Genomic DNA, 57,671 nt, shown 5'->3' on the forward strand with positions numbered 1-57,671 from the left:
GTATTTGTTCCGTTGATGTTACTGGACAAGATTGGATTGGATCTAATTGATTACTCAAAAAATTTCCCTCGTTTCATTTTGTAGTATTTGAGAGCTCTCCATATAGAATATGTAGTAATTAAATCTATGAATAGACGTGTATACTAGTTTTTTTACTGATATTAAAAAATGGGATTTTGAGCTGAGCGAGAGTAAAAATGAACACAAAATGTCAGGTACTCTTTTTACTTGTGTTTTATATTTTGAAGCTTTCCAATACTTGGTCCTTGCTTGAATGCTGGAACAATTAGATAACTGAAAAATCGCTTATCTTTTCCCAATTTACGTTTTTATTTATTTTCCCGAAGTGTAAAATGCCGAATCCTGCCCCAATACTAAAAGCTAATATTGAAATAGTAATTGGTATTTTACCTATTTCAAGTAAACGAATATTAAATAATTCAGGAAATGAAACAGTATATAAACCTGTTGCTATAAAAGTCGCACAATAGATCATAGCAGCAATTACAAAAAAAGTTAATGAGATAATTAATTTATTCATTTGCTTCCCCGTCCAAAATTTAATTATTCTGTTTTCCTCAACCTGAATTATATAAAAAGAAAGAATATTATGAATCAGTTACCAAAGATTAGAATAACATATTTTCACAGTTGGGCTGTCATATCACGGCAAGTTATGGGGATGAGCATGTAGTAAAGCCGATTCAAAATTTTTTGAATCGGCTTTTTTTGATAGAAATAATAAAATTAACAGTCATTAAGCGTGGATGGGCCTACCCCCTCACACTTGCCACGACTACGTTCATCGTAATTTAATCATGAACAACCAGGTGTATGAAAAGCCCCTTTTAACAAGGCTAAACGCCTATTTTATTCAAATTCATAAGATATTGCAGAAAGTGCATAGAGTGGCGCCGTTTCTGCTCGTAAAATTCGAGGTCCTAATGACATAGTTTGGGCACCTGCTTGAAGCAGGGCATCCGCTTCTTTTCGGGCAATGCCGCCTTCAGGACCAAAGATAATAAGAATTGATTTCGACTTCTTGTCATACACGTTTTTTAGCTTTTCCGCAAACCTTGTACGTTTTTCTACTTTTGCATCCTCTTCATCCGCTATAAAAACGGCGTCGAAATGGCCTACTTGTTCTACTAGCTGTTTAAAAGAGATTGGTTCATAAATTTCTGGGATATGTGTACGATGGGATTGCTCAGCTGCTTCTTTTGCAATTTTTTGTAGACGCTCTTGCTTTTTGGCACCCTTCTTTTTATCCCATTTAACGATGGAACGCTCCGCTTCAAATGGCAACAAGGCATACATTCCAAGCTCTGTCGCCTTTTGTGTAATCAGTTCTAACTTATCGCCCTTCGGCAAACCACATGCCACTGTTACATGAACAGGTAACTCTGGTGAAAGAACGATTTCACCCGTAGTTTGAACGTGTACCTCATCTCCTTCAAAAGCTGCAATTTCGCAAATATGAGCAGTGTTTTGTGCGACAACTACGATTTTGTCGCCCTCTTTCATACGCATTACTCGTTCAATATGTCGGGCATCCTCTCCGCTAATACGCGCTTCCTCTATGGCTGTCTCAATAAAATATCGTTGCATTTGACCGTACTCCTTTCTAGCAAGAAGAGAAAACGCCAAATCACAAGCACTCGGCTCCCGATTTGGCGCTTCCTCAGTCCAATTATTGTGGTCGACGGGCAATGATAGCTACCCAATCTTCCATTAGTAATACTTCTTCTATTTCAAAGCCTGAAGCTTCTAGTGCTACTTTTACATCATCACGTTTTGCGGCAATGATGCCTGAAGTGACATATAATCCACCCGGTTTAACAATTGAAAATGCATCGTCAGTAAAGGACATAATAATTTCTGCTAAAATATTAGCAACAACGACATCAGCTGGTTCCTTTACAGTATCCAATAAGTTCCCATGGAATACTGATACTTTATCATCCACTTTATTTAACACAACATTTTCTTGTGCTGAACGTACAGCTACTTCGTCTAAATCAAGTGCATGTACGCTCTTAGCTCCTAGTAAGGCTGCACCAATTGATAGAACGCCTGAACCCGTTCCGATATCGATAACCAAATCTTCCGCTTTTACAACCTTCTCAAGCCCCTGTAAACACATAACAGTTGTAGGGTGTGTTCCTGTACCAAAAGCCATACCAGGATCTAATTCAATTATTAGCTCATCTGTTGATACTGGTACATATTCTTCCCATGTTGGTACGATTGTAAAGCGTTCAGAAATTTTTACAGGATGATAGTATTGCTTCCATGCTGTTTCCCAGTCTTCCTCGTTAACTTCCACAATCGAAACAACATTTTCACCAATATCGATGTTGAAGTTCGTTAGATTTGTTATAGCCGCCTTAATTTCTTCGACTGATTCATTTAAAAAACTAGACTCCGATAAGTAAGCCTTAACAATAACACCATCTTTAGGAAAATCTGCTTCATTTAGCGCATAAATTTCACCATACCGATCTTCTCGTGGCTTCGCAAATTCTGCAGAATCCTCAATAACCACACCACTTGCCCCTGCTTCATGCAAAATATTCGAAATTGCTTCTACCGCTTCATTTTTTGTATGAATGGATAATTCTGACCACTTCACGTAGCTCTTCAGCTCCTCTAATTATTCACCTTGGAATTTTTTCTTAATTTTATCGAATAGTGTACTTCCTTGCTCTTCAGGAATATCACCACTAATTTCCGCAAATTCACGTAGTAATTGCTTTTGTTTTTCTGTTAATTTTTCTGGCGTTACAACTTTTACTGTTACATATTGGTTCCCTGTGCCATAGCCATGTACGTTTTTGACACCTTTGTCTTTTAGACGGAATTGTGCACCTGACTGTGTTCCCGCTGGAATACGTAGTTTTACTTTCCCATGAACAGTTGGAACTTCAATTTCATCACCAAGAGCTGCTTGTGGGAATGTCAGTTTAAGTTCGAAATAAATGTCATCGCCATCACGCTCAAACTCTTTATGTCCTTGAACGCGGAACATAATATATAAATCCCCCGCAGGTCCTCCATTTATACCTGGCTCACCTTGACCAGACACACGAATTTGCTGACCATCGTCAACACCTGCTGGAATGTTCACTTTGATTTTCTTACGTTGTTGAACTTTTCCTTCACCACGACAAGTAGAACATTTTTCTTTAATGATTTTACCTGCACCTTGACATGTAGAACAAGTACGACGATTCATCATACGGCCAAATGGTGTATCTACTGCCTGATTTACTTGACCAGCACCGCTACATGTTGAACATGTCTCAGGATTAGTACCTGGTTTTGCACCTGAACCATGGCAAGTATCACATACTTCATCTTTAGGAATTTCAATTTCTGTTTCTTTCCCGAAAATTGCTTCCTCAAATGTAATATTCATACGATATTGAAGGTCATCACCTTTGCGTGGTGCATTCGGGTCCTGACGGCGACCGCCACCACCAAAGAATGAGCTGAAAATATCCTCGAAGCCGCCAAAGCCGCCGCCTCCGAAGCCTGCATTTGGATCCTCGTGGCCAAATTGATCATAGCGTGCTTTTTTCTGATCGTCACTTAATACTTCATAAGCTTCAGCGATTTCTTTGAATTTTTCATCTGCACCTGGCTCTTTATTAATGTCAGGATGGTATTGCTTTGATAATTTACGGTATGCTTTTTTAATTTCATCTTTAGAAGCCGACTTCGTTAAACCAAGCACCTCGTAGTAATCGCGTTTCTCCATGATTCACACTCCGCTCTTTTTGCATAAAATCTATTGTATCACGCAGTAAAAAAAACTGCCTCTATTTTATTATTAAATATTCATTACAATTGTTGTACCAAGCGTGTTGATTAACCATTTTTATCCACTCCAATTAATTAGAAGGCTCTGATTTCCGCTACGGGCTACTCGCTTTCCTGCGGGCAAGCGTCGAGCCGCTTCCTCCGCTGCGCTCCGTGCAGGGTCTCGACTGTCTCGCTTTCCCGCGGGAGTCGAGTAGCCCTACGCTACAATCAGTTAAAATGGGCGTACATTAGCAAAATATCAACAAAAAAATCTTTTTATCAGCCAATAATAAACCTATTTTTTCCTAATCAAACACGCCTGTTGTTGTACACATGTTTTTTCACTTTTCTCTCAAACAACCTACGCAACTAGATAATTAAATGTGCGTAGCTTATAGCAGTATATAAAGAGAAAAGCCAAAGCCGCAAGCGGTCTTTGGCTTCTTCACTTAACTGTGTTACTTACTATTATTTATCGTCTTTTACTTCTTCAAAGTCAGCGTCTACGATGTCGTCTTTTTTACCATCGCCAGCTTCTGCACCTGCTTCGCCACCTTGAGCTGCTTGAGCAGCTGCTGCAGCTTGTTCATATACTTTCATTACTAATGGTTGTAATACACCATCTAGTTTTTCTTTAGCAGATTTAATGCCTTCTAATTCGCCAGCTTCAAGCGCTTTTTTCAGTTCATCACGAGCATCTTCTACAGATTTTTTCTCGTCTTCTGTAATTTGTTCGCCTAAGTCAGCAATTGTTTTGTCAACTTGGAACACTAATTGGTCCGCTTCGTTGCGAAGATCTGCTTCCTCTTTACGTTTAGTATCCGCTTCAGCATTTGCCTCAGCATCTTTTACCATACGTTCGATTTCTTCCTCAGATAAACCAGAATCAGATTGGATAACAATTGTTTGTTCTTTGTTTGTACCAAGGTCTTTCGCTTTAACAGATACGATACCATTTTTATCAATATCGAATGTTACTTCGATTTGTGGTACGCCACGTGGAGCTGGTGGAATATCTGATAATTGGAAGCGACCTAATGTTTTGTTGTCTGCTGCCATTGAACGTTCACCTTGTAGAACGTGAATGTCTACTGCTGGTTGGTTATCAGCTGCAGTTGAGAATACTTGTGATTTAGATGTTGGGATCGTCGTATTACGGTCAATTAATTTTGTGAAAACGCCACCCATAGTTTCGATACCTAATGAAAGTGGAGTTACGTCAAGTAGAACTACGTCTTTCACATCACCAGTTAATACGCCACCTTGAACTGCAGCACCCATTGCTACAACTTCGTCAGGGTTTACACCACGGTGTGGTTCTTTAGCAGTTTCTTTACGCACAGCTTCTTGTACAGCTGGAATACGAGTAGAACCACCAACTAAGATTACTTGGTCAATTTCAGATGTTGAAAGACCAGCATCAGATAATGCTTGACGTACTGGACCTACTGTACGGTTTACTAATGGTAATGTAATTTCGTCAAATTTTGCACGAGTTAAAGAAATTTCTAAGTGTAATGGACCCGCTTCACCAGCAGTGATGAATGGTAAAGAAATTTGAGTAGATGTTACACCTGATAAGTCTTTTTTCGCTTTTTCAGCTGCATCTTTTAGACGTTGCATAGCCATTTTATCTTTTGAAAGGTCAATGCCGTTTTCTTTTTTGAATTCTGCTACAAGATACTCGATGATAGCGTCGTCGAAATCGTCTCCACCTAGTTTGTTATCACCAGCTGTTGCTAATACTTCAAATACACCATCACCTAATTCAAGAATAGATACGTCAAATGTACCGCCACCAAGGTCAAATACTAATACTTTTTGATCTGTATCTTGTTTGTCTAAACCATAAGCAAGTGCAGCAGCAGTTGGTTCGTTGATAATACGCTCTACTTCTAAACCAGCGATTTTACCAGCATCTTTTGTAGCTTGACGTTGAGCGTCGTTGAAGTAAGCAGGTACAGTAATAACTGCTTTTGTTACTTTTTCACCTAAGTAGTCTTCAGCATAGCCTTTTAAGTATTGAAGAATCATTGCAGAAACTTCTTGTGGCGTATATTCTTTATCTTCCACTTGAACTTTTTCAGATGTACCCATTTTAGATTTAATAGAAATAATTGTGTTAGGGTTTGTAACTGATTGACGTTTCGCTACTTCACCAACTTGACGTTCGCCGCCTTTAAATGCAACAACAGATGGAGTTGTACGGTTTCCTTCTGGATTTGGAATTACTTTTGGTTCTCCGCCTTCAAGTACAGAGACACATGAGTTTGTTGTTCCTAAGTCAATACCGATAATTTTGCTCATAAAAATTTCCTCCTATTTTTAAACGCAAATGATGCGTTTTCTAACTAATTGTATTTAACTAAATAGTACTAAGTCTATTCGTTCACAGATACCATTGTTGGGCGTAATACGCGATCCTTTAACATATAGCCTTTTTGAAGCTCGCGTAAAACAACACCCGTCTCTTTTTCACTATCTTGCTCCTGCATGACAGCTTGGTGAACATTCGGATCAAATTGCTCACCTTCAGCTTTAATAATTTGTAAGCCTTCCTTCTCAGTTGCTTCTATCAGAGAACGGTACACCATTTCAATTCCTTTTACGATAGAAGCAGTTTCTTCTGAAGTCGCTTCAACTTGTAAGGCACGCTCAAAATTATCGATGACTGGCAGTAAATCTGACAGTAAGGTTTGAGCGCGATATTTTTCAGCAGCCTCACGATCAAGTTGGTTGCGACGGCGAATATTATCGAAGTCAGCACGTAAGCGTAGATGACGGCTTTCCTCATCGTCTAGCTTTGCTTGTAATTCAGCTAGCTTTGCTTCGTACTGTTCTTCAATTGTTAATTCAACTTCTTGTTCTTCTACTTTAACTTCTGTTTCTTCTACTACATTTTCAGCTTGTACATCTTCTTGTACAAGGTCTTTGTTTTCAGTTGTTTCTGTCACTTGAAATCCTCCTCATTATCAATCACTACGATTCTTCGTAAAGGCTTGTGATAAATCCATGCGCATTACGTCTAGTAAAGCAACAACACGTTTATAATCCATTCGTGTTGGGCCAATAATTGCTATAGCCCCTTGCTGATCTTCGCCAATAGAATAAGTGGTCGTAATGACACTACAGTTTTCCATTTCTAGTTGTTTGTTTTCCGAGCCAATACGAATATGAATGCCCGATTCATTAGGATGGAAGAGCGACTGCACTTGGCTAGTCGTTTCCATTAAGTCCAAAATCATACGGACTTTATTTAAATCGTGGAATTCCGGTTGGTTGAACATATTTGTTTTACCACCATAAAAAATTTTACTTTCCGAATTATGCATCGTCGCTGAAACGAGAGCGTGAATAAAATCATCCGCTGATCGAACATGCTGTTGTAATACTGTTAGCACTTCAGCTTCGAGTTTTTTATGAATATCCTCTAATGACACACCAACTAGGCGTTCATTTAAGACATTAACCATTTTCTCTAAATCAGAAGCGGTAAAATTCGGAGGTAAACTAAACATGCGATTTTCAACATGTCCGTTATTCGTTACGATAATCGCCACTGCTGTATCGCTAGAGAGTGGCACAATTGAAAATCGTTTAACACGATGTCTTTGAACATCTGGTCCTAAAAGAATCGATGTATACGATGTCAGCTCCGATAAAATATTGGCTGACTTTCGGATAATATGTTCTACTTCTACTAAGCGATCGTTGAAAATTGATTGGATTTGCTGAATATCCCTTGAATTAATGCCTTGTGGGTTCAACAAATGATCTACATAAAATCTATAACCCTTTTCCGAAGGCACTCGACCAGAGGAAGTGTGCGTTTTTTCTAAGAAGCCTAATTCCTCTAAATCCGCCATTTCATTCCGAATTGTGGCAGGACTAAATGTAATCTCTTGCTTTTTGGAGATTTGGCGAGAACCTACCGGCTGTGCAAACATAATAAAGTCATCTACAATAGCTTGCAATATTTGTAATTGCCGATTTGTTAGCATGATTATCACCTCTGTTAGCACTCAACTAAGAGGAGTGCTAATACTATTATTAAGTTATCAAATCCTACATTTTATGTCAACGATATCGCTCAATCTTCTAGTAAAAATTGTTGAAATACTTCATTACCTACAAAACGACCTTTTCGCGTAAGGCGAATTCCTTTAGTATCATGTTCCAAAAGACCTTCTGATACTAACTCTTCAATAACATGTGAGTAATTACTATGCATCGATTCTTTAAATTTTTCTTCATATATAGTGTGTGTAATTCCTTCCGTTTTACGCAGACCTAAAAACATTTGCTCTTCACGTTTCTCTTTCTCTGTTACAACATGTTCATATACAATTGGTAGTTCCCCTGCATTTACTGCATCCATATACTTTTTCAATGGTCCATGATTTGAATATCGCATACCAGCTAGATATCCATGAGCACCCGCACCAAAGCCTGCATATTCATCGTTTTCCCAGTATATTTTGTTATGACTAGAACTGAAACCAGATTGAGCAAAGTTACTAATTTCGTATTGTTGAAGTCCATGTGCCTCCATCTGGTTCATTAACACCTCGTACATATCCGCTTCAAGATCTTCAGTTGGTAAATGAAGCTTACCTTTTGTGTATTGATTATAAAAAATCGTTTTCGGCTCTACGATTAGTGAGTATGCGGAATAATGTGGTATATCCAGCGCGAACGCTTTTTCTAATGTATCCGTCCATTGTGCCATCGTTTGTCCCGGCAAACCGTACATTAAATCCAAACTAATATTTCTAAAGCCAACCTTTTTCGCTAAGTCAATTGTTTCATAGACATGATCGTTGCTATGTGTACGGCCAATTTTCTTTAACAACTCTTGATCAAAGGATTGCACACCCATACTTATGCGATTTACACCGCCAACAAATAATGCCTGTAATTTTGCTTCTGATAGCTCGTCCGGATTAGCCTCTGACGTAAATTCCGTCACACTGTCCATTGGAATATACGTACGAATAAGCTCAAGAAGTCTCCCTATTTGTTGAGACGTTAATGCTGTTGGTGTACCGCCACCAAGAAATATCGTTTCGATTTTTTTAAAACTTTCGGGATATTTTTTAGTTGCAAGCTCCATCTCCTTGCCAAGCATTTCTATATATTCATCAACTGGTTGATTTTTAAAATAAAATTTATTGAAATCGCAATAGTTGCAAATTTGATGACAAAAAGGAATATGAATGTAAACACCCCGTGCCATAGCTATCCCTTCTTTCTCGTTAGTCTTTTTCCATTTCCTCATTATAAACAATCGAGGCAGGGAACGCTATGAATCCAACCAGTAAAAATAACTAAATCAAAACTATAGGGTATTCACATTATTTATCTTAACAATTGCATGACATCAATAAACATTTTATAGGGGATCCTGTCTACTAGACATGTTTTAAAAGGGGCAGTTTGTAAAAAAAGCTGTACGCACTTTATGTAAGTAGCCCATTTTCAAAAAAAATCAAACCCTCTGCAACAAGTGGGTTTGATTCATCAAGAAAGGAATAAATATAAATTAATGTATATCAATAAAAATGGTGATTTTCATCCCGAGTGAACGCTTTCCACGGATTCAAGATTAGTCAACAAGCGGCTATGATTAAAAGGTACGCAAACTAACCTCATTATAAAGACTTCACAGTTTCGTCGTTCCTTACAAAGCACTATGTAGATGAATACCCCAAGTGAAATCACCATACGAATCAAAATCACAGCAATAATTTTTTGTGTGTACTTAATAACATACAAATCCTACACAAATACCAATTAGTACAAGCAAATAAGGTTGAATTTTCCAACGCGTCAAGCACCATAAAAAAACGGCTGCAATTACTATGTCTAAACCATTTTGAGTTGTCTGTGTAACAATTGGATGAATAAAAGCCGCAGCTAATATTCCAACAACTGCTGCATTTGCACCAGCCATCGCCCCTCTTAATCCAGCAAAACGATTAAGAGTTAGCCAAAAAGGCATTACCCCAACCATTAGCAAAAATGCCGGTAAAAAAATCGCTATCGTCGCAATAATAGCCCCAGGTACTCCAGCAATGACCATACCTATATAGGAAGCAAACGTAAATAATGGGCCAGGGACTGCCTGCGTCATTCCGTATCCTGCTAAAAAATCAGAAGAACTCATTAATCCACTTTGGACAAACTGTGCCTCTAGTAAAGGCAATACGACATGGCCTCCGCCAAACACTAATGCACCTGATAAATAAAACTTTTCAATCATCGTTAACCATTTATATTGAATAAGCGAGCTAACAATTGGTAGCCCAACAAGCAGTATAACAAACAGCGCTAAAAAGCATACACCAGTCGTTTTTGAAATAGGGACCATCGTTTCTTTTGGGTCATCTCTTTGATTAGTCATCTTAAAAAAGAGATAGCCTATAAAAGAAGCAACAAGAATAGTCGTTACCTGAGCAAGTGGATGCACCCATAAAAGCACTACTACAAGAGCCAATAAAGCGATTATAAAATGGCGCAAACTAGGGATTAATTTTTTTGACATATCAAAAATAGCTTGCGCAACAATCGCAACAGCCACCAATTTTAAGCCATGAATCCAGCCCATATCCATCCCTATATGTGCAGAAAAATACGCAAATGCCATAAGTAGCAAAACAGATGGTAATGTAAAACCAATAAATGACACAATACTCCCCAATAAACCGCCTCTTAATAAGCCAATACCCATCCCTACCTGGCTCGATGCTGGCCCAGGTAAAAATTGACTGAGCCCAACTAGTTGACTGTATTCATTATCAGATAACCATTTACGCTTTTGAACATATTCATTTTGAAAATACCCTAAATGTGCAGTGGGACCCCCAAAGGATGTGCAACCTAATTTAAGCGAAACTAAAAAAATCCCCCATAACCTTCGCAATATCTTCAACTACTTTCCATTCTATATATATTCATATTACACAGGGGAAACTTCCTTTTGGTTTAAGATATTGTAAAGTTTTCACTGTAAAAATCTAGTTTCGTTATTCACCTCCAATTTTAATAGCAGAACCAAGCTCACTTCCATTAGCAGCAATCGGAATCAGCTCATAGCTCTCCCCCGTTAAATATAAGGCATCGAGACGGACCCCCCACTTCGTATAATCTTCATTTAAAGGATACGCTAAGTTAAAAGGCCAAGATTCCCCTGTTGCTGATTGGATTTTAAAATGTAATGCTTCATTTAACAGGCTATTCTCAGAATCAAAGTAAATCGTTGTTGATATTGGAGTAGAAACAACCTTTTCTATTGTTATTTCCTGACCATCTAACAGCTGTACTTTTTTCTCAACAGGGAAAACCTTTCTATCATCTTGTAATTGCTTTTGTGAAGCTTCCACTTGAAATTCCCATGGCTCGTCAATCTTTTTTTCCCCGTTCCAGTCGTTATAACGAATATCTAAATTCAATGTTTTATCCGCTGGTAGTTCACTTAATTTCACACTACTATAGATTGTATAGGTTTTTTCGGATTGTTGGATTGTCTGTCCTCCATTTCTAACCGTGAACTCATTTCCATTCACAAAAACCTGTGGAAAGAAAAAAATTTGATGGTCGAAATTTATGCCCTTTACTGGCTTAAAGGTAGCATTCAATAATATTTGATTATCGTCAATTATTATTTCATTTAACGTTAAACGCCCGAGACTATTTTCAGTCGTTTTACCGACTGTTGTTTTGTAGGCTTCAAAATTCAAATCCTTATTAAACAAAAAATAAAAAACAATGACACAAGTAACTACCAATAAAAGCAATACTACAACAAACCATATTTTGCGTGCTCGATTTCCCTTTGGCTGATTCTCAACTAGAAGCATATCGGACATCATGTACACCTCATTTTAAGAAAGTATGTCTCCACAAAAGCTTTTTATTTATTGTAGTTTTCAGTTGAACATTATATAACCTCTAACGATGTCTTGATTTGGCTGATTTCAATATGTATTTAAAGGAATAATGTATATTCCTTTAATGTTGTTGCAAATCTTGCAGAACAAAATGGTCAATGAAATGTTTGTGATTGTTGGAGTGCATTAAATCAGTGTCATTCCTCACGCCTGAAAATATATGCTATGTGAAGCGGTTGATCTTCGTTACGACTGGGCGACTCCTTGGGGATCAGCGTCACAGATGAGACCCTGCAGCGAGTGAAGCGAGTGAAGCGGCTCATCGTACGCCCCCAGGAAAGCCCCAGTCGGAACGGAAATCAATCCCTCGTTTTGCAGAAGAGCCATATTCATTACTCTTGATGACGAACCTTTTTTGCCTCTTCCATTAAATAATCTACAAACAACTCATCTTTCACTAACCATGCTTGATAATTTCTTTTTAAAAACCATTCTGCTTCATAAAAACTTGTAAAGATCTGATCTATTGGAAGTTTATTTTTTTCAATTACCCAATCAAAATCGCTTATTGAATATAGGAGGAAATTTTCTTCCTTCAGGTTTTTATACATTGTCCCAAAAGAAGAAAACCTTAAATTATAGCGATTTCGTTTTGCGTCTTCTGGTATTGGTGCTATATGAAATGTTTGGGTAACATACTGCTCATAAGCATCATCTGTTAAAGAACAACCAGCTGCTTTTTGATGCCCTCCCCCTCCGAATTCTGCTGCAATAGCCGAAACATCTACATGGTCATGAATCGTACGAAAGGAAATTCTTTTGCCACCCATATTTAATATAGCTATAAAATCAAGGTGTACATTTTCTTTCCCCAACTCATTCCCAAGCTCTGAATGATAAGATTCTGCATACACCACACCTGTAAAGTATTCTCCTATCGATGTTTGTACTAGCTCCCTTTTTTTTCGGCGGATGTACCGTTCTATTTTCTCTTCTTCCATAGTCAAAATTTTCTTTTCAAATTCATCAAAGTCAAAGTGTTCGCTTGTCTTTAAACGTTCAAGCATTTTTTCTTCAAATTCATCGATTGATACTAAAAAAAAGAGAGTGTTTAGCCGACGTGCTTGTTGATTATCATTCTTTTCCCATTCCCATGTATCGTACTGTCTCACTAACTCTACAAATTCTGTGATGGAATTTGTTTGTTCTAAAAATCCATGTGCAACAAGATACTGATAAAACATAGACGTAGCTGATGTTAAATATCCATTTTCATCTTCTATTAATACTTTGCCCCATTCATAATCGTTCAAATGATAGGCTGTTTTATGATGATCAAGAAGTTGAACATTGCCTGTTGCGGTATAATAATCATTTAATCTCTTTTCATTTTCCTCGTTTGGAGATAAGTCTGTAATAAATAAAAATGCACCTTGTTCGTTCGTGTCTAAAAAATACTCAATCTCGCGATCCAGCGATGAAATCGAATTGTACCTTACCTTCACTTGATCTTGAAAGGCAAGTTTGGCCAAAATTCCGCAACCTATTCCATCTAAATCATTATGCGATAGCAATTTATACATTTTTTCACCTCCCCATTAGTATGGTTTATCATTGAAAAAATTATCGGTATTGTTAGGAGTGTTTATGCTGAAAAAGAAAATTACTTATTTAGGACTTGGTCTATTATTCATTGTTGCTTTAGGGTTTGGTACATATAAGTTCATGAATGCTAGATCCTACCAACTATTTGGCAGTATTACTTCACATGTCGAAACACATCAGAAGGTTGTAGCCTTAACATTTGATGATGGCCCCACTAAAAATGTCAGCGCCATTTTATCCTTATTAGACGACTACAACACTAAAGCAACCTTTTTTCTAATTGGGAAGGAAATTGAGGAAAATCCAGAGGAAGCTAAAAAAATTGTCCAGGCAGGTCACCAAATTGGAAATCATACGTATTCACATAGGCGAATGGTGTTTAAAAGTCCTACTTTTTACAAAAATGAAATCGAGCAAACCGATGAGCTAATTAGTAGTATCGGCTATACAGAAACTCCACCTGTTCGACCGCCATATAGTAAAAAACTAATTGGTTTACCTTATTACTTAAGTAAAAATAATCGCGATACCATTACGTGGAATTTGGAGCCTAATACTTTTTACTCCTCGGTCAAGGAAAAAACTAATTATGTTAATGAGAATATACAACCAGGCTCTATTATCTTAATGCATCCTATGTATGATGATACTGGAAATGAATTGCAAGCGATTGAAGGGATCTTAAAGACACTTATTGCAGAAGGTTATACATTTGTCACTATTGATGAGCTTAAGAAATTAGAAAGGAACGTCAGATAATCTTGTCTGACGTTCCTTTCCAGCTCAACGAAACAATTGGCTAATTTTTAAGGATACGGTAATTTTAAAAACGAAGTGACTTCAACCACATAGCCATTCTCTTTACAGTAAATATTATATTCCAACATTAAAATTTTATTTTTGTAAAATACGTAACAACCACCATTAAGTAAAAAAAGAAATTCACCAGTAGCAAATAAAACAAAAAATCGTACTCTAAAAAGAAAATTCTTATTAGAACTGTAAAAGAAATAGCTAAAACGATAGTGTACATTAACTTCCCATAATTACAAAAATAACTTTGAAAAATAGCAAAAATTATACTTAGAAAAATAGGAAAATAAAAACTCATACTCTCACCTCTATTTTAAAACTATCACATTACCAATTTTCTGAATAGTGTGAATTTTTAAGATTTGTAGTAGTATAAGAAAAAGGAGTGATTGTGTTGAAAAAAACAAAGGTAGTTATTTTAGCAACTCTTTTAACAATCGGACTTACAACAGTTTCTGTGACTGCATCAGCCTCTACAATAGAACCTCGCACTAGCAACTCGTATAATCGTCGAACTCTAATTATTCGATAATCCCTAAGCAAAGAAAATAAACGATCAAAAGCCAAAAAAATTTACAACGTTATCTAAACATTTAAATCCTTTTAGTTTAGGTCTTGATTAATTTAATGTTTAGTTTTAAATCTGTACCCTTTATATATTGGTAAAAGGCCCCTATCCATCCTTCTTAATCCACTTATATACTATGTTTGTTCCTGAGAGTATCCAAGACCATTAACAATAATAAACCTATCTACTCATTACATTTATGCAGATTCTTTTTTTAACTAAAAGTAGGTTACTATATCTTCTCATTAATAGTCATAAAGCATTAAAATATTCACGTTTATTAAAATTATTATTTTCATAGTATTCACCATAAAAAACTTTCGCCTCCCCATAGCACTTCTCCGTCACTAACTTTGCAATAATTCATAAAAAAGAGTCTCAGGAACCCTATTAAATCAACATTTACAGAAATAACCCACTATAATATTTCTTCTAATCATTTTGCTCCAAAACGAGTTCGACTATTTAGAAATGTCAAAAATTAATTTTCCAGTAAAATATAAATTCATTTTTTGTTATTATATGTTATTATATCCATAGTAAAACTACCTATTTTTACGAAATGAAAAAATAGAGGAAATATGAACTACGAAGGAAGATGACTATGAAGAAAATCCAACAATTATTCCAAAGTGAAGATGGGAACATCGAACAAAGAGAGAATTTTTTAACCCTATTAGAGAAAATTGTCTCATCATTAGATGAATTAAAAGATCCACAAACAACGACTCTTGGACCAATGAAAGAACGCTCAGACAATTTCTATAAAGAGTTAATGCAAGAAAATCAAGTTCCAACTTCAGGTGTCGGACTTGATCAAGTTGTGAATGAATTAACAAAATTGATGCAAGGACATCCTTACCATACACGCAACTTTGTAACAAATGTTTTGCCAATGGCGAGCATTCCCGGTATTCTAGGCCAATTTACGAATGCTCTACTTAACGGTAACAATCTATGGGATGTATACGGACCTGCTGCCGCAGAATGTGAGGTAAAGGTAGTAGCAATGATGTCGAAGTTAGTTGGCTACGACTATACACAAAGTTTTGGTTACACAACTTGGGGTGGACAAGGGGCTGTTTTCAGTGGTCTACGTCTTGCGATTGCTAAACAATTCCCGAACGCAAAGGAAGATGGCGTACCAAATAATTTATATTGCTTCGCTTCTGAAAATGCACATTACAGCTTATTAAAATCAATTGAAGCAGTCGGCATCGGTAGCAAGCATTTAATTCGTGTTAAAGCTGGAAAAGACCATTCAATGGATATCGAAGACTTACGTTTACGTATGACTGAGGTTATCGAAAATGGTGGCATTCCAGTGTATGTAGTTGCTACAACAGGCGCTACAGATCAATTTGCCATTGACGATGTACAAGCAATCAAAAATGTTACAACTGAGCTAGAACAAAAACATTCATTAAAGCCTATACATATTCATGCTGATTCAGCTTTAGGTGGTTTTTACGCATTTTTCAACGATTATGATTTTAAGGCGAACCCACTTCAGTTCGAGACTGATGTTTTACAAGGTCTTGAACAAATTAGAGATCGTATGCAATATCTTCCTATTGCAGATAGCCTTTGCTTTGACTTCCAAAAGCTTGGTCAAACACCGTATTTAACAAGCTTATTCTTAATAAAAGAAGGAAAACATTTGCAGCTATTAGATATCGAGGATTTCGACACACCTTATGTAGGTAATCGAGGCTACGGTTCTTATCATACAGGCTATACATTAGAGTGCTCTCGTATGGGTAGTTCGATTGCTATTTATGCTGCATTACAGGCGTTTGGTAAAGAAGGCTATCAACAAATATTAGCTAATTATGTGCGTGTAAATTTAGCGTTCCGTGCGCAGTTAGCTGAGAAAACGCCAATGTTACAAGTAGTCAATGAGTCTAATATTGGACCAGTCACAGCCTTTCGTTTGTATCCAGAAGGCTTGAATTGGGAATCTGAGCAGTCAGGTGGCTATACACAAGATCAGATTGAATATATTAATGGCCTTAACGCTTCTTTATTTGAAATTATAGGAGAAGGTCGCGACGAAGTATTTTTCGGTGATACAACACGTGTTTGTACTGTCAACACTAGCGATACAAAACAACAAATTCCAGTCGCTGCTGCAAAATTCTTTTCAATTTCTCCTTATACTGAGACAGAACATATTAGTGATATGGTTCAGTTCTTACAACAAAAGGTGAAAGTATTGGAGGCAGCTAAAGTTGAGTATAGTCAAAAAATTTAAAAGCTCTTTACTCTATAAATATATTGCAAGTTTCACTATTCCAATTGCTATTATTTCGGTAATTTTTAGTATCGTCTTATTTATTACATCTTATCGGATTATCGATAATTTTGTTATTACACAATTTGAGTCATCATTAGACGTAATATCAAATACAATTTTTGATGATCTAGACAAAAATGACGTCAAAGCTGCAGATGACGGCGATAAGGATAAATATGATGACATATTAAAAGAATTAAATGAAACACTTAAAGAGTATGATATTGAAAATGCTTACGTTCTTTCACGTGCAAATGGTAAAGAACATATTGTGGCATTAAGCAATAAAGATGATTATCAACAGGACTATGTATTTAGTAATGACATGAAAGAAGCACTAAAGACTGAAACTGTTCAATCTAGTGATATTTATGAAGATGAATATGGAATTCATAAATCGATTTTCATACCTTTTAAAGATACTGATATTCTTTTGGGTTTAGATATGGACGCTTCCTTTATTTCTAAACTTCAAACACAGACTCTTTGGATTTGTATCATCATGACTGTGATGTTTTTGATATTCGGTATTATTGTGGCTTATTTCATTAGTAAAGGCATTATAAAACCAATTAAAAATATGACTAGTTATGTTGGTAAAGTGGCACAAGGAGACTTAACTGTTGAATCACTTAACATAAAGGGTTCTAATGAAATTGCACAGCTTTCAGGTGGCATTGAAAATATGACAGAAGACTTACGCTCACTTATTCAGCAAATTGCTGAAAATGCAGAGCAAGTAGCTGCTATGTCCGAAGAGTTATCGGCAGGCTCTGAGCAAACAAGTGCATCGATTCAACAAATAACATCTTCCATGCAAGAAGTAGCTGTAGGATCAGATAAACAAACTTCCTCTATTGAAGAAGTAGAAAGTCATATTACGACAATCTCCACAAAGATGTCAGAAGTTGTATCGAGCGTAAATGATGTCACTACTAAAGCATCTAATGCATCTTCTATTTCAGAAAAAGGCAATACGACGATTCAAAGTGCTACAGAAAAAATGGCCTTAACATCTAATGCTATTCAAGAGACTTCAGAGGTTGTGAAACGTTTAAGCACTTATTCAAATGAGATCGGCGACATTGTAACTTTAATTAACGAGATTACTGATCAAACTAATTTACTCGCTTTAAATGCATCTATTGAAGCGGCACGTGCTGGTGAGCACGGTAAAGGATTCGCGGTTGTAGCCGAAGAAGTACGTAAACTTGCCGACCAATCACTTACAGCAACAAATAGTATTCGAACACGTATTGAAACAATTAAGGAAGAGTCTGTGCAAGCTGTAAAGTCCATGGAAATTAGCAGTAGTAACCTTGCAGAAAGCTCTACTAGCTTTAATGAATCAGGTGAAGCCTTTAAAGAAATATATTCGAATATTACTTCATTAACCCAAGAAATGGATTATGTCAATAATATCATTTCAAACATTAATGACGGGGTTAACAACATTGCATTTTCTGTAGAGGAAGTTGGTGTAATAGCCGTTCAATCATCTGGAAACATTCAAAATGTGGCTGCTGCTTCTGAGGAACAATCAGCTAGTATTGAGGAGATTACGGCGTCTTCAAATAATTTAGCTGAGATGGCACAGCAACTACGTAATATCATACAAAAATTTAAGCTATAAGAAATACTAATAAAAAAAATCCGCTATGCTTTCTGTAGGTGAATTTCTACCAACAGAAGTTTATGCGGATTTTTTCATTGACTCTTAAAAGGTTTTTAGTGCTCCCTTGTTCATCCATGCAAGCGTTTCTTCTAGCCCTACTCTATATGAAGTACTTGGTAAAGCACCTATTTCCTTTTCAAATTTTTCCCCACTTAAAATGACCGGTTCTTCTGTTAAATACAAGATTTCAACTACTTCTTTCATAGAAGGAGCAAATATTCCAATCAGTCGGATCATGCCTTTAGAAACTGTACGAATACCCTTTTTGTAGCCAGTAATGTCACGTAAAATTTCCACTAGTTCTTCCCCTGCAATTGGGTGAACAGCCGGCACATTCCAGTTCTGATTATATGTGTCGTCTCGTAAAGCAAGCTCAACCATAGCCATTGCGCCATCAACTGTATAAAGAAATTCTCTCTTCACTTGCATATTCCCTACAAAATTAGCTTTTTTATCTTGTGCCACATTTTTTAATGTTTCATAGAGTATTGTATTCTCTGCATTTGGTCCATACAAATCAGGGAAATGTACAATTAACGAGGGTACCTTACTGTATTTCAATTTATTTTCCATCGTTAAACGAATTTTCCCTTTTTTCGTCTGTGGTTCCTTTCTAGCTTGCTCTATTACAGGGTTTATCGATTGTCTTCCATATGCATAAATATTATCTACAAGTGCAATCTTCGCTCCTCGCCTTTCGGCTATGTTAATCACCATATCTAAGCATCGCAAATGGAGCTTTTCCCAATCCTGATACGGAAAACTAATAGCATGAAAAATAATATCCACACCGTTTGAAGCTCTCATCATATCCTGTTCATTAAATACATCACCCGAAATAATTTCGACATTTTTGTGCTGCCGAAAAAGTGCAACTAACTTTTTTTCATTTCTAGCAAATGCCTTCACCTGTATATTTCGACTAACTAGTTCATTTACTAGCGCATAACCCATACCACCAGATGCCCCAATAACTAATGCTTTTCGCAAACTTTATTCCCCCTTTTAATTAACCACTGGTCAAATAACTATTAAAAGAATGCTCTAGATTTTTCACTAGAGCTACTCTCTTAATGTTAAAGCCTTGATAAGAAATTTTGCATGTACATCCACTGCTTCTTTCGCTTCCTCATAATTTTTTACGTAATGACGATAATGTGCAACAAATCCATGAAGAGCAATGAATGTAGAATGTATATCTGAAATCAACAGTTCTGCCTGTGATAAGGACTGTACAGATTGTGCAAATTTTTCATAACTATGGTTCGCTGCCTCTTGCGAAAGCCCATCAATTTCGCTATCCCTCATGATAAACATTAATTCATACTGACTTTGATTATTTAAACCAAACGCCATATAGCCTACAAAAACATTCAGCAGTTTAGTGGTATGATCTTCAGGACCGTTCATATTTTCATCTAAAGTATTATTTAGTTCAGTGAAATAGTCACTTAATATTGCATAAAATATTTCTGCTTTATTTTTAAAATGATAGTAAATAGCCCCATGACTACAACCAAGCTCTTTAGCAATACTTCGCATTGATATTTGCTGAAAATCCTTCGTGATAAATTGCTTATGAGCCTCATTTATAATCATTTCTTTCGTCAAATCTTTTGTTGACGGCTTACGTGGCGACATAGTATCCTCCTTATTGACCAGTGGTTAATAATAAGTATATAAGTGATTTCATTTTTTGGCAATAGTGACACAAACTTGGCACAAAAAATAAAGTAGCTCAAAAAAACAACCCCTTACTACATAGGAGTAGGAGGCTGTTTCTAACGATATTAAATAAGGACCTTTACAACTTTTGAAATAACAGCGCCTTCAGCCTGACCAGATAACAAAGGTTTTGCAATTTTCATCGCTTCCCCCATGTTCATCCCTTTTACAACGCCAGCTGCCATAAGTTTTTCTGCAATTTCTTCTTCAGTTAATTGCTCTGGTAAAAATGATTTTAGAAGAACTAATTTCGCTTCCTCTTTTTCAATTAAGTCAGCTCGTCCTGCATTTTGAGCACCCTCTAGAGCCTGATTTGTTTGCTTTACTTCACGATTTATAATAGCCATTTCCTCTTCAGGCGATAAAGCTTCTCCCTTTTCTTTTTCAGCTAAATCTAGAGCAGATTTCAAAAGCGTTAATACACCTTTTGCTAATACATCCTTTTCTTTCATTGCCTTTTTTAATTGTTCAAATACCTCTGTTTTTAACAATGTTTTCACTCCTTCGTGACATTTATTATACCATAAAAAAATACCGTACCCTTAAGGGATACGGTAGCGTGTGTCACGGAAATATGCCGAGGCATAATTGATACTATTTTACTTGTTTAAGCATAGATACTTCAGCTTTTGTCGTTATTACATCCGATGACAAAATATCAAATTTTGCATCTACAAGATCAATTTTTCGACTTAAATTTTGTTCAACTTTGTCTAATCTTTTTTCCAACGCTTCGTTTTTTTCTTCTAATCGCTTCTGAACTGCTTCGATTTTTCCTTCTAACCTCTTCTCAACTGTATCGAGTTTTCCTTCTAATCTCTTCTCAACTGCTTCGATTTGTTGTTGAAGATCCGATTTCATGTCTTGCATTTGCTTTGAAAGCTCTAAAATTGCTTGAAGAATCGTATGTTGGTTGACTTCTTGTTCCAATTTGAGTTCCTCCGCTCTTTTATATTCATTACATTATCTATTATTTTCATAGCATTAATCACATTGACATATATAAAAATAGGTAGAGTTACATAAGCAACTCTACCTGTCATTCTATCTACGATTTATCTAAAAGTCAAAGTATATTAAGCGATGGAAATTGTCAAGTATTCATCCGTTAATTTCACTTGATATAATCGTATCGCTTTATATTCCTGTATATGTAAACAGATCCTTACAATCACTTCTCAAATTGCCATGGCACGCAGTATTCTACTCCAATTAAACTGACTGCATTAGCAATACCTAGTGTTTTGTCAATCTCTGCCATTCATCCAATAGACAAAACCAATAACGGCTCCACCAATAATATTACCTAGTGTTACAGGTAATAGATTTGAAATGGCTCCACCAAACGATACTAGTTCACCATGAGGTATGAGGAGTGCAAGGGAAAACAATGTCATATTTGCTATACAGTGCTCAAATCCAATTGTTACAAAAGGGAAAATACAGCAGAAGATCATCACTAATTTTCCAGTCTCTGTTTTTAATTTATAGGTACACCATACGGCCAAGCATACAAGCAAGTTACATAAAATACCTCGCAATAAAAGTTCAACGAAACTAGCATTCATTTTAGCTGTAGCCAGTTTTTCAATGTAAGCTGCTGTGTCTCCAACTGCTAGCCCCGAGTAAAAAAATAATGCGGCTGCTAAAAGAGAACCAAAGAAATTTCCTATGTAACTAAACGACCAAATGCCCAACATCTCAAATGGTGATGATTTTTTTGATAGTGTACTAACCGTTAAAACTAGATTATCACCAGTAAATAAATTTGCCCCAGCCATCATGACCATACTAAGTGCCACACCAAATGCTAATCCTTGTAAGATTTTCATACTTGGTACCTCAGTTGGACTTAATAAGCCGCCAATAGTAGTGATGAGCAAAATTCCAAATCCGATAAAAAGTCCGCCAAAAATAGCTAACAATAAATAATTAGCAGACTTATGCTTCATCATGTTAATTTTTGTTTCAGCAGTTATACAAACTGAAGAAATTGTTTCTTTCATACTTTCATCTCCCAAACTACATCAAGCTAATTTAATAGCTCATTTTCAACGTTGATCTCAAGTAGTCAACTAGTTTCCACTCTAACCAACTTTTATACAAGGCTACATTTTAACAAATATTATTCTAAAATATCGTTAATTAGCAAATTTAAAGTAAATTCCTCCAAATAAACATATATTTATGCACTTTAAAGATTACTTTAGGATCTCTTTAATTCAGCGTCCAAATAATATTCAACAAAATAAACAGCCAGTCCCCGGTGAAATACCGAGAACTGGCTGTTGTTTTCTTACTAATTCAATATGAAAGGCAAGTACCTTTTCTAGTTGACCCATAACTCTATCAAAACTTACAACTTACTATTTATTGGCTTCATATACTTTCAATAACTTACCTTTGATTGTCGTTTTCTTCATGTTTTTTAAGACAATCGGGCCTTTATCATTTAATATTTCTACATAAGTAAAAGCATCTGTAATAGTAATGATACCTATATCCTCGACTGTTATACCATCGATTTTGGCAATCGTCCCGACGAAATCTACAGCTCTTAGCTTCTTTTTCTTACCACCATTAAAATATAGCTTCATGATTTGCTCGTTCAGCTTTTCACTTTTCGCCTTTTTCAGAGTTGGCTCAATATCCATTTTCGCTTCAAAAGCTGCTTTTTTTTTAAAAGCATCTTCTTCAGTTGGCACTACTTTATTTGGAATTTTAAAACCAATATAGTCTTCAATTTCACTTAAAAAACGATCTTCAAACGGCGTTACAAGCGTAATTGCTTTCCCTTTTAGACCTGCTCGTCCAGTTCTTCCCGTACGATGGACATAACTTTCTTTTTCTAATGGCAAATCATAGTTAATGACATGTGTGATATTATCTATATCAATCCCTCGAGCCGCTACGTCTGTGGCAACTAAATATCTAAAATCGCCTCTTTTAAAATCATTCATCACTTCAAGTCGTACATCCTGTATCATACCGCCATGAATTTTATCGCAGCTATATCCTAAATTGATTAACTGCTCACATAACGTATCGACTCTATCCTTTGTGCGGCAAAAAATGATACAGCTATCTGGATTTTCAACAATCGTAACTTTGCGCAGCAGAGATAGTTTTAGTTCTTCATCCACTACGTAAAGGGAATGATCAATTTTATCTGTTGTTAATCCCGTAGCTTGAATTTCTACATCAGTAGGTGTTTTCATATATTTAAGAGCTAAGTCTTTTACCTTCTCTGGCAACGTAGCTGAAAATAACATCGTCACACGATTTTGAGGCACTTGTTTAATAATAGCTTCGACTTGTTCTATGAACCCCATATTCAACATTTCGTCCGCCTCATCAATGACAAGATAACGTATTTTGTCTAAGACAAGCGTGCCTCTTTCAATATGATCTAACATGCGTCCCGGCGTACCAACAACAACATGTGTTTTTTGCTTTAGTTCTGTTTTTTGAATGGCAATCGGCTGTTTTCCATAAATCGCTGTTGCTTTAATGCGCTTCAGTCTGCCAATATTCGTAAAATCTTCTTTTACTTGAACAGCAAGCTCCCTTGTCGGAGTTAACACTAAGGCTTGTGGTTTGTTTTCTAGCCAATCAATGGCTTCACAAATTGGAATCCCGTAAGATGCAGTTTTCCCACTACCTGTTTGTGATTTTACAACAAGATCTGTTTTTGCTAATGCTAACGGAATAACCTTACTCTGAACTTCTGTTGGTTGTTCATATCCTAAGCTATCCAGTGCCATTATTATTTCATTACTTAATTCATAATCCTTAAACCTTTTTTTACTCATCATTAAGCCTCATTTATGTGTTCAATTATTTTTACTATTTCTGAAAGATAATTACCTAACATAGACTCCCATTATACATACGAAAGTGAATAATAACTACTCTCGAAGTTATTGCAACTTACCGAATTATCAGGTTACCTTCTATCCATTAGGCTTTCTCAGACATTCTCCTGCGCAAATATTTACAATTTGAACAGATAGAATGATCCAGTCCTTGCATTTTGAATAGATAGATCATGACATATATAGTGCACTTACATAATACCTATTCATAAAAGAAGGACGTTGTATTAGCGAATTTAATTAATTATTTTTTTCTATTACTACATTTAATCTTTCTATCAGGAATTTTATTGCTTATAAGGAATTATAATGGTACGATTCCATTAATTCCTACAAAACAAGTTTGTTAAGTAGGTAAAAATCAAGGGGTTGATTCGGATGGGTCAAATTGTAACGAATAAGATCAAACAATCTATTACAGAATTAATCGGTCATACACCACTATTAGCATTAAATCAGTATATAAAAGAGCAACAGCTAGAAGCCGAAATTATCGTAAAGCTAGAGTATTTTAATCCTGCTAATAGTGTGAAGGACCGTGTTGCTAAAGCGATGATTGAGGATGCTGAAGCTCGTGGTGTATTGACAAAGGATAAAACAATAATTGAAACAACAAGTGGCAATACCGGTATTGGTCTAGCCGCAATTGCTGCTGCAAAAGGCTATAAGCTTCGAATTTACATGCAGGATGGTGTAAGTGAAGAGCGTACAAAGGTTGTAAAGGCATATGGAACGGAGGTTGTCCCTTTTTCAGATGTCCCAGAAATGGTGGCTGCCTTTGAGGAAACAGAGGGTGACTTTGTTGAGGCTAATAAAGTATTTCGAGAAACGGTCGTTGAACAAGAAGAAAATGTTGTGTTTTTAAATCAGCTTAATAATGATGCCAACCCAAATGTTCATAGGTTAACTACTGGTCCTGAGATTTGGGAGGATACAGACGGACACATTGATATCTTTGTGGCAGCAATCGGCACAGGTGGTACGATAAGTGGTGCTGGCGCATACTTAAAATCAAAAAATCCGGCTATCCAGATCATTGGAGTAGAGCCTGCTGTTAATTCCATTGCAACAGTTGATAATCCAGATATCATTGAAATCACAGGTGTTCACCGCTTCTCTGATGCCGACGAGGCTCGTGTACCATCGAATGTTCATTTAGAAATAATTGATGAAGTGCTTGAGGTAGAAACTTCACAAGCTTATGAGGCTGCACGCGCAGTTGCGAAATCAGATGGTATATTAGTAGGTACTTCATCAGGTGCTGCTTTATTTGCCGCCACAGCTCTTGCAAAACGTGCAGAGAACAAAGGAAAACGAATTGTCGTTATCCTACCTGATACTGGTCTTCGATATTTATCAACTGATTTATTTTAGGATCGTAGTAAGCTTTTATTTTTTAAGCTGGCATAAAAAACGAAGGGTAAAAATATTACCCTTCGTTTTGATTTATAACTTGATCTATTATACCTCGGCATAATTATGTCCGGGAGGCTTTAGACCAATAGATGTCTTTTGTGCGAAAGAGCAGATAAATTGCCACACGACGTGACGTTCTTAGACTGAGGTCCTCTATTCAGAGGGTGAACACCCGCTGAAAGAAGTTAAAAAAATCTTTCCTTTAGTCGTTTTAGATGATTCAACAGCCGTTATCGCGTTTTTAATGTCTAGCAAATCATAATGAGCATCGACCGTCATCATTTTTAACTTACCACTATTAACTAGTTGAATTAAATGATGAAATGTATCTTGCCATCTTTCTACCGATACTTGCTTATTCCAATGACGCAAATGGAACATATTTGCATTTACATTTGCCTCTTTAACAATTCTCTGCCAATTCACTTGCACACCTGATAAAAGACCAATGGCTAAAAAGTTCCCTCCAGATTTCAGACAGAAAGAAAGATCATTGCCCGCTGCCCCTCCAATAGAATCAATAGCAGCATCAGCACCCCTACCATTTGTTAGTTCCATTACTGTTTCATAGAGCGGTGCTTTTGAAGTATCTATTACATAGGAAGCGCCAAGCTGAATTAAATCGTCTGTATGCCGATTATTTCTCGTTACTGCGATTAATTGAAAACCTAACAATTTTGCTAGCTGAGCAAATATGTGCCCAATTGCGGACCCACAAGCATTCACTAATAAAACATCATTTGGCCTCAATTGTAATATGTCCGTACAAGATACCCAAGCTGTCATTGGGTTGATATACATTTGCGCTGCAGTAAAATCATCGATAGAATCTGGAATAGGCACTGCGAATTCTGCGCTTGTTTTTACAATTTCCTGCCAAGTTCCTTCCCCCCGTAAAGGTAATACACGCTTTCCGATAAGATTCTTAGAAACATACGGACCTACATCCTCTACAATACCGACCCCTTCATAGCCAGGAATAGTTGGTAAAGAAATTCGATGAGCATAACTCCCCCATATTGGTATTAAATCTGAAGGGTTAATAGGTCGCGCCAGCATTCGAACAAGAATTTCTTGTTCTTGAGGGGGTTGAATCGTTTTATTTTCAAACTTCAAAACCTCCCGAGGGCTTCCAAATTCATATAATTTAATACTTTTTGCTTTCAATAAATTAACTCCTTTATGATTGATTAATAGCATTTTTATTGCAGCGACTTCTAAATGAAACCTTCAGGGGGTTTACTTTATCCCTACCGATTATTAGTCTTCACCATCGGGATTTTATGAGCAGTTTTTCTCCCACTTTATTTCTTTGCTATCGCGAATATTAAATATTCCCCTAATCACTTTTCGAATAAATATACTTTTTTATTCAATGACAATTTTAAGGAGATTTAATGGTCTGATAGTGTTTTTAAAGCTGTGAAATGGTGAAATCACCGTCTTCGGTCATGCATAGTTGCAAGTTTTTATTGATTTCTATCTTAATAGGACTAACAATTGCTTTTTTATTAGAAAAATACCAAACACGTTCACTTGGTCCTAAAAGTAAATTTGCTCCATCTTCATAATTCCCCATAAACGTGAGAGCATTTGAGCGAATTTCGTTATGATTCATTGGCGTTATACCGTATTCTTTTAAACTATCGGCTACTGAATAAATAGCATCCGTCGTTAAATTCATTTCGGCAATATTTAGTACATGCTCGGGTGAAAAAGACTCTACATCCTGTTTTGGATTTACATCCTGTCTTGAAATGAGCTCAATAATATTTCCTTCTGGATCATAAAAATAACAAGAATGAGCCTTTAATGTATCAAAATATACTTCATCCTGTCCCTCTGAAAATAATAATTCTGCATATTCTTTTACCCAGCTTTTCGCTTGTTTAAATAAATTACATGGAATATTTAACGCAAAGTGATATTGTTTTTTAACCATATACGGTATTTTTTCAAAAGTGATAATACTTTCACCAACAGCTATATCAAAAAAATTATCCGTATTCTTTATTAATGTAAATCCTAAATGATTGCAGTAAAATTCCTTCATTTTATGTACATCATACACATATAGTTTCACCATTGTAATCTTCATTCGTAAAACATCTCCTTTGCAATTGTTAACATTTACTATACTTACTAAAATAAATACATACCTCATGCAAAAGAATGAAAATCTTTATAGTTGGATACGATCTCCCCTACTATTTGGTTCTGACTACTCCCACAGCTAAAGCAGTGGGGTTCTTATATACTTAAGAGAAGCGTTACAGAGCTCTCCACAGATGGTGTTGCCATGTCCTGTGTACAACATCTTTGATTTAAATGATTAACCTCAACTGTTTTAGTAGCCATACACTCATGAATAATACTGAGATCTTTATTCTTCACTAAATGCCAGTCATCACATTGATCTCCCCATCTATAATGTTCTGCATACTGTTTGCTAATTTTCAAAGCTGATGTCCACCTCAATTCTTAATTCCCATGGATATTTGTCTGATAATTCTATAAAATGTAAATAAGGGGGATAAATTTTAAAAATCCTACGCAATAAGGAGTGAGAACGTTGAATATCAAAAAACAATTGTTAGGCACTGTTCTCGGCTATATGCTTGCAATCGTAATTGCATACATTTTTTACGATTATTTTTCTTGGTCGTTTACTCTAGGTTCTTTTATAGGTATTTGTTTATTTGCTCTAATTTTAAAGTTCATAAAAGGGGGATAATTTCCCTACTCATAACGGATTTAATAATTTTTCGAACTTGTTTGCACTCATAATTTCATGTGAAATAAACTGACCATTGTAAAATAGCCCAAAGGTTGTCCATATGATAGGTGCATTCTGTGCTTCATCTTTCGTCATTAGTTGATATGCATGAAAAGGAATGCCCCTTTTCTCTGCTTTATTTTTCAAATCATTTATAACACCTACTGCAAACGGACATTGGGCAGTGAAATATATCACAATACCACTGTTATTAGATAACGGATTTTTCTCCTGTAGTTTAAAGGAAGGATCCTCGGCACAATCGTTAAATTTATAGACGACTAGCTGAAAATAAGGTGCTGCTTGATTTACAACTTTAAACCCCAACTGTTCAAAATAACGCTTATCACTACTTAGAAATGGAAACTTTCCCCCTACTATATGTACGTTACCATCCATACCTTGCGCCAGTGCATCTTCCTTACACTTTTCAAACAGTTATCGCATGATTCTGATTTTTATACTTACCTGAAACCCATAGGCAATTAATATACATATAATTTGGTGCATCTATAGGAACCCAAGCTTGTTTTGCAGGTAAATATTCAATAAACACCTTTGCCCGATCATTTAAACGATAAAAAACTAACCCCTCATCCATACGGTTCATTAGCCATTCTTTCTTTTCCTTTACCGCTTGTTCGTATTGCTTCGCCCCAAGTGCACAACATAAATGCTCCTGTTCAATATTGCTCCTAGTAATTTGAATATAATTCACTTTACGATCCGACTCTTTACCGACCAAATTTGAAACCACTATTTTATTGATATACGTTTACAAATGCATCTCAAACTTTGTGTGATGACCCTATTTTATTGTATCGAAGGCAGAAAATGGATAACAATTCCTTTTCTTTTTCCTATTGTCTAGATTTTACAGCAAATGTGAACAATAGAAAACGGTGACAGATATCAAATCCTAGATATTCTTTAGGCTACACATACTATAATTTTATTCTTCTCCCGCTTAATTAGCATAATATCTTAATCCAAAGACCATAGCTAATACCTCAATGTATTTTTTGTTGTGTAAATCTTTTATTAACCATGGTTAAGTATTTTTCCTTTATACAACTTTCTTTCACACTTATTATTTAATAGGAATTAGGAAAAAACGTTGCTATAGACCCACTCAAAGTTTACTTGGTATCATAAGTCTAAATTTATCAGGAGGTGATTTAAGGTGAATTCATCAAAAATTGCATTTTTATCAGTTATTAGTAATTCTACTGTTGTTCTTTTAAAAATTATCGTTGGATTGTTCACTGGATCGGTAGCAATTTTATCTGAAGCAATCCATTCTTTTCTAGACTTACTCGCTTCTTTAATTGCCTTTTTCTCCGTACGAATCTCCGGTAAACCAGCTGATAAAGAGCATCCCTACGGACACGGGAAGGTTGAAAATATTTCTGGAACGATTGAAACACTGTTAATTTTTGTTGCTGGGATTTGGATTATTTATGAATGTATTCTTAAAATTATTACTCCCACACCAATCAAACTCCCCGTTCTAGGAATACTGGTTATGTTATTTGGCGCCTTGATTAATTTTGTTGTATCAAGGATTGTTTATAGAACTGCAAAGAATACCAACTCTGTTGCCATGAAATCAAATGCACTCCACCTACTTACAGATGTCTATACATCATTAGGCGTTGCCCTAAGTTTATTGATTGTGCATTTAACTGGTTGGTATATATTAGACCCAATTATCGGTATTCTATTAGCCTGTTATATTATGGTGGAAGCTTTCAAACTCATGAAGGAGGCATTTCCTCCATTATTGGATGCACGTTTATCAAAAGAAGAGGAAGAACAAATTATCCAAATTATTGAATCATTTAAAGATGAATACATCGAGTATCATGATTTTCGAACTAGACGTTCCGGCGCTGAAGAATATATAGATTTCCATTTAGTCGTAGCATCCAATAAAAGCATTGAAACCGTTCATGATTTATGTGATCGTATTGAAGAAAAGATAAATAACCTCTTTCATCAAGCCAATATTCTTATTCACTTAGAACCAGAGAATGAAAAAATGAATGAATGATTTGCAAAATGACCAGGTCTTTACTTTTTAAGTACCTGGTTATTTGTCTAATGCTATATATACTTATCTTTTTTATTTTATAATTAGGAGGATGCTATTTGGAGAAAATTAACATAAGACGTCCCCAACCAACAGATACTAAAGAGTTGCATGAGTTTTTTCTCCTAGTGATTACCGATACTTTTGAAAAAGAAGGTCTTGCAGGGCTACATGATGATCAAAAAGAAGAATGGGAACTAAAAAAACATTATTTACAATGGGATTTGGATAGTCAAGGAGAGAAACGATTTTTCTGGATAGCAGTTGATGAAGAAACTAAGAATATTATTGGTACAATCGAATACGGAGTAGCGAATGAATTGATTCAAAAAACGATAAAGGACGATCTAATAGAATTTCCTGAGATTGGGACGGTTTTTATTCACCCTCACTATCAAAATCGTGGATTAGGATCGATGTTACTTCAAAAAATAATCACCACGCTAGAGAGTAAAAATATGCGAGGTTTTTGTTTAGATAGTGGCTACAAACAGGCTCAAACTTTTTGGCAGAAAAAATTGGGGAAGCCAAACTTCTTACTAGAACATTATTGGAGTGAAAATAGCCATCATATGATTTGGAAGCGAAATTTCCCATTATAAAAGAGGAGGAAAAAATTTATGCAATACAACATCTCACAAGAGCAAAATGATCGTAAAAAATCTTTAATTAATAATAAGCTTTACGAATACAATTTGAAACATTTCCCAAAAGATTTAAGAGGCAGATATCAAGAAATCAACCTCTTCCTTACAGATGAAAATGGTCAAACCTGTGGTGGTATATTAGGAGAAATTTGTTGGAATTGGTTAGAGATCCATACACTTATGATCGATGAGGAAATTCGTGGTTCAGGCTATGGATCTAAATTATTAGAAGAAATCGAACAAATAGCTTTACATAACAACTGTGATTTCATAAAAGTGGATACTTTAAGTTTTCAAGCTTTAGATTTTTATCAAAATCACGGTTATCAAGTCTATGGTACATTGGACAATGTTGGACGGGATTATAAGCACTACTATTTAAAAAAGGATCTTTCATAAAATTCCCTTAACAAAAAATAGATAGGAACTTCCTATCTAACTAAATAATATATTTTCCTTAATTCAATAATCCTCTATATAAAGTATAAAAAAGTTGTAGTTGTAATCACTTAGTTACAATTGCAACTTATTCTATTGCAAGGAATATATATCATGAATTTTATTAAAAATAAACGACTCCTTTTCCTTCATAAAACCATTTTTTTCAGCCACACGAATGGAAGGTCCATTTTTGGGATCAATAATACTTATTAGTTTTTCTTGTCCTAACTGTGAAAATCCATATTCCACGCAACCTTTAGCTGCTTCAGTAGCATATCCTTTAGACCAATATTTTTTATGAATATGGTAACCCACTTCAACTTCAGTTTTTCCATCAACTATTTGTTTAACGAGGCCACAATCTCCAATTAATTCTTTCGATTCTTTTAAACAGACAGCCCATAAACCATAACCATCTTCTCGATATCTTTGTTTATTTTTCTCAATCCAATTTTTAGTTTGTTCTAAATTAAATGGTGACGGATAATATTTCATTGTTTCAGCATCTGAGAAAATTGTGTAAAGGACAGAAATATCCTCATCATTAAATTCTCGTAATTCTAACCTTTCTGTTTCTATAATTATCAAAATTGTTCCCTCCTTAAATGTGTAAATCGTTTTTCCTTATTCTCAGTTTATAACAATCTATTCCGGACTTGCTAGAGTTTGAGGACGTAATTTATTTTTAAGTTTTATGTAAGAATTAAGTTTCTTAGGAATATATATAAGGCAAGTAAGACCATGCTCTATTAACTCTCTTTCAAGTGAGGGCTCATTAATTACGCATTTCTTGCCATTAACATAATAAACGATACTGCTCCATAAATTTCTCATTAAACAGACATTGAAAAAATGCTTAGTATTTCACTAAATTTATTGATGGAGGGACAGTGAATGCACCTACAAAGTAAATCGTCTTGGTTACTTGCATTATTAACCATAGTAGCGGTTATTTCAGTCTATTCTTTGATGGATTCACCAAAACAATCAAAAGAGGAGATTACATTCAGAGAAGATGCAGATCAAAAAGAAAATTTACAGAATGTAACAAAGGAAGTATCCTCACCAAGCCCTTTATTTGAAGAAACGCGCCTACAAGTTAGTAACGAGAGAAACCAGCTGCGCCAAAAGTTAACACAACAAATTACATCAGATCAGTATTTTGCTGAAGAAAAAAATAAGGCGTCTATTGAAATTGATACTCTCAATAAAGAAGAATCTACAGAAACCATACTTGAGATGCAAATCAAGGTACTAGGTTATCCTGATGCTTTAGTACGAATCGAAGGAGAAGAAGTTTCTGTAACAGTGATGGCAAAGGAACTATCAAAATATCAAGCAAATGAAATTATCTACCTGGTAAAAAAAGAATACGAGGATGCAAATGTGCAAGTTAAATTCGGCGCAAATAATTATTAAAGAATAAAGAAAAAGGGTTTTCAATATAAAAACTTACAGAAGATCGTTTACGTCAAGCAGAACTATTTTTGATAGCATGCACCCCATCGCCATCAACCTAAAGTACCCCCCAAACGAAAATTTTGTGTTTTTCATAGCACCGAAGTTTATTTTTATCGTTTTGAGGACAATCTGTTCCATTAGGTTGATAGGCATATGGCGGTACCCCTAATTAAGCTTTTTTCATTGCTCCATTATAATGAGCAATGAAAAAGAAAAAAATCAATTTACCCTTGCTTTTCTAACAATAAGGCGATAGTTTCACTTCCTCCAGTTCCAGTTTTACCAGAAACATCATCATAAATTTCTTTTACAGTAAACCCTACAGCGGTTACCTCTTTGATGAAGAATTCCTTTGTGAAGAATTGATACCAAATGTTGTAAGTTTCTATTTTATCATCAGTTACCACTGTTGTTTGCTCTAATGTTACTCTATCAGGATATTTAAGATTTCTACCGATAGCTACATAGCAATCCTTTGACCAGAAACCACCATTTTCATTAGTACTCCAATATTGTTCTTCTTTGAACTGATCAAATTTATTTTGAGAGAAAACATCTAATAACAACTTTCCACCATTCTTCAAACTGTTCCAAATGTTGAAAAGTAATTTCCTGCGATCTTCAGGTGCAAGAGCACCATAATCACAATATATTAATAGGGCCAAGTCATAGATATTTGAATCATTTAATTCCAAATAATTCTCAAAGCGATATTCAATATCATAATCTAGTTTTTTTGCTTGTTCTTTTGCATAACGAATTGAGTTTTCAGAGAAGTCTATCCCTGTTACCGTATAACCTTTTTTGGCTAATCGCTCACTATAAAGGCCTGGACCACAACCTAAGTCTAGTACTTTTTGATAAGATTTTTTGGGAGCTATTTGTTGAATAAAATCAATAGATTTATCAATAAACGGAAAACTCCTACTAGCTCCTTCAATATCAGAGTTTAAATGAGCTTCTAATAACTGTTTGGCAATATAAGGATCCTGCCAAAAAATATTATCAGTCTGTTCAAATCGTGAAGGTACCTGTAATTGGTTTAATAAATTATTCATAAAAACTTCCTCCTAAAAATTTTAAAACACAAAAAACCGCAGAGCTTTACTCTGCGGTTAAAAAAGAGAATCAGTCCGTAGAGTAAAAAATCAAATGGGCATACCAAATAAACACATTAAAATGCTTATTTCAGTTTGCTTCAAATTGATTTTTTTACTCTTTTCCAGTCATAACAAAGTTCGCGAAAATCAAACTTCTGCTATGCCGAACTTCTTCACCTATCCTTTTAGTATTTTTGTAAATATAACAGACAATAAACTACGAGGTCAACTACTAAATTTAAACCATTTTTAAGATTATGACCCTATAATGGAATAAGGAATGATTATTTGTTCCCCTTCGATAGCTTTCTATATCTTATCGCCTTGCATACGTTATATATACGTGGTTACTTCTTAAATAGGGGCTAAAGAATATCAAAAATATAATTAAAAATTATGCTACTAGAGAAAAAAGATGAACTTAATCCTCTGTAAAAAATTTAGACCGTATGATGAATAAACGCAAAAAGACCAGGTGCTCACATTTTATGAGCGCCTGGTCAACAGTCGTTTATTAGATTAAGTACTTTACTATCAATCGTCTTAATAGATTTTGCTAGCGTGAATTAAATTTGTTTTTCGAACCTTTTAAAAGCGTCAGACATTCTGTTAATAATCTCGTCAACCTGTTGGCTTGTAATAATAAGCGGTGGAGCAAGAGCAACCGTATTTGTTCCCTTCCAATCGAAGTAACGCAATTGCAGCCCTAAGTCCATGCATATATCTGTATACAGAGCTGCGGCATGTACCGACGGATCAAATGAGATGCCTTTTTCAGGATCTTTAACTAGCTCAATACCGGCAAGTAGACCAAGACCTCTTACATTCGTTATATGTTTATGATTGCTTTCGAGATACTTAAGTCCTTTTAATAATTCTTCACCGCGAAGTCTACTATTCTCAACAATTTGATCTCTTTCTAATATCTCAAGTGTCTTCAAGCCAACCGCGCAAGCCATTGGATGTCCACTATATGTGAATCCATGGAACATCATTTCATCCGATTGAATAAATGCTTCTCTTACATGCTCTCTCATAATTACGGCACCCAGGTGTGCGTAGCCACTTGAGATTCCTTTTGCCACACATAGAAGGTCCGGAACAATGTTCCAATTATCAACACCGAAGGTCTTTCCGGTTCTTCCAAACCCACAAATCACCTCATCTGCAATAAGCAAAATGTTGTGTTCGTCGCAAAGTTTGCGAACAGCTTGAAGGTATCCGTCAGGAGGGAACCTTACCCCGCCTGCTCCTTGGATTGGCTCCAGAATGACAGCGGCTATGGTGTCGGATCCTTCTGATTCAATTATCCCACGAATAGAACGGGAGTAATTTGGATCACTTTTGTCTCCAAGTTCTGCATTCAAAGCATGCGCTGCAGCTGTAAGGAAGTTCGGAGCATTGGAAGTCGTAAATTTGTTGAATCCTTCGATTCCGGTAGCACTTGTGGCTCCTACTGTAACCCCATGGAATGATTGTTCAAGAGAAATTATTTTAGTTTTCTCTGGCTGACCTTTTACTTTCCAATAAAAACGGGCTAGTTTAAATGCAGTATCATTAGATTCCGAGCCTCCCGATGTGAAGAAGCAAACATTCAAATCCCCAGGTGCTAATGAGGCCACTTTCTGTGCTAAAAGGATAGCGGGCTCATTGGATTGTCCGCTGAATGAAGAGCTGTAAGAAAGTTTTAACATCTGCTGTTTTGCTACCTCAGCAAGCTCTTCATTCCCATAGCCAAGGTTAACATTCCAAAGCATCGAAACCCCATCAATACGCTCTTTCCCCTCTATGTCTTTCAGATAAATTCCTTTTCCTTCTGTAAAGATTGTTGAAGGCCCTGATAAATAATGAGCTCTTGGTGGTGTGGTTGGATGCAAATAATGTTTTTTATCAAGTTCTGATAATTCCAATTTGCTCAGGGTATTTCGCTTTGTAACGGATTGCATATTTATTCCTCCTTTAATGTCTGAGTAGGTAAAAGATTGTTATTTTAGTTAACTAATATTCTGCCCTTCTATATCTGTTAAGAGTTTCTTAGATTCTTTTGAATACATGGATCGAATCGCGAAATAACAAACACCAACTCCCATCCAGGTAAATCCAACTATTTTTCCGACTGTTGAAAGCCCCCACAATATATAAAGACAAACTAACATCCCAATTAATGGAACTATCAAATATTTAACGATATTTTTTTGCTTATTTTTTAAATAGTAATGATTAATTACACAAATATTCACGAAAGCAAATCCTAATAATCCACCAAATGCAACTAAGTCGGATACAATTTGCAAATCCAAAGATACTGCACCAATAACTCCGATGATTGACATTAATAAAATATTATTCATCGGTGTTTTATACTTTGGATGGATATAGCTAAAAAATTTTTGAGGGATGACATTGTCACGTCCCATCCCCAAGAGCAGACGACTTGAAGCTGATTGACTTGCTAAAGCGCTTGCAATTCCAGATGCGATAATCGTAAATGTAATAAAAGTCTGGAGAAACCCGCCCCCTATAGTCTCTAAAACGTTGAAGAAGGCTGTGTCGGGATTATCAATAGTTAAATAGTTTCCTACAAGAATCACTGCTAAATAAGTGACGGAAACATAAAATACCGTTTGAATGACACAAGTAAACATAATGGCCAAACCAATTTTATTCCCCTCTACGTTCGTCTCTTCAGCCAAGGTTGTAATAGCATCAAAACCTAGGTAAGCGACAATAACAATAGCTGCCCCGCCAATAACTGCTCCTATTGAAAATGAATCACCATCATAAATTGCCTTATAGTTTATTAAAGATAAATCACCCGTTATAATAAAGTGACTTGCGCTAAAAACGAAGGCAATCACCGCGATAATCATGAAGAGCACTAAAACTGAATTCAACTTAGTTGCAATATCAATTCCAATTATATTTACAATCGTGATTGGGATTGCGAAAATGAGAACCCAAGCCCAAACCGGAATGCTTGGTACAAGGGCGTTTGCAAAACTTGCACTGATCAAAAAAGTTAGCATGGGTATCAACAGATAATCAAGGAGCATTCCCCATCCAGCTATAAATCCTATTTTAGGGTGTAGCGCTTTATGGGCGTAGGTATAGGTTGAGCCCGCAACTGGGTAAGCTTCAACCATTTTACCGAAACTGTATGCCGTAAATAACATTGCAACAAAACCAAGAACATATGAGAGGACAGAATGGCCCTGAGATACCAATGTGATAATTCCAAACATTGACATCGCTGCAACTGGTGCCATAAAGCCAAGACCAAAAATAACTAAATCTCGCATCTTTAAACTTCTTTTTAGACTTTGCCCATCTGATAAAATTTGAATGTTCTCTACTGATTTTTGTGTCTCTATAATCCCTACCCCCATTGGTGTTATTATAATTTTGTTATTTATACAAAGCGTTACCCTCCATATTCACAACTTTTTCATTCAAGTCAACCCAGGCATGTTTTGTCTAACTGTACATTTCCGGTTCTGAGGTTAATAGACTCAAACTTTCTGCCTGGCATAGCCTCAACCCAATTACCATTAATAAACAGTTGGTATTTCGTCATTCATCTGACTCCCCTCTTTTGTTTTGTTGATTGCCCATTTTTCCTTTGAACTGTAGTAGGAACAATAAGCATTCTTTATATTAATTACAGATTATCAGATTAAGATAATTTGATATTGTAAAAATCGGAACATTCTAAATTTTCACCTAAAAATTCTTCCAATATGCGCATGCCAGTCGCACGTAAAAAAGCAATTACTTAAATAAGTAATTGCTTTAGCTAAACAAACGTTATTTAGCTAGTTTTCAGGCAACTTTTTTGCCCAGTTAATTGAAAAGGTGTCACGCATCCAAAATTCCGAAACTCATGGATCAAATGGGCTTGGTCATAATAACCATTCTCATAAATAACATCATTTAACGTAGAGTGAGTTGTCCTCAGAAGCATATTTAGTGATGATTGAAATCTTACGATTTGGCTAAATAATTTTGGGGAAATTCCAATATGGTCTTCAAATTGTTTTCTTAAATATCTAGTTGAATATCCTACTTCATCTGCAAGTTGAGTTATAGTAATATTACCTCTTGTCGCGTATATATTATATAATGCTTGTTTTATTAGTTTTGTTGATCTATCAGTCTCAAAAATTTGACTTTCCAATACTTCATTGAATATATTGACTCTCTCCATAAAACTTTCGTCGGCTACTACCCTTTCTAAAATATTTGTATTTACAGGAAACATTTCATTTAAGCAAATTTCTTTATCTGTAAGGTCTTTTATACCGAATTTTATTTTCTTAATATCTAGGCATGGCAGAAAACGAATACCAAAGTATGTACTGTTCGGGAGAAGGTTAATCACTCTACTTTTAGTAACGCTTCCACAAATATTACCGTAATGCTGATCACAATTAATGAGAATATCGATACACCCATCCGGGATAACAGAAATTTGACTACTTACCCCTCCCATTTTAAATTGGTAAAACAGAATAGATGGTTGATTTGGTTTAATTCTAACTTTTTGTTCAGTATAGTAATCTGTCAGAAATTCAAAGTCAGGCTGAGAAGGCAAGTAACTCATTATTTTCGAATTTAAAGGACTAATCAACTTTATACCCCCTTTGAGATTCCCACGACTAAAGTCGCAAGCCCTACACCTTACGGTATGACGGGTGGGATTCTTGAATGACTAAGCGTTCGCAGTTCATTTCTGTTTTGAAACAACCTTCAAGATTAGGGTATCTCATTACCCCTTCTAAGACAGTGCATATAGCATCTTAGGCTGATTGACTTTTACCATCAATCACAGGTGCATAGCGAATATTCATTGCACCGACTAAATCACGATGTTTTTCGAATCCACATTTACACTTATATTTTCTATCTTGTGCCTTATTCTTTTCGGAACATTTCGGGCATGTTTGACTTGTGTATACAGGATTCACAAATTCAACTTTAATACCCACTAGTTTCGCTTTGTACTCAATGAATTGAGAAAGACGATAGAATGACCAGTTGTGCAGATTCTTTTCGTTTTTACGGCTTGTTCTTGCCGTCTGCCTGATATTCGTTAGTTGTTCTAAGCGAATGACAGAAACCTTATTTTCTTTAGCAAAATTAACAACCGCACGACTAACCTTGTGGTCTTGGTCTTTCATGTATCGTTGTTCTTTATCATCAAGATTGCGAATAGCATTTAATTTCTTTAATTTGCCTAACTTCTTACGTTTGGATTTATACTTACGTCTGACAGATTTGTTTTGTCTACCCTTTCCAAAGAAACGGACGCTTCCATCTTCTGTCACTGCAACAGCAGGGACTTTCAAACCCAAATCTACCCCCATTATCTTTGTGCCTGTTTTTTCACTTGTAGGAATGGTGACAGATATTTGTGCAATCCATTTATTCGCTTTTTTCGTGATACGAAGAGTACCTAATTTGTGTTTCAACAAATCAAAATTGCGGTTATCTTTATCGACCAACAAAGCACGAATAGGTGTTTTAGTTGCCTTGCCATCAATCATGATAGGCATTGAAATGTGCGTGATATCAAAAGAATAGTTTTGGTTATTCCAAATACACACTGGCTTCTTTACTACAGGAACAACCTTGTATTTATTTTTCTTCACTTTCTTAAACACACTTTTAGCGTCTTTAATCGCTTGGTTTTTAACAGCACTTGGCAGGTCGGCAGAAATATCCTTGCTTGATTTCTTTGTACTTTTCTTTTCTGTAACCATTTCAGAAACAAGGGTATTGATTGTATAAACATACGATTGACTCATATTTTGCAAAATAGAAGCTTGTTCTTTTGTTGGAAGTAGTTTGACTTTAACAGTTATTGTTTGCGAGATTGTTCTTCACCTACATCTCTAATTAATCTACCTTTTTTATCATCTATACTCTTCTATAGTTGCTTCTCTAATTATTGACCATGTATCGGGGACAAAAAACGAAATGATAGTTAATTAATATACGGTTGTGTTTATTCGTCTATATTCGTTCATATACACAATGTATTAATTTTTTTTCAAACTGCAACATACATACAAAAAAGGACGGAATTTCCGGACACTTGAAGCACCACAAACCTTTCGATTTTTAGTAGCACTCCGTATCCGACCTCACTCTCATCCCGCACCTGAAGGAGTGGGCTTTCCCGTTCGGAAAATCTGTAAATCAACTCAACTAACATGCTATCTAAAAAATTCAAAAATGAACCAAAGTACATTTCTGAATTAGTAGAGCTTTCATATTCCACGTCACTACGAACGTTCGTAAAATAAGTGTAATTAAAAAAGGAAAAATAATCAATACAACTTTTTTGAAAATTAAGACAATTAATCATCTTCCCTTATTGTTACTGACTTTTCATTTGATAAAGATGGTTGTAAATCGGAAGTGTCATTGCAGTTCCTTTCAATCATGGGCGAAGAAATAAATGCCTTTTATTCGAAATCCAATAGATCATATTGATGAAGAAGAATTAAGAAACTATTGTAAATTACATTTGACTCCATATAAAATTCCTAATTTCGTTGAAAAAGTAGACGAGTTATCAAAAACGAATAGCGGGAAAATTTTCAAACAGCAATAAGAGCGCTTTCCCTCTCATAATTACTATCGGTATCTAAGTTAAAAGCCTGTATACCTTGTTAACTCAAGGTTACAGGCTTTTTTAACAACTGTGAATTTCGCTCCAATCCTAAAACGGATAATCTAATTTACTCGTTTGTACAGATACCCATTTCGCAACAGTAAACTCATCTACAATCCATTCATATCCAAAACGCCCAATTCCACTTTGTTTCACTCCACCAAATGGTACATTTCCTTCTAGCACTGCAGGCATATCATTTATATGTGTTGTACCAGATTCGATCTCAAGGGCTAATCTTTCCCCTCTTTCTAAGTCACTAGTCATAATGGCAGAGGATAATCCATATTCCGTGTCATTAGCAAAACGAATGGCCTCCTCATCACTTTCAGCCGGAATAATTTGTGCAACAGGACCGAAAATTTCACAAGATGCAAGACTTGAATCATTCGGTACATCAACAAATACAAATGGAGAAATAACATTCCCTGTACGGTCACCTTCTACGACAACTTTTAATCCACTTTCCTTTGCTTTATTAACTAAATCCATGATTTTATCAGCTTGTTTTTCATTTATAACAGGTCCAATAATTGTGTTAGGGTCCTTGGGGTCTCCTACTGTTAATCCCTTTACTTTTTCTACGTATCTAGCAACAAATTCATCATAAATATCTTTATTAACAATAATTCGGTTTGTAATCGCACAGATTTGGCCACTATGCAAAAATTTCCCGAAGATGGCGACTTTCACTGCTTGTTCAACGTCGGCATCGCTTAAAACTACTAAAGGATTATTGCCTCCAAGTTCTAATGCCATTTGTTTTAATGTTCCGCCTGTTACCTTATTAATATGTTTTCCTACTGCAGTTGATCCTGTAAAACTGATAAACGAAGAATTCGTATTTAACAGGAATTCATCTCCTGCTTCTTGAAGATCAGTTAAAATTGAATTAAACACTCCAGCAGGAAGTCCTGCTTCTTCGAAAGCCTTTGCAAAAACTTGTCCACCAACTATTCCGACTTGGAGATCTGGTTTATGAACAACACTGTTCCCGAGAGCAATGGCAGGGAAAATTGTTCTTGTTGCCATGTTAAATGGGAAGTTAAAAGGTGTGATGGACGTAATAACACCTAAAGGTAATCGATATACACGACTAACCTTTCCTGGTGTACTAGATGCATAATTTTTGGGTGAGTATATTTCATCAACCATATTAATAGAATCTTTTATGTCACTAACCCCAAAGCCAAACTCAACATGAGCTTTAAGTAGTGTTCCACCTGTTTCTCGTGTAATTAATTCCAAAATATGCTCTTTATTTTTCTCTAAATAGTCTAATGCTTTCGTTAAAACCTCTCTTCTTTGTTCTGGAGTAGATTTAGCCCATTCCTTTTGTGCTGCTTTTGCTTTGTGATAAGCGTCTTTTATTTGCTCTACATTCGCTAATTCTACAGATGTAATAGTTGACTGATCATATGGATCCTTTATTGAATAAGTTCTGTTACTACCACCCTCTACCCATTGACCTCCAATATAACTTTTGTTTATTTTACTTGCCCATTCAATACAGTTCATATCTAAAGCCTGATTCTTTGTCATTTAAAGTCCCCTTCCTGAAATGAAAATCTAACCTTAACGCGATGTAACCTAAATTGTAAGCGGTATCAAATATTTTTTATTGTAAAAAGCGGAACTACTCTTACAAACAGATTCAACCATGTTGTCTTGATATAAAGGCTCATAACCTCTGAAAAATGGAGGTTATGAGCCTTCAATAAAAAACAACAGTAATGAAGATATTAGATTCCTTCTTACTTTTTAAAACGCTTATGAATATTGTTATGCTTGTAAGTACCTTCCTCACTGAATTCAATCAATTCCATCGATAATGCCAGATATCGCCTAGTAAATAGATCAGTGAAATGATCCTTGATTACTTCGAATAGTTCGTCACAAGTTTCTTTCTTATTTTCAGCCGATCTTCCCGCCCCAATTTTTAATATAGCATGAACAAATGCATCATCTTCTGCTCCATCTGCTACTCGGTAATCTTGAAGTTCAACTGCCCTTGATCGAATTCCTCCAGTCGGAAAAAGATTACTACGGCTAATCAAAACATCATTCACTTTTTTAAGCAACTTCGGAATGTCTGCTTCTTCCTTTATGTTATCGGTATACTCCACAATAAAATGCGGCATGTTTTCATCCCTTTCACTGACTATAAATGGCGTTATCACTTTCAGTTCTTAAGAACTGTTTTTCACTAATAATGGTATTTACTAGTCGTCCCACTCCTTCAATTTCAGTAATGACTTCATCCCCTACCTTTGTATCAACTAAGCCCTCAGGCGTACCAGTAAGGATAATGTCGTTTTTATTTAATGTCATAAAACTACTTAAATACTCAATTAATTGCGGAATACTAAAAATCATATCTTTCGTTAAGCCTTCCTGCGTAACTTTTCCATTTACATAAGTACGCAATGTAAGATTCATAGGATCTTCAATATCTTTTGCATCGACTAGCCATGGACCGATTGGTGTACAAGTATCTCTATTCTTTACTTTTAAGTTCGGACGATAATAGTTTTCTAAATAATCACGGATGGCATAGTCATTTGCAACGGTATATCCTGCTACATAATCATAAGCATCTTCTCGTTTAATATTAGTCCCTGAACGCCCAATGACAACTGCAAGTTCACATTCATAATGCATATTGGTAGCCTCAGCAGGTCGGTAAGTCTGACCTCGATGACCAATAAAAGTATTAGGACCTTTTAGAAAAACTAAAGGTTCTGTTGGTGCTTGAAAAGCAAGTTCCTTTGCATGATCTGCATAATTGAGTCCTAAAGCAAAAACGGTTCTAGGTTGGACAGGCGGTAGCCAGTCCACTTCCTCCTCAGAAACAATTTGTCCATTATCAAGTTTCAGGTGACCATCATCTGTTTCAATTGCGTGATGAATGACATCCTGAAATACTACACGTGCATGTTTCATAATAATCGCGCTCCTTTATAAAGCAATGAGATTCTCATTTAACAGTATTTTCTAAATAACCGATTCCATCGATTTCAATTCGCACTCGATCTCCCTCTTTAACAAGTGGAGGATTTTCAGGTACCCCAACCAGTAAAACATCCCCCTCATAAAGCGTCATAAATTCCGAAATTTCAGAAATCAATTGCGATACAGGACGAATTAAATTGGCCGTTGTATTCTTTTGTTTTAATTCATCGTTAACGAATACAGTAATCGTCAACTTATTAGGGTCAGCGATTGCATCGCGTTCAATAATCCATGGACCTACAGGGCAAAAGTTATCCCTTGCTTTTTGTTTAATAGCTGGTCGATAAAAACTTTCATGTGGAATACTCACATCATTTACAATGGTGTATCCTAATACATAATCTAAAGCTTTTTCTTCTGTTACACGAGTAGCATTTTTCCCAATGACAATGCCTAATGAGGCACCTACTTGCAGATGAGATGTATCCTCGGGTAATGGAATTGAAGATTTAAATCCAGTAATGGTGTTCACCGGTTTTATATATAAGACAGGCGCTTTTGGAGGCTGTTTATAAGGTTCTTTAGTTAAAGATGAACCTAATGCCTTAAGCTCGCCACTATAATTTAATAAAGCCCCATATACGGTACCCGAAATTGGCGCCTCCAAAGAGGACTGCTCTACTGTTAAATTTCTATCACCAAGAATAATTGTATTGCTTTGAGGATCTACTTCCACTTCTTTTGTGTGAAGGGTTTCACTAAATTTTATAATTGCCTTACTCATAACTATTCACTCCTCTCATAAACTCGTAAATTCTTCTGATGATTACTTAATCTTATTGAACTTGCAAAACTATCACTAATGATTAACTACACCTTTAACATCATTACCTATATTTGACTTAACGATAATTTCCGAAAAATTATCCTCTACATTTTGTGACTTACGGGCCCCTATTAATGTACCAATATAGCAGCCTAAGAAACCTAACGGTATAGAAAGAATTCCTGGTGATGCAAGAGGGAAAATAGGATTACCAGTAAATAAGGCTACACCTGGTTCTGGATTCCAAACATTTGGGCTTAACATAACTAGACCAATCGTGCTAATTAAACCTATAAGCATCCCAAAGATTGCTCCAGTTTTGTTGAATTTTCTCCAAAAAATAGTTAATAATATAACTGGTAAATTCGAACTCGCTGCTAATGTTAGAGCGATTGATGCTACAAAGGCAACATTAAAATTTTGAAGAAATAGTGATAACGTAATGGCGATAGCCGTGATGACAATCGATGCAAGACGTACCATAAACATTTGCTGTTTTTCGGTTGCTTTCCCGTCTTTTAAAATTTCGTTATAAAAGTCATGGGAAAATGCTGTTGCTCCCGTAACCACAATTCCAGCAACAACTGCAAGAATAGTAGCAAAAGAAACCGCAGAAATGAAAGCAAACATAAAATCTCCGCCAACATACTTTGCTAATAATGGCGCTGCCATATTCCCTGCTGGGTTAGCCTCTATAATATTCGAAGTTCCAACTAGCTTTGCTGCTCCAAACCCAAGGAAAATGACCATAATGTGGAAGAGTCCCATGATCCACATAAGCCAAACAACTGACTTTCTGGCAACCTGAGCATTAGGTACAGTTAAAAAGCGAACTAATACATGGGGTAGACCCGCTGTCCCCAGAATAAGCCCAAGTGTTAAAGAAGCTGCATCCCAACCGTTTTTATATTTCAAACCAGGATTTAAGTAATCTATTCCAAAAGGAGTGGCTGTTTTCATATCAGTAAAAATGCCAATAAAATTAAAATTAAATTTCCACATAACCATTACAAACATAATAAAGGTTCCACCTACTAAAAGAACGGCTTTAATAATTTGAACCCAGCTTGTTGCGGTCATTCCTCCAAACAAAACAAACGCTAACATAGCTACACCAACAATAATGACTGAAGTATTATATGGAATACCTAATAATAATTTGAATAAAGCTCCTGCAGCAACAAGCTGTGCAAGCATATAAAAAACTGAGATGATTATTGTATTGAAGGCAGTTACACCTCGCACTTGTTTAAACTTAAATCGAGCAGTAATCATATCACCTAACGTATATTTCCCAAGATTCCTTAATGGTTCCGCGACTAAAAATAAAATGACAAGAAAAGAAACTAGGGCACCGTACATGAGGAAAAATCCGTCATATCCCGTTAAAGAGAAGGCTCCAATTAACCCCAAAAAGGTAGATGCAGACATAAAGTCTCCAGCTAAAGCAAGTCCATTTTGCCTAGCAGTCAGACCACCTCCAGCTGTATAAAAAGAACCTGCCGTTTTTGTTTTTTTGGAGGCATAGTACGTAATGAAAAGTACCCCTATTGACATGAGTACAAAAAGAAGAATAATATCCCATCCCATATGTCTACAGCCCCTCTTTAACTATGATTTGCTTTACTTTTTCGTCAACTTCAGCAGACTTCTTTACATAAACACTGCATACCGCAAATGACATAAAGATAATTGAAATACCGTAAATCCACGCCAACGTAATGTCTCCTATTACTTGGACGTTTAATATATTTGTAAACAAGGCTAGGAATGGTAAAGCTAGTGAATAAGCCAAATAAAAAATTGTGTATGGAATAATAAACTTTTTCTTATATAAAAGTAGTTGTTTAAAATCCTCCGAAGTGGAAATTTTGTCATAATCTATTTGTTTGTTGTCTTGTTGTTCGATGTCTTTTTTTACACTACTCTGTTCTTTTACTAGCTCCAAATTGATAGCACCTCTTTCCTAATAATTCAATAGGGTTCTTTAATGCTTCTAATTCTTCGATTTTTAATTTCTATTAAAAACTACTAGTTTTAGCTCTGTCATTTCCTCTACGGCATATTTTATTCCTTCTCTTCCAACTCCACTTTCCTTCACACCTCCATAAGGCATGTTATCTACACGAAACGTTGGAATGTCATTAATCATTACGCCTCCAACATGAAGGTTTTCAGCTGCATTTAACGCTGTATGAACATTATCCGTGTAGATTCCCGCTTGGAGACCATATAGCGAATCATTTACTTGCTCAATTGCTTCCTCAACTGTTTGAACTTTATTGATAATAACAATTGGAGCAAACACTTCTTGACACGAAACTTTTAAAGAAGACTCTGCATTTAATAATACCGTTGGCAATAAAATATTCCCTTTTGCGATTCCCCCAGTTGCTACTTCTGCTCCATGTTGTTCCGCCTCATGAATCCAATCTAAAGTACGTTCCACATCTCCTTTTGAAATAAGCGCCGAAACATCCGTACTTAGATCTAAAGGGTCACCAATTTTGAGTTGTTGAGTTGCTTCAACGAATTTTTGCACAAATGTTTCGTACAAACTTTCATGAATATAAATTCGTTGTAATGATATACATACTTGCCCTTGGAAAGAAAAGGCTCCCTTCACACAACGATTAATAATTGAATCTATATCGATCCCTTTATCAATAATAACGGCTGCATTTGAACCCAGTTCTAATGTCACGCGCTTCAGTCCTGCTTTGTTTCGAATACCAATCCCAACAGCTGGGCTTCCGGTAAATGTAATAGCTGCAATTCTATCATCGGTCACGATTTTATCCCCCACGACTCTTCCGCTTCCAGTAATAACATTAAGAGCTCCATTAGGTAAACCAGCCTCCTGTAACAACTCTGCTAAAAAGAAAGAAGATAGTGGAGTTTGAGATGCTGGTTTTAATACAATTGTATTTCCTGCGGCAATGGCAGGACCTACTTTATGGGCAACTAAATTCATCGGGAAATTAAATGGAGTAATAGCTCCAATAACCCCAATAGGTTCACGCACCGTATATGCTACTCGCTTTTCTCCACCTGGTGCTGCATCCAATGGAATTGTTTCTCCATGAATTCGCTTTGCTTCTTCAGCTGCAAACTTATACGTTTGTATTGTCCGTTTTACTTCTTCGATTGCAGTAGCAATTGGTTTAGCTGCCTCTAAAGCGATAATTTCTGCAGCTTCATCTAAACGCTTCTCAAACAAAGCTACCAAACGTTCCAAAATAGCTGCACGTTCGTGAGCTGGCATTTTCGCCATTACTGTCTTTGCACGACATGCCGCTTCAATTGCCTCATTCACTTCTTTTTCATTAGCCTTCGGAATATATGCAATAACATCTCCAGAGTATGGAGATGTTAGAGATGCATGTTCAGTGGCTTCTTGCCATTGACCATCAATGTATAAGTTTTTCTTTCTTGCTTGCACTTTTAAATTCATATTCTACTCCTTTCTGTTTTAGCCTACTTTTAATTAGATCACTAGCTCATCTTTTTTCATGTATTCATTCATTCCGTATGATTCATTCTGCTTGCCATATTTATAATCTAGCCACTTTACTTTAATCCGCTTCTTGTATGGGTATACAGAACAATCATTTAATTGTATTAATAATGAAGGGTGTTGCTCATTTATAGATATTTGGTGGCAGGTTCCATCATAATTATTACCATCTATTTCAACTTGAATATAGTAAATACCAGGTTTAGGCATTCGGTATCTCTTTTTTACTATTAATTTAAGAAACTGATGATTTTTGTAAAAAAGCGAACTTTGATTTACTTCTCCATTAATTTCATAAAAATCGCCAAGGTACATAGGAATCTTTTGCACATGACCTTCATCAAGCAATTTTCGGATTGCTGTTGAACTAATTTTTTCATCAGAATGTTGGATCTTTGGAACAGTCGTTACTTCCAAACTTCCCGGATTATACTCTGATAACGTTTTCATATTACCGAGTCCTTTACAGCCATAATGATAATCAAAGCCTGCTACAACATGTATACATCCAAGTCCTATAATGTATTGTTCAACAAAATCGTTAGGAGAAAGACAGGCAAACTCAGGGCTAAACTCAACAACAAATAACTTCTCAACACCCAGCTTTTCAAATCGATCTTCTTTCAAAGGAAGCGGAGTTAAATAAGTCATTGGCTCCATATGAGGAAAGAGGATATCTTTTGGGTGCGGATAAAACGTCATAACACCAAAGGCGCATTGTTTTTGCATAGCAATTTGTTTTGCTGTTTCAAGAATTTTTTGATGACCGATGTGAACGCCATCAAAAAAACCAAGGGCCAAAACACAAGCTTCCATTTCAGTGAACGTTGATTTATCAATTGAACCTTTGATATAAATTGTCTCCATCGTTTGCCCTCCCCTTATATGTTAAGTTAACTGCGGTGCAGTGATCTGGCCATATTTTCCTGCAAAGAATGTCAGAGGATTTCCTTCACGAAGGACAATATCTTCTACTTCTCCAAGGAATAGCGTATGGTCACCAGCTACTTGCTTTCCATAGACACTGCATACAATATTTGCTAGCGCATCCTTTACTACCGAGATTTCGTTTAGGCGGTCAAATTCTGGTTCACGCTTTTCTTTGATTTGACCGGCAAATAACATAGAAACTTCTTGCTGGTCTTCCGATAAAATATTTACCGCAAATTTACCGGAGCGGTTAATTTTATCTAGCATTTTTGCATTTTCTTTAATCGATATAAGTACGAGTTTCGGGTTTAGCGACACTGACATAAAGGCATTTGCTGTCATGCCATGAGGCTCTCCATCAATGTCCGTTGTAATAACTGTTACGCCAGTTGCAAATTTACCCATCGCATCTCGAAATGTACGATCATCCATTGAAATTCCTCCATTCTTTTTATTTATATAGCTAATTCTGGTTTGCGCTGTGCAAGGTTTGGTGCCGTCGATTGAATTTGTTCGTTGGTTTCAATATCTAAAAACGGAGATGTTTCATTAAACCAGCTGTCCGGTGCTTTTGCACCCCATAATGTTTGACGACGTGGGTCATTTAAATCCCATCGAATTGGCTCGAAGTCATTGTCACTTGTTAAGTAATCTCCGTTATACAGCTCAATACGGTATCCATCTGGATCTCTTAAATACAAGAAGAACGCATTGGATAAGCCGTGGCGTGCTGGACCTCTTTCAATGTTCTCTGAATAGCCAAGAGAAGCTAAAACATCGCAGCAGTGAATTAGAGCAAGTGGATCTGGTAGCCAGTAAGCAAAGTGATGAAGACGAGGACCATCTCCGTTCATAAAGGCTTGATCGTGCACGGTCTGTTTGCGGTGGAGCCACGCAGCCCAGATACTTCCATCTTCTATAGTTGTATATTCAGAACATGCAAAGCCTAGCTCGTTGATAAAGAAGTTGTAAGCTTTTTCTACATCCGGTACAGCACAATTTACGTGGTCAATTCGCTGAATTCGGGCACCTCTGTATAAGTCGTAGCGCTGAAGTAAGCGCTCTGCTTTTTCAATCTTGCAGAAAAACTCAAGAGGCATCCCTGAAATATCATGTACATGCAGTGCGCGCCCAAGAGCATGCTGAGTTCCTTCCTTAAGCCATTTTGTTTTTAAGCCTTTTGATTGAAAGAATTCAGCCAGACGGTCAAGATCTTCTTCTTTTTCTACTTTGTAACCGAGTGCGTGTACCCCTAACGTCTCGGACTTTTTAAGAACCAAGCTGTGGTGTGTGTGTTCTTCAAGCCCTCTCAAATAAACACAGTCGTCCTTTGTTTCCGTTTCAATCATGCCGAGCGCTTTTACATAAAAATCTTTTGAACGGTCTAAATCCTTCACATTTATAACAGTTCTGGCAATACGAATAATATTGAAATCCATACTCCTCATCTCCCTTAGCCGTTTATTTATTTTTAACTAACGCTTCTGATCTATTCAAAAATTCTTTTACACGATCAACATATTCCTGTTTGTCATACCCGTTATAAAGCGTACTTGCCATTCTAACTGGATCACCGAAGAAGAAGCGCTCATAAAGTGTTTGTCGAGTACCGAATGAACTTATACATACATCCCATGCCAAACGATAAAGTTTCACACGATCATAAGCATCTCCAGTGGCTGATTGTAGATACTTATCAAGATCCGGACGAATTTCAGAATTGAAGTCTGATTCTGATGGAATCGCCATTAAGCCACTTGCACCCATTAATTGCATAATTTCTGTAAAGCGAGGGTAAATTTTCGGGAAGTAATGACGTGCTACATTTAACGGTGCAAAATCTGGTGTCATAGTTCCCCATCTATCCACTTTTGCATTTGCTTCGGCAGCAACGACATATGCTTTCATCGTTTCAAGTGCAATAATTACCTCAGAGATTTTCTCCTGTATATGTTGGTATTGGCCAATATTAATTGTCTCTGCCATTAATTGAAGAATACCAAGTACAAACTCTGTTTTCGCGATATTTTTTGATACAACTTGATGTGTCATATGAACAACTGCATTACTTTCATTGTAGGCCTGGTTGCACACATTAACATCACCAAGGGCAAAAACTCGATTCCACGGAACGACAACATCATCAAACACAACAATGGTATCCATTTCTTCAAAGCGAGATCCTAGCGGATGGTCGAAATGAGACTTACCATAATCAAAAGATTCACGACAAATAAATTTTAAGCCCGGTGTGTTATTAGGAATAGAAAATGCAAATGCATATGGATTTTCTTCAGCTGATTGTTTTAACAAAGTAGATGGGAATACCATGATTTCATCGGTAATACCACCTTGAGTAGCAAGTAATCTTGCCCCTTTAATAACGACCCCTTCAGATGTTTTCTCTTTAATCCGCGCTGCAATATACGGATCTGGAAGCTGTGCTGAGTTTACTCCTCTATTGACTTGAGGCTGAATCAACGTATGTGTTAAAGATAAATCATTTTCACGGCAATACTCGTAGTAGTTGGTCATGTTTTCGGCATAAATGGAGTCCTGTTTTCCAAACATTTCTGCAGCTGATCCATACGCCATCATCCCGACATTAATGTAATCAGGAGTACGTCCCATCATGCCACCATTATATTTCGCCCATTCTTGCATCATTTTGCGACGTGTCACTAAATCTTCTTTTGTTTTTGGCTGAATAAAAGATGTACCTACTCGTTCACCAGTTGTTGGAGATTCATATGTCATGTAATCCTTTTTGTCTGGATCATGTTGTAAATCGTAAAGTTCTGCCTGTGTTTTCATAACTCCTTTAAAAGCTGGATGTTCAGAAATCTTCCCTTCTACTCGTTTGCCATCAAACCATATATTTGCCTGTGCATTATCAACTCTTTCAATATATTGCTTCCCTGTTTTTGCTGGCATTATTGTTTCCCCCTTAAAAAATAGTGTTTACTTCCCAAATTGCGGAATATGATGGTCACCTATAGCGATATGGATTACCTTTGGTTCTGTATAGAATTCAAACATTGCGTAATGACCACCCTCTCTTCCAATTCCACTATCTTTCATACCGCCAAATGGAATTCGAAGATCTCGTACGTTTTGAGCGTTAATCCAAAGCATACCTGCTTCAATAGCATCCGCCATACGATGTGCTCGTTTTAAATCTTTTGTCCATACAAAACCAGCTAGTCCGTAAGATACGTCATTTGCCATATGAAGTACTTCTTCATCTGTTTCAAATTCGATTACGGCCATAACGGGACCAAAGATTTCTTCCTGACATACTCTCATGTCATTTTTTGCATTTAATAAAAGTGTCGGTGGTACAAAATTACCTGCCTTTACCTTCTCCGGAACCACTCCCTGAACTACTTCACAACCTTCTTGTTTAGCGATTTCTATATATTTTTTTACTTTGTTGTAGTGACCTTTTTCAATTAGCGGACCAAGCTCAGTTGATGCATCCATTGGGTCACCGATTTTAATGTTTGCGACACGTGCTTTTAATTTTTCAACAAATTGATCTTTAATATTTTTATGCAAGAATACTCTAGAATTGGATGTGCAACGTTCCCCATTAAAAGAGAAAATCCCCCATATTGCTGCATCTAGAGCTCGTTCAAGATCTGCATCATCAAATACAATTAAAGGTGATTTCCCACCAAGCTCCATCGATGTTTTCTTTAAAGTATCCGCAGAGTTTTTAATAATAGTGGAACCTGTCGTCGTTTCACCTGTAAATGAAATCGCTTTCACATTTGGGTGAGCAACAAGAGCAGCACCTGCTGTTTCTCCAAAGCCATGAACGACATTAAAGACTCCATCAGGAACTTTAGCTTTATGAATAATTTCAGCTAATTTATTTGCAGTCAATGGTGAAAGTTCAGCTGGTTTTAGAACAACAGTATTTCCAGTTGCTAATGCAGGCGCTACTTTCCAAGTCTCTAACATGAATGGGGCATTCCATGGAGTAATTAACCCTATAACTCCTAATGGTTTATAAACTGTATAATTAACGAATTCATCATCCATTGGGTAAGATTCGCCATGCAATTTTGTCTCAACCATACGTGCGTAGAAGCGGAAATTTTCTGCAGCACGTGCGGTTTGATTTCTTGTTTGGCTAATTGGCAGACCTGTGTCTAATGATTCTAAGAAAGCAATTTCTTCAATCTCCTCATCGATGAGATCTGCAATTCTATTAATATATTTCATTCGTTCTTTCATTTTCATCTTGCCCCACGGACCATTCTCAAACGCTTCTTTTGCTGAAAGAACAGCTTGATTTATATCCGCTTCACGTCCCTCAGCAATATAGTTGTTTATTTCATTGGTAAATGGATTTTTATTTTCAAAAGAAGCACCTGATTTACTGTCGACAAACTGTCCATTAATATAGAGTTTTATATTTTCTACTTGCATGTGTTCGTGATTTTTTTGAGTCTCAGTTACTTGAACTTGCATGTGATTACACTCCTCATTCTTCTCTTACTCCTATAACAAGGAGTAAGAGAATTTTTTTAGATTTCGAATGATTATTTAGTTACAATCTCATTTGATAAAATGCCATATTGATTTAAAACTTCACGAATTTCGTTTTGAAGTGCCTCAGATGGTAAATCCATTGGCTTGCGTAAAACTGGCGTAATTTTACCCATCATGCCCAGCGCTGCTTTTACTGGACCAGGGTTAGTTTCTTTGAATAACACATCATTTAATGTCATTAATTCATAATGAAGATTTAAAGCTTTTTCAGCGTCGCCTTCCTCCCAAGCATTGTGCATTTCTGCTACTTTCGCTGGTGCAACGTTTGCTGTGGCACTAATAGAACCTTTTCCACCGATTGTTAACATTGGGTAGCAAAGAAGTTCAATTCCCGAGAATAGACTAAAATCTCTACCACAATTTAATAGCACCCGATTGACATGTTCAAAATCTTTATTTGACTCTTTGGCACCAATAATGTTCGGGCAATCTTCAACAAGTCGAGCCATTGTTGTTACTTCCATATTCACCCCTGTTCTTCCAGGAATGTTATATATAATAATTGGAATATCCACGGCATCGGCAATAGCTTTATAGTGTTTATATAATGCTTGCTGGGAAGGCTTGTTATAGTATGGAACAATGACCATCGCAGCATCTGCTCCCATTTCTTGAGCAGCCTTTGTTAGTCGAAGCGCTTCATTATGATTAACTGATCCCGTTGCTGGTATAAATGGAACTCGTCCGTTAATCGTTTTACTTGCTGTTTCCATCACAAGCTCTCTCTCTTCGATCGTTAGAGAACTAGGCTCCCCAGAAGTCCCGGTTACCGAAATACCATGGCTCCCACTTTCTATTTGCCAGTTAATTAAACTTTTAAATGTCTGTAAATCTAAACTTTCATCTTCCTTGAATGGTGTAATAACTGGTGCAATCGAACCTTTTATACTTTCTTTAGCTTTTTGAATTCTAGACATTTTATCTTCTCCTTTTCTACCTTTTCATGGAATCATTTTCAAGATTAATGTATCATTAAGTTTGAAATATTTAAAATATTTAAAATGTTTGTAGTGCATATGAAATAAATATGCTTTCTAAGGAGGAATTTCATGGATATAAGACAATTGCGATACTTTGCCACTATTGTTGAAGAAGGCCAAATCACTAGAGCAGCAAAAAAATTACATATGGCCCAACCCCCCCTTAGTCAACAGCTAAAAGCGCTGGAAGAAGAACTTAGTACTATTTTAGTAGTACGAAATGGAAAGAATATAGAACTAACAGCAGCAGGAAAAGTTTTGTATAAGAGAGCTACCAATCTTTTAAGTCAGATTGATGAAATAATTATGGAAGTGAAAGAAGTAGGAGAAGGTCTTAAGGGTACCTTATCAATTGGAACTGTAAAAACATGCTTTTCTTACCTACCTGAACGCATTCGTTTTTTCCGAGAAAAGTATTCAAACGTTACATTTCGTTTACACGAAGGGGATACCTATCGATTATTACAAGATTTAAGAAATAGGCATATTGAGGTTGCGATAGTCCGGTTACCTTTAGAAGCAGAATCAGATGACTTATCCTCACTGCCATTACCTCCGGACCATTTTGTAGCCGTTATCCCTGAGACGTGGAATTATGAAAATACAATAAGACTTGATGAACTTTCAAGTATGCCACTAATGTTGCTACAACGTTTTAAGGGTGTTGGTCAATACGAACTGGTTATAGAAGCTTGTAGAAAATATCACTATGAACCAAATATTGTCTGTCAATGTTCAGACGCTGCTATGATTATGTCCCTAGTTAGAGAAGGTGTCGGTGCTTCCTTACTTCCAAGGTCTGTCTTACATTCATTTTCTATGAATGGCCTAAAAATATTGGAGCTTGAAGAACTTAGTATTCAATCAGATTCCGCCGTTATCTGGTTGAAGGACCGTTACCTTTCAAAAAGTGCTATTAAATTTATTGAAACTTTTAAGAGGGACTACACTTTAAATATTTCACAAGTAGAATGACGCAAATAATTTCATGATTGTATAAATCATATGTGTTGAATCAGTTTTAAAGATTTTAATTACTATCCCATTACTTGAACCTTACTATTGGGTACATTTCAACCAAAGTAAAAAATACCCGCCTAAGATTCCTCTTAGACGGGTATCATTTAAAATTTTGCTTGTATATTTCTTTTCTCTTCTTGCAGTATTTCTAATAATGGAAGTATAAAAAAGATTAGGACACAGCAGATCGGCAACTAATGAAGACCTACTAACTAGTTAATCTATTTTTTAGAATAATTACATGTATAATTGCACCAATATATCGGTTTTTTATCTTGTGTGAATTGTGCTTCTGTAACGCCCATACTTTGGTTCTCACGTTTTAATAAGCCCTAGCCTTTTGCCATGGTTCACACTATTGATCTCTTTTTTCTACTCTTTTTAAATAAAAAAAGTTCGGTGAAATTGATGATGTAATACTGTATTCCCTTCTTGAAGTATTGCTATATTACAGTAGATTTTTTCGTATCATTTTATTTCCGGCAATCCTTTTAATATCAAGGGATTGTCGGTTTATTTTTACCCTATTTTATTTTTCTATAACTGTTTATATATCACGTTTATTTGCTAAACACGGTGGCATGAAGGTGGCAAAACACATTAAGACCACCCATCACGGAGTGGTCTTTTTATTGGTTAACGAATTGAACACTTCTTTAAAACTTTAGATAGTTGGGTGACACATCCGTTTAATTACATGCTTGAATATAATGATAAAAAAAGAGGTGTTAATATGAATTCAAATAATAATGGATGTCATCAATCAGGTTGTGATTGTCAACAGTGCAGTAATGGGAAAATCAATTGCACTGGAATTAGACCGTTCAGGGCTATTGACGCGGCATGTATACCGCCTGTTATTCCAGAACCACCAAAAGAGGAGACTTTGGTTGCATATGGATCATTTTACAAACCCGATGGATTCAATGTACCGGTAACAACTTCAGGACAGAAAGTTATTTTCACGACACCTGGTCCGTCATTAAATGTAGACCCTGCTCCCGTTCCTAATAATACTACTGATCTTCAAGTTGCCGCTAATGGCGTATATGAAATCAGTATGGACATCACAGTCAATCTTTTTAACTCATCTACTGATCCTACCGGTACGATTGTGAATTTTGCATTGTTCATCAATGATTTTACGCTTGCGACTAATAGCGATTTTGAATCTATAAACGCTATTACCACTTCACTCGGCGATCAATCTGCAAGTTTAGTTATGGATAACACAATAGGAAAAACAATACTACTTCGATTAAACAAAGGTGATAGACTTAGTATCAGGGTCACATTTGTCGATGGAAGCGTCGCGTATAGATTCCCAACATTTGTCGTTAATAAAATTGCTGATTGAAATCATACAGGCTGACTCGAAAGTGTCGGCTTGAATGCCATTTAGCTGTACAGTGTGTTTTATTCTTTATCTCCGCACAATGTATCCTATTACACGAGGCGCTATTACGGCGTTCTTCTTATCAACAGTTTTGTTAACAGTTGTGGAAGGTTTTTTAATTGGTTGTTCTAAAAAATCCTCCATAGTCATTTGTTTTTGTTCTTTCATACCTATACTCCCCTCTCTACCATTCCAGCCAATTTTCTAAGTTTGGTCTGCTATTTATTCGTGTACGATCATCACGCTCATTAAGCCAGTTATAAAATGGTACTGGACGTTCTCTATTCACCGTTTCTTCTATATATGAGGATTTATTCGATTTATTACTTAATCGCTCTACAGTTTTACTATATGCCCCTGTGAACACAGCTCTTAATGTACTAGCAACTGTAAGTACACCTTCTTTAATATCCATAGCAATTTTGAATAGTACGTTCTTAGCTTTTACAAATTCACTTACATTTTCTATTTGTGAAGCCACTACACATTTATGTAATTCATCTTTTAAGTTATCTGCTAATGGCAAGCTATTCATGAAATCGAATAACATCACTTGCCACTCATTCATGTACTCTTTTTTCTTTTCAGCTTGCAAAGCTATTTCATTACCAAGACTCATAATATTATTTGC

The 57,671-nt window shown here is 36.1% G+C and carries 53 protein-coding genes and 1 pseudogene (1 of these 54 only partly in view); 12 read left to right on the forward strand and 42 right to left on the reverse strand.

Annotated features, from left to right (window positions below):
* Window positions 1-286 precede the first annotated feature (286 nt).
* The 11 genes from ACQKN2_RS11045 to ACQKN2_RS11095 form a co-directional block, all read right to left on the reverse strand.
* Window positions 287-541 carry a hypothetical protein gene (locus ACQKN2_RS11045; protein ID WP_427415009.1) on the reverse strand — a complete coding sequence of 85 codons (255 nt, stop codon included), beginning with the start codon at window positions 539-541 and terminating at the stop codon, window positions 287-289.
* Window positions 542-870: 329 nt separating this feature from the next.
* Window positions 871-1,608, reverse strand: coding sequence for a 16S rRNA (uracil(1498)-N(3))-methyltransferase (locus tag ACQKN2_RS11050; protein ID WP_427415010.1), 738 nt, complete (start codon window positions 1,606-1,608; stop codon window positions 871-873).
* An 82-nt stretch (window positions 1,609-1,690) separates the two neighbouring features.
* Window positions 1,691-2,632, reverse strand: a complete 942-nt coding sequence (gene prmA, locus ACQKN2_RS11055) for a 50S ribosomal protein L11 methyltransferase (RefSeq protein ID WP_427415011.1) — start codon at window positions 2,630-2,632, stop codon at window positions 1,691-1,693.
* A 21-nt stretch (window positions 2,633-2,653) separates the two neighbouring features.
* Window positions 2,654-3,760: a molecular chaperone DnaJ gene (gene dnaJ, locus ACQKN2_RS11060; RefSeq protein WP_427415012.1), complete on the reverse strand. Its 1,107-nt coding sequence runs from the start codon at window positions 3,758-3,760 to the stop codon at window positions 2,654-2,656.
* A 512-nt stretch (window positions 3,761-4,272) separates the two neighbouring features.
* Window positions 4,273-6,111, reverse strand: a complete 1,839-nt coding sequence (dnaK, locus tag ACQKN2_RS11065) for a molecular chaperone DnaK (protein ID WP_376076501.1) — start codon at window positions 6,109-6,111, stop codon at window positions 4,273-4,275.
* Between the two features lie 74 nt (window positions 6,112-6,185).
* Window positions 6,186-6,758, reverse strand: coding sequence for a nucleotide exchange factor GrpE (grpE, locus tag ACQKN2_RS11070; RefSeq protein WP_427415013.1), 573 nt, complete (start codon window positions 6,756-6,758; stop codon window positions 6,186-6,188).
* Between the two features lie 18 nt (window positions 6,759-6,776).
* Window positions 6,777-7,805 carry a heat-inducible transcriptional repressor HrcA gene (gene hrcA, locus ACQKN2_RS11075; RefSeq protein WP_427415014.1) on the reverse strand — a complete coding sequence of 343 codons (1,029 nt, stop codon included), beginning with the start codon at window positions 7,803-7,805 and terminating at the stop codon, window positions 6,777-6,779.
* Window positions 7,806-7,894: 89 nt separating this feature from the next.
* Complete coding sequence (gene hemW, locus ACQKN2_RS11080; RefSeq protein WP_427415015.1) at window positions 7,895-9,040, reverse strand: radical SAM family heme chaperone HemW; 1,146 nt, start codon at window positions 9,038-9,040, stop codon at window positions 7,895-7,897.
* Window positions 9,041-9,565: 525 nt separating this feature from the next.
* Entirely contained in the window at window positions 9,566-10,726 is a 1,161-nt protein-coding gene (gene chrA / locus ACQKN2_RS11085) for a chromate efflux transporter (RefSeq protein ID WP_427415016.1), read from the reverse strand.
* Window positions 10,727-10,829: 103 nt separating this feature from the next.
* A complete protein-coding gene (locus tag ACQKN2_RS11090) occupies window positions 10,830-11,675 on the reverse strand; it encodes a DUF5643 domain-containing protein (protein WP_427415017.1) in 846 nt (281 codons plus the stop codon).
* Between the two features lie 410 nt (window positions 11,676-12,085).
* Window positions 12,086-13,276 carry a DHH family phosphoesterase gene (locus ACQKN2_RS11095; protein ID WP_427415018.1) on the reverse strand — a complete coding sequence of 397 codons (1,191 nt, stop codon included), beginning with the start codon at window positions 13,274-13,276 and terminating at the stop codon, window positions 12,086-12,088.
* Between the two features lie 67 nt (window positions 13,277-13,343).
* Here ACQKN2_RS11095 and ACQKN2_RS11100 point away from each other — a divergent pair, with 67 nt between their 5' ends.
* The 4 genes from ACQKN2_RS11100 to ACQKN2_RS11115 all read left to right on the forward strand — a co-directional run bounded on the left by ACQKN2_RS11100 (window position 13,344) and on the right by ACQKN2_RS11115 (window position 18,608).
* Window positions 13,344-14,057: a polysaccharide deacetylase family protein gene (locus tag ACQKN2_RS11100; protein ID WP_427415066.1), complete on the forward strand. Its 714-nt coding sequence runs from the start codon at window positions 13,344-13,346 to the stop codon at window positions 14,055-14,057.
* Window positions 14,058-14,505: 448 nt separating this feature from the next.
* Entirely contained in the window at window positions 14,506-14,643 is a 138-nt protein-coding gene (locus tag ACQKN2_RS11105; RefSeq protein ID WP_427415019.1) for a hypothetical protein, read from the forward strand.
* A 640-nt stretch (window positions 14,644-15,283) separates the two neighbouring features.
* Window positions 15,284-16,933, forward strand: a complete 1,650-nt coding sequence (locus tag ACQKN2_RS11110; protein ID WP_427415020.1) for a pyridoxal phosphate-dependent decarboxylase family protein — start codon at window positions 15,284-15,286, stop codon at window positions 16,931-16,933.
* A complete protein-coding gene (locus tag ACQKN2_RS11115) occupies window positions 16,911-18,608 on the forward strand; it encodes a methyl-accepting chemotaxis protein (protein ID WP_427415021.1) in 1,698 nt (565 codons plus the stop codon). The genes ACQKN2_RS11110 and ACQKN2_RS11115 overlap by 23 nt, the downstream gene beginning before the upstream one ends.
* 84 nt (window positions 18,609-18,692) lie before the next feature.
* Here the strand turns inward: ACQKN2_RS11115 and ACQKN2_RS11120 are convergent, their stop codons facing one another.
* The 6 genes from ACQKN2_RS11120 to ACQKN2_RS11145 form a co-directional block, all read right to left on the reverse strand.
* Complete coding sequence (locus tag ACQKN2_RS11120) at window positions 18,693-19,640, reverse strand: SDR family NAD(P)-dependent oxidoreductase (RefSeq protein ID WP_427415022.1); 948 nt, start codon at window positions 19,638-19,640, stop codon at window positions 18,693-18,695.
* A 72-nt stretch (window positions 19,641-19,712) separates the two neighbouring features.
* Window positions 19,713-20,291: a TetR/AcrR family transcriptional regulator gene (locus ACQKN2_RS11125; protein WP_427415023.1), complete on the reverse strand. Its 579-nt coding sequence runs from the start codon at window positions 20,289-20,291 to the stop codon at window positions 19,713-19,715.
* Between the two features lie 149 nt (window positions 20,292-20,440).
* Entirely contained in the window at window positions 20,441-20,866 is a 426-nt protein-coding gene (locus ACQKN2_RS11130) for a GatB/YqeY domain-containing protein (protein WP_427415024.1), read from the reverse strand.
* Window positions 20,867-20,969: 103 nt separating this feature from the next.
* Window positions 20,970-21,305: a hypothetical protein gene (locus ACQKN2_RS11135; RefSeq protein WP_427415025.1), complete on the reverse strand. Its 336-nt coding sequence runs from the start codon at window positions 21,303-21,305 to the stop codon at window positions 20,970-20,972.
* A 317-nt stretch (window positions 21,306-21,622) separates the two neighbouring features.
* Window positions 21,623-22,381, reverse strand: a complete 759-nt coding sequence (locus ACQKN2_RS11140; protein WP_427415026.1) for a formate/nitrite transporter family protein — start codon at window positions 22,379-22,381, stop codon at window positions 21,623-21,625.
* 360 nt (window positions 22,382-22,741) lie between these two features.
* Window positions 22,742-24,187 carry a DEAD/DEAH box helicase gene (locus tag ACQKN2_RS11145; RefSeq protein WP_427415067.1) on the reverse strand — a complete coding sequence of 482 codons (1,446 nt, stop codon included), beginning with the start codon at window positions 24,185-24,187 and terminating at the stop codon, window positions 22,742-22,744.
* Between the two features lie 441 nt (window positions 24,188-24,628).
* Here ACQKN2_RS11145 and ACQKN2_RS11150 point away from each other — a divergent pair, with 441 nt between their 5' ends.
* Complete coding sequence (locus ACQKN2_RS11150; protein ID WP_427415027.1) at window positions 24,629-25,624, forward strand: PLP-dependent cysteine synthase family protein; 996 nt, start codon at window positions 24,629-24,631, stop codon at window positions 25,622-25,624.
* Window positions 25,625-25,819: 195 nt separating this feature from the next.
* Here the strand turns inward: ACQKN2_RS11150 and ACQKN2_RS11155 are convergent, their stop codons facing one another.
* From ACQKN2_RS11155 to ACQKN2_RS11170, 4 genes and pseudogenes are all read right to left on the reverse strand, one after another.
* Window positions 25,820-26,833, reverse strand: coding sequence for a zinc-dependent alcohol dehydrogenase family protein (locus ACQKN2_RS11155; protein ID WP_427415028.1), 1,014 nt, complete (start codon window positions 26,831-26,833; stop codon window positions 25,820-25,822).
* Window positions 26,834-27,080: 247 nt separating this feature from the next.
* Window positions 27,081-27,764: a VOC family protein gene (locus ACQKN2_RS11160; RefSeq protein WP_427415029.1), complete on the reverse strand. Its 684-nt coding sequence runs from the start codon at window positions 27,762-27,764 to the stop codon at window positions 27,081-27,083.
* Between the two features lie 152 nt (window positions 27,765-27,916).
* The gene (locus ACQKN2_RS11165; protein ID WP_427415030.1) at window positions 27,917-28,144 is read right to left on the reverse strand and encodes a hypothetical protein; all 228 of its coding nucleotides are present in this window, start codon (window positions 28,142-28,144) and stop codon (window positions 27,917-27,919) included.
* A gap of 265 nt (window positions 28,145-28,409) precedes the next feature.
* Window positions 28,410-29,160 (reverse strand): annotated as a pseudogene (locus tag ACQKN2_RS11170) (YoaP domain-containing protein).
* A gap of 465 nt (window positions 29,161-29,625) precedes the next feature.
* Between ACQKN2_RS11170 and ACQKN2_RS11175 the strand changes: the two are divergent.
* The 3 genes from ACQKN2_RS11175 to ACQKN2_RS11185 all read left to right on the forward strand — a co-directional run bounded on the left by ACQKN2_RS11175 (window position 29,626) and on the right by ACQKN2_RS11185 (window position 31,580).
* The gene (locus tag ACQKN2_RS11175; RefSeq protein ID WP_427415031.1) at window positions 29,626-30,495 is read left to right on the forward strand and encodes a cation diffusion facilitator family transporter; all 870 of its coding nucleotides are present in this window, start codon (window positions 29,626-29,628) and stop codon (window positions 30,493-30,495) included.
* Between the two features lie 98 nt (window positions 30,496-30,593).
* The gene (locus ACQKN2_RS11180; protein ID WP_427415032.1) at window positions 30,594-31,136 is read left to right on the forward strand and encodes a GNAT family N-acetyltransferase; all 543 of its coding nucleotides are present in this window, start codon (window positions 30,594-30,596) and stop codon (window positions 31,134-31,136) included.
* A gap of 18 nt (window positions 31,137-31,154) precedes the next feature.
* Window positions 31,155-31,580, forward strand: a complete 426-nt coding sequence (locus ACQKN2_RS11185) for a GNAT family N-acetyltransferase (RefSeq protein ID WP_427415033.1) — start codon at window positions 31,155-31,157, stop codon at window positions 31,578-31,580.
* A gap of 132 nt (window positions 31,581-31,712) precedes the next feature.
* Here ACQKN2_RS11185 and ACQKN2_RS11190 read toward each other — a convergent pair whose 3' ends face one another.
* A complete protein-coding gene (locus ACQKN2_RS11190) occupies window positions 31,713-32,210 on the reverse strand; it encodes a GNAT family N-acetyltransferase (RefSeq protein ID WP_427415034.1) in 498 nt (165 codons plus the stop codon).
* A gap of 306 nt (window positions 32,211-32,516) precedes the next feature.
* Between ACQKN2_RS11190 and ACQKN2_RS11195 the strand changes: the two genes are divergently transcribed.
* The gene (locus ACQKN2_RS11195; RefSeq protein WP_427415035.1) at window positions 32,517-33,041 is read left to right on the forward strand and encodes a SpoIIIAH-like family protein; all 525 of its coding nucleotides are present in this window, start codon (window positions 32,517-32,519) and stop codon (window positions 33,039-33,041) included.
* Window positions 33,042-33,307: 266 nt separating this feature from the next.
* On the opposite strand, the gene ACQKN2_RS11200 is transcribed toward ACQKN2_RS11195, so the two are convergent.
* The 5 genes from ACQKN2_RS11200 to ACQKN2_RS11220 all read right to left on the reverse strand — a co-directional run bounded on the left by ACQKN2_RS11200 (window position 33,308) and on the right by ACQKN2_RS11220 (window position 40,056).
* Window positions 33,308-34,141, reverse strand: coding sequence for a class I SAM-dependent methyltransferase (locus ACQKN2_RS11200; RefSeq protein ID WP_427415036.1), 834 nt, complete (start codon window positions 34,139-34,141; stop codon window positions 33,308-33,310).
* A 608-nt stretch (window positions 34,142-34,749) separates the two neighbouring features.
* A complete protein-coding gene (locus tag ACQKN2_RS11205) occupies window positions 34,750-36,129 on the reverse strand; it encodes an aspartate aminotransferase family protein (protein ID WP_427415037.1) in 1,380 nt (459 codons plus the stop codon).
* 48 nt (window positions 36,130-36,177) lie between these two features.
* A complete protein-coding gene (locus tag ACQKN2_RS11210; protein ID WP_427415038.1) occupies window positions 36,178-37,482 on the reverse strand; it encodes an APC family permease in 1,305 nt (434 codons plus the stop codon).
* A 509-nt stretch (window positions 37,483-37,991) separates the two neighbouring features.
* Complete coding sequence (locus ACQKN2_RS11215) at window positions 37,992-38,810, reverse strand: helix-turn-helix domain-containing protein (RefSeq protein ID WP_427415039.1); 819 nt, start codon at window positions 38,808-38,810, stop codon at window positions 37,992-37,994.
* A 169-nt stretch (window positions 38,811-38,979) separates the two neighbouring features.
* A complete protein-coding gene (locus ACQKN2_RS11220; RefSeq protein ID WP_427415068.1) occupies window positions 38,980-40,056 on the reverse strand; it encodes an RNA-guided endonuclease TnpB family protein in 1,077 nt (358 codons plus the stop codon).
* A gap of 587 nt (window positions 40,057-40,643) precedes the next feature.
* Here ACQKN2_RS11220 and ACQKN2_RS11225 point away from each other — a divergent pair.
* Complete coding sequence (locus ACQKN2_RS11225; protein ID WP_427415040.1) at window positions 40,644-40,799, forward strand: AMP-binding enzyme; 156 nt, start codon at window positions 40,644-40,646, stop codon at window positions 40,797-40,799.
* A 108-nt stretch (window positions 40,800-40,907) separates the two neighbouring features.
* Here ACQKN2_RS11225 and ACQKN2_RS11230 read toward each other — a convergent pair whose 3' ends face one another.
* The 13 genes from ACQKN2_RS11230 to hpaI form a co-directional block, all read right to left on the reverse strand.
* Window positions 40,908-42,401, reverse strand: coding sequence for an aldehyde dehydrogenase family protein (locus tag ACQKN2_RS11230; RefSeq protein ID WP_427415041.1), 1,494 nt, complete (start codon window positions 42,399-42,401; stop codon window positions 40,908-40,910).
* 212 nt (window positions 42,402-42,613) lie between these two features.
* Window positions 42,614-43,000: a 5-carboxymethyl-2-hydroxymuconate Delta-isomerase gene (locus ACQKN2_RS11235; protein ID WP_427415042.1), complete on the reverse strand. Its 387-nt coding sequence runs from the start codon at window positions 42,998-43,000 to the stop codon at window positions 42,614-42,616.
* A 13-nt stretch (window positions 43,001-43,013) separates the two neighbouring features.
* Window positions 43,014-43,802, reverse strand: coding sequence for a fumarylacetoacetate hydrolase family protein (locus ACQKN2_RS11240; protein WP_427415043.1), 789 nt, complete (start codon window positions 43,800-43,802; stop codon window positions 43,014-43,016).
* A 34-nt stretch (window positions 43,803-43,836) separates the two neighbouring features.
* A complete protein-coding gene (locus tag ACQKN2_RS11245; RefSeq protein WP_427415044.1) occupies window positions 43,837-44,595 on the reverse strand; it encodes a fumarylacetoacetate hydrolase family protein in 759 nt (252 codons plus the stop codon).
* Window positions 44,596-44,670: 75 nt separating this feature from the next.
* Window positions 44,671-46,227, reverse strand: a complete 1,557-nt coding sequence (locus ACQKN2_RS11250) for a solute symporter family protein (RefSeq protein ID WP_427415045.1) — start codon at window positions 46,225-46,227, stop codon at window positions 44,671-44,673.
* A 4-nt stretch (window positions 46,228-46,231) separates the two neighbouring features.
* Window positions 46,232-46,585 (reverse strand): DUF485 domain-containing protein, encoded by a 354-nt coding sequence (locus ACQKN2_RS11255; protein ID WP_427415046.1) that lies wholly within the window; start codon window positions 46,583-46,585, stop codon window positions 46,232-46,234.
* 63 nt (window positions 46,586-46,648) lie between these two features.
* Window positions 46,649-48,091, reverse strand: a complete 1,443-nt coding sequence (locus tag ACQKN2_RS11260) for an aldehyde dehydrogenase family protein (RefSeq protein ID WP_427415047.1) — start codon at window positions 48,089-48,091, stop codon at window positions 46,649-46,651.
* 33 nt (window positions 48,092-48,124) lie between these two features.
* Window positions 48,125-49,021 (reverse strand): cytidyltransferase, encoded by an 897-nt coding sequence (locus tag ACQKN2_RS11265; RefSeq protein WP_427415048.1) that lies wholly within the window; start codon window positions 49,019-49,021, stop codon window positions 48,125-48,127.
* A gap of 21 nt (window positions 49,022-49,042) precedes the next feature.
* The gene (locus tag ACQKN2_RS11270) at window positions 49,043-49,516 is read right to left on the reverse strand and encodes a flavin reductase family protein (protein WP_323647389.1); all 474 of its coding nucleotides are present in this window, start codon (window positions 49,514-49,516) and stop codon (window positions 49,043-49,045) included.
* Window positions 49,517-49,539: 23 nt separating this feature from the next.
* Window positions 49,540-50,523 (reverse strand): 3,4-dihydroxyphenylacetate 2,3-dioxygenase, encoded by a 984-nt coding sequence (hpaD, locus tag ACQKN2_RS11275; protein ID WP_323647390.1) that lies wholly within the window; start codon window positions 50,521-50,523, stop codon window positions 49,540-49,542.
* A gap of 22 nt (window positions 50,524-50,545) precedes the next feature.
* Window positions 50,546-52,018: a 4-hydroxyphenylacetate 3-monooxygenase, oxygenase component gene (hpaB, locus tag ACQKN2_RS11280; protein ID WP_427415049.1), complete on the reverse strand. Its 1,473-nt coding sequence runs from the start codon at window positions 52,016-52,018 to the stop codon at window positions 50,546-50,548.
* 27 nt (window positions 52,019-52,045) lie between these two features.
* Window positions 52,046-53,563 carry a 5-carboxymethyl-2-hydroxymuconate semialdehyde dehydrogenase gene (hpaE, locus tag ACQKN2_RS11285; protein ID WP_427415050.1) on the reverse strand — a complete coding sequence of 506 codons (1,518 nt, stop codon included), beginning with the start codon at window positions 53,561-53,563 and terminating at the stop codon, window positions 52,046-52,048.
* 71 nt (window positions 53,564-53,634) lie between these two features.
* Window positions 53,635-54,561, reverse strand: coding sequence for a 2,4-dihydroxyhept-2-ene-1,7-dioic acid aldolase (gene hpaI / locus ACQKN2_RS11290; protein ID WP_323647393.1), 927 nt, complete (start codon window positions 54,559-54,561; stop codon window positions 53,635-53,637).
* 132 nt (window positions 54,562-54,693) lie between these two features.
* Here hpaI and ACQKN2_RS11295 point away from each other — a divergent pair, with 132 nt between their 5' ends.
* Window positions 54,694-55,599 carry a LysR family transcriptional regulator gene (locus ACQKN2_RS11295; RefSeq protein ID WP_427415051.1) on the forward strand — a complete coding sequence of 302 codons (906 nt, stop codon included), beginning with the start codon at window positions 54,694-54,696 and terminating at the stop codon, window positions 55,597-55,599.
* A 778-nt stretch (window positions 55,600-56,377) separates the two neighbouring features.
* Window positions 56,378-57,001, forward strand: a complete 624-nt coding sequence (locus tag ACQKN2_RS11300; protein WP_427415052.1) for a hypothetical protein — start codon at window positions 56,378-56,380, stop codon at window positions 56,999-57,001.
* Window positions 57,002-57,067: 66 nt separating this feature from the next.
* Here ACQKN2_RS11300 and ACQKN2_RS11305 read toward each other — a convergent pair whose 3' ends face one another.
* Both ACQKN2_RS11305 and ACQKN2_RS11310 read right to left on the reverse strand, forming a co-directional pair.
* Window positions 57,068-57,208 (reverse strand): hypothetical protein, encoded by a 141-nt coding sequence (locus tag ACQKN2_RS11305; protein WP_427415053.1) that lies wholly within the window; start codon window positions 57,206-57,208, stop codon window positions 57,068-57,070.
* A gap of 16 nt (window positions 57,209-57,224) precedes the next feature.
* Window positions 57,225-57,671: the 3' portion of a helix-turn-helix domain-containing protein gene (locus ACQKN2_RS11310; RefSeq protein WP_427415054.1), read on the reverse strand. Its footprint extends 282 nt past the window's final position; the window shows 447 of its 729 coding nt (coding positions 283-729); the start codon falls outside the window, past its right edge; it ends in the stop codon at window positions 57,225-57,227.

Source organism: Lysinibacillus sp. NPDC093688, assembly GCF_050280145.1.
Lineage (GTDB): Bacteria > Bacillota > Bacilli > Bacillales_A > Planococcaceae > Lysinibacillus > Lysinibacillus xylanilyticus_B.

Coding starts and splice junctions, on each gene's coding strand:
- ACQKN2_RS11045 (WP_427415009.1), bottom strand. CDS start 541: ATGAATAAATTAATTATCTCATTAACTTTTTTTGTAATTGCTGCTATG.
- ACQKN2_RS11050 (WP_427415010.1), bottom strand. CDS start 1,608: ATGCAACGATATTTTATTGAGACAGCCATAGAGGAAGCGCGTATTAGC.
- dnaJ (WP_427415012.1), bottom strand. CDS start 3,760: ATGGAGAAACGCGATTACTACGAGGTGCTTGGTTTAACGAAGTCGGCT.
- dnaK (WP_376076501.1), bottom strand. CDS start 6,111: ATGAGCAAAATTATCGGTATTGACTTAGGAACAACAAACTCATGTGTC.
- hrcA (WP_427415014.1), bottom strand. CDS start 7,805: ATGCTAACAAATCGGCAATTACAAATATTGCAAGCTATTGTAGATGAC.
- hemW (WP_427415015.1), bottom strand. CDS start 9,040: ATGGCACGGGGTGTTTACATTCATATTCCTTTTTGTCATCAAATTTGC.
- ACQKN2_RS11090 (WP_427415017.1), bottom strand. CDS start 11,675: ATGATGTCCGATATGCTTCTAGTTGAGAATCAGCCAAAGGGAAATCGA.
- ACQKN2_RS11095 (WP_427415018.1), bottom strand. CDS start 13,276: ATGTATAAATTGCTATCGCATAATGATTTAGATGGAATAGGTTGCGGA.
- ACQKN2_RS11110 (WP_427415020.1), top strand. CDS start 15,284: ATGAAGAAAATCCAACAATTATTCCAAAGTGAAGATGGGAACATCGAA.
- ACQKN2_RS11125 (WP_427415023.1), bottom strand. CDS start 20,291: ATGTCGCCACGTAAGCCGTCAACAAAAGATTTGACGAAAGAAATGATT.
- ACQKN2_RS11140 (WP_427415026.1), bottom strand. CDS start 22,381: ATGAAAGAAACAATTTCTTCAGTTTGTATAACTGCTGAAACAAAAATT.
- ACQKN2_RS11145 (WP_427415067.1), bottom strand. CDS start 24,187: ATGAGTAAAAAAAGGTTTAAGGATTATGAATTAAGTAATGAAATAATA.
- ACQKN2_RS11150 (WP_427415027.1), top strand. CDS start 24,629: ATGGGTCAAATTGTAACGAATAAGATCAAACAATCTATTACAGAATTA.
- ACQKN2_RS11160 (WP_427415029.1), bottom strand. CDS start 27,764: ATGAAGATTACAATGGTGAAACTATATGTGTATGATGTACATAAAATG.
- ACQKN2_RS11185 (WP_427415033.1), top strand. CDS start 31,155: ATGCAATACAACATCTCACAAGAGCAAAATGATCGTAAAAAATCTTTA.
- ACQKN2_RS11195 (WP_427415035.1), top strand. CDS start 32,517: ATGCACCTACAAAGTAAATCGTCTTGGTTACTTGCATTATTAACCATA.
- ACQKN2_RS11200 (WP_427415036.1), bottom strand. CDS start 34,141: ATGAATAATTTATTAAACCAATTACAGGTACCTTCACGATTTGAACAG.
- ACQKN2_RS11205 (WP_427415037.1), bottom strand. CDS start 36,129: ATGCAATCCGTTACAAAGCGAAATACCCTGAGCAAATTGGAATTATCA.
- ACQKN2_RS11210 (WP_427415038.1), bottom strand. CDS start 37,482: ATGCGAGATTTAGTTATTTTTGGTCTTGGCTTTATGGCACCAGTTGCA.
- ACQKN2_RS11225 (WP_427415040.1), top strand. CDS start 40,644: ATGCCTTTTATTCGAAATCCAATAGATCATATTGATGAAGAAGAATTA.
- ACQKN2_RS11230 (WP_427415041.1), bottom strand. CDS start 42,401: ATGACAAAGAATCAGGCTTTAGATATGAACTGTATTGAATGGGCAAGT.
- ACQKN2_RS11235 (WP_427415042.1), bottom strand. CDS start 43,000: ATGCCGCATTTTATTGTGGAGTATACCGATAACATAAAGGAAGAAGCA.
- ACQKN2_RS11240 (WP_427415043.1), bottom strand. CDS start 43,802: ATGAAACATGCACGTGTAGTATTTCAGGATGTCATTCATCACGCAATT.
- ACQKN2_RS11245 (WP_427415044.1), bottom strand. CDS start 44,595: ATGAGTAAGGCAATTATAAAATTTAGTGAAACCCTTCACACAAAAGAA.
- ACQKN2_RS11250 (WP_427415045.1), bottom strand. CDS start 46,227: ATGGGATGGGATATTATTCTTCTTTTTGTACTCATGTCAATAGGGGTA.
- ACQKN2_RS11260 (WP_427415047.1), bottom strand. CDS start 48,091: ATGAATTTAAAAGTGCAAGCAAGAAAGAAAAACTTATACATTGATGGT.
- ACQKN2_RS11265 (WP_427415048.1), bottom strand. CDS start 49,021: ATGGAGACAATTTATATCAAAGGTTCAATTGATAAATCAACGTTCACT.
- ACQKN2_RS11270 (WP_323647389.1), bottom strand. CDS start 49,516: ATGGATGATCGTACATTTCGAGATGCGATGGGTAAATTTGCAACTGGC.
- hpaD (WP_323647390.1), bottom strand. CDS start 50,523: ATGGATTTCAATATTATTCGTATTGCCAGAACTGTTATAAATGTGAAG.
- hpaB (WP_427415049.1), bottom strand. CDS start 52,018: ATGCCAGCAAAAACAGGGAAGCAATATATTGAAAGAGTTGATAATGCA.
- hpaE (WP_427415050.1), bottom strand. CDS start 53,563: ATGCAAGTTCAAGTAACTGAGACTCAAAAAAATCACGAACACATGCAA.
- hpaI (WP_323647393.1), bottom strand. CDS start 54,561: ATGTCTAGAATTCAAAAAGCTAAAGAAAGTATAAAAGGTTCGATTGCA.
- ACQKN2_RS11295 (WP_427415051.1), top strand. CDS start 54,694: ATGGATATAAGACAATTGCGATACTTTGCCACTATTGTTGAAGAAGGC.
- ACQKN2_RS11300 (WP_427415052.1), top strand. CDS start 56,378: ATGAATTCAAATAATAATGGATGTCATCAATCAGGTTGTGATTGTCAA.
- ACQKN2_RS11305 (WP_427415053.1), bottom strand. CDS start 57,208: ATGAAAGAACAAAAACAAATGACTATGGAGGATTTTTTAGAACAACCA.